Source organism: Oerskovia turbata (genome assembly GCF_000718325.1).
GTDB classification, from domain to species: Bacteria; Actinomycetota; Actinomycetes; order Actinomycetales; family Cellulomonadaceae; genus Oerskovia; species Oerskovia turbata.
Window position 1 is genome coordinate 1 of the sequence record NZ_JOFV01000002.1, and the last position, 57,671, is coordinate 57,671.

A 57,671-nucleotide genomic window follows, 5' to 3' on the forward strand; every position below is an offset into this window, starting at 1 on the left:
CAAACGATGCGCGCCACACGCCCACGCAGGACAATTGGCATTAACTATCAAGCACACTGTTGAGTTCTCAAGCAACCGACACGCACCGACTCCAACCCGCTTCCAGGCCTTCACTCGGGGCAACTTCTCTAACCTACCAGACTCATTCCCGCGTCTCAACTTCGCCGTTGCTGGTGAAGGGGAGCCGCCTGAGCCGACCGCCCCGACGACTCCCGCGACACACAGAGGCGTCCTGAGAAGATCTGAGGGGTGGCCACCCGAGGGATCCAGCCACTTCGCGGCGGCTCCGGGGAGCTTCGCAGTGGTGTCTGTTCCTCCCTGCCGGGCTGACTTCGAGAAGACTACGGGGCGCCCCTCGCCTCCGTCAACTCGCCTCCCGGAACCGCAGCCGGTCCCCCGGCCGAAGCTGCGCGGCGACGTCGAGCGCGCCGGCACGGACGACGCCGATCACGGGATAGCCGCCCGTGACGGGATGGTCACGGAGGAAGAGGACAGGGTGCCCGTCGGGTGGGACCTGGATCGCGCCGGGCACGAGCCCCTCGCTCGGCATCTCGCCGCTCCGACGTCCGATCGGCGGACCCGAGAGCCTGAGGCCCACCCGGTTGCTCGCGTCCGACACCTCGAACGTCGAGCCCAGGAGGTCGCACCAGGCGTCGTCGTCGAACCACTCGTCCCGCACCCCGCGGCGCACCGCGAGCTCGACCGCCCCCGCCGCCGCGGCACGGGGCGCCACCATCTCGACCACGGGCAGGAGTGCCGGTCGCGGCCCTATCGCCAACCGGTCCCCCGCACGCAACGGCGTCGGCCCCAGACCGGCGAGGACGTCGGACGAACGCGAACCCAGCACGGGCGTCACGTCGAAGCCGCCGCGCACGCCAAGATAGGTCCGCGTCCCGCGCGCGGCGTACCCAAGGTGCAGCTCGGCTCCCGGGCGCACATCGAGCAGGGCCTGCATGCCGACCGACGTGCCGTCGAGCACTGCCGGCGCCGCCGCGCCCGCGAGCGCGATCGTCGCCCGCTCGTGGAACCTCAGGGCCAGCCCGCCGAGGGTCACCTCGAGCGCTGCGGCGGAGCCGTCGTTGGCCAGCAGGCGGTTGAGCAGGCGCAGCGCTCCCTGGTCTGCGGCGCCCGACCTCCCGACCCCCGACGACGCCCAGCCGGGCCGCCCCTCGTCCTCGACGAGCGTCAGCGGCCCGGTCGCAAGAACCTCGACGCCACCTGCACGGTCACCCTCGGCGAGCCGTCCGTCACTGTCGACGGGTAGCGCGTCATCCCCGGCGCGCTCCCGGTCACCCCCGGCGGCAGCTGCGTCACCCCCGGCGTCGCCCGGCAGCCGGTCGACCTCTCGGAAGCGCACCCTCGTCCCCGCGGTCAGCAGCGCGGGCGGGTCACGGTCGAGGTCGAACAGCTCGACGTCGGTCCGGCCGAGCAGGCGCCACCCCCCGGGCGTCGCACGGGGGTAGACCGCCGTGAGGTCGCCCGCGAGCGCGACCGAGCCGGCGGGGACCCGGGTCCGCGGGGTCGCGAGGCGTGGCGCGGCGATCGTCGGGTCGACCTCGGTCAGGTAGGCGAAGCCCGGCATGAAGCCGCCGAACGCGACGACGTACTCCCGTGCGCTGTGGCGCGCCACCACCTCGGCGACGGACAGCCCTGCCCACGCGGCGACGTCGGGCAGGTCCGGCCCGTCGTAGACGACCGGGACCTCCACGAGGCCCCCCTCCCCCTGCTGCGCGACCGCGCCCCGTGACTCCCACGCGGCCCGGACCGCGTCCTCGACCCGCGCCAGGTCCGCGGTGGTCGCCACGTCGTCGAGCAGCACGAGCACCGTGCGCGCCGCGGGCACGACGTCGACGACGCCCGGCACGTCCACGCCGCACAGCGCGGCGGCCAGCGCGTGCACGTCGTCGAGCCCCGCGAGGTCGACCATGAGGGCGTGGTCGCCGAACACCCGGACGCGTGGGCCCACATCGGGCCGGGTGGGCGTGGTCACCGCCCGATCGCCTGCACGACGACGCCGCTCGCCTCGAGCGCCCGGCGCACCTCGGTCAGGAGCGCGACCGCGCCGGGGGTGTCGGAGTGGACGCAGACCGAGTCGGCCTCGACCGCGATCTCGCTGCCGTCGGAGGCGACGACGACCCCCTCGGTCACGAGGCGCAGCGCGCGGTCGGCGACCTCGACCGGGTCGTGCAGCACCGCGCCCGGCGTCCCCCGGGGCACGAGCGACCCGTCGGGCGCGTAGCCGCGGTCGGCGAAGACCTCGTGCACCACGGGCAGCCCTGCCTCCCGGGCGAGCCGCAGCACGGCCGAGCCGGACATCCCGACGATCGGCAAGGTCGCGTCGTAGGCCACGACCCCGTCGACGACAGCGCGAGCCTGCTCCACGTGCCGGACGATCGCGTTGTACAGCGCACCGTGCGGCTTGACGTACCGGACGCGGTCGCCTGCGAGGCGCGCGAAAGCGTCGAGGGCGCCGATCTGGTAGACGACGTCGGCCGTCAGCTCGGCGGGCGTGACCGCCAGGAACCGGCGCCCGAAGCCCGCGAGGTCGCGGTAGGCGACGTGCGCGCCGATGCTCACGCCCCGCTCGACGGCCACGCTCGTGGTGGCGCGCATGATCATCGGGTCCCCCGCGTGGAATCCGCACGCGACGTTCGCGCTGGTCACCAGACGCAGGAGGGCGTCGTCGTCCGCGAGCGCCCACGGCCCGAACCCCTCGCCCAGGTCCGCGTTGAGGTCGATGCGGCGCGCGTCGGGCGCCGGGAGGTGCGTCATGTCCCCATCATCGCCGAGAGCACGCGCGTCGGTCGTGACCCACGGGCCACGACCGGCTGGGCTGTGCTGGTCAGGTGCTCTCTGGTGCTCGTCTCGTGCTGTCGGAGCGCGTCGGAGCGCGTCAGGCCATCGACGGCTCGGCGTCGACCAGGTCGGCACGGATGTCCTCCCGCAGCTGTGCCGTGGGTTCGTGACCGTGCTTGCTGATCATGTGGTCGTACGCGGCGTCGAGGACCTCCTCCTCCTCGCCGGCGATCGTCAGCGTGCAGTTGATGACGCTGGGTGTGGTCCGACAGTCGACCATCTTCCTCATGTGTTCTCACCTCCCCTCACGCGGTCCCCGTCGTCGGGGCTCCGGCGGGGGCGGCGTCCGTGGGCTGGGCGGGCGACGTCTCCGGTCCTTCCACCGTCCTCCCGGCGGGGCGAGGTGTCAACGGCCCGACGGCGGGACGCCCCTCCCGCTCGTCGGTGCGGCCGGGTAGATTCCCGCGGATGACGACCTCCCTGCGCACCGCGACCCCCGCCGACGCCGATAGCCTCGCGGCGCTGGCCGCGATCACGTTCCCGCTCGCGTGCCCACCCGGTGCGGACCCGGCGGCGGTCGCCGAGCACGTCCGCACGCAGCTCTCCCCGGAGAGGTTCGTCGCGTGGACCGCGAGCGCCGACCACACGCTGCTCGTGGCCGAGGCGCTCGGGTCCCCGGGGTCGCCCGACGGGGGTGCCGGCGCGTCCGACGACGCCGGAGGCCTGGTCGGCTATGCGCTGCTCGTGCGCGGCGTGCCCGTCGACGCGGACATCGTGGCCGTCGTGGGCGACGAGCCGAGCGTCGAGCTGTCGAAGATCTACGTGCACCCCGCGTCCCAAGGCACGGGGGTCGCGAGCTCGCTCCTGCAGGCCGCGCTCGACGCGGCACCGGCCCTGGTCCCGGACCGGGCCGTGTGGCTCGGCACCAACGGGCAGAACGCACGGGCCCAGGCGTTCTACCGCAAGCACGGGTTCGAGCTCGCGGGCACCCGCACGTACGTGGTGGGCGGCGAGGCGCACGACGACGTCGTCATGGTGCGCCCGCTGGGCTGAGCGGCGGGGCGTGGCGTCACCCTCGGCAGGGTCGGGCGTCACCCTCGGCGGGGTCAGTGGTCACCCTCGGCGGGGTGGGCGGCGCCGTCGCCCGCGTCGTCGGGGTGGAGCGGGAGGAACACGTGGACGTGTCCCTGGTCGGCGCCGACGCTCAGCTCGTCGAGCTGGGTCGCGGCCATGGCCCACGTGTCGGCGGCCCGCAGCCGCAGGTCGGCCGCGAGCGCCAGGATCTCGGTGCGGGTCGGCTCGGCCGCGCCCTCGGCCAGGACGAGCGCGTCGACCGTGTCGCCCAGCAGCACGATCGAGACCCCCAGCCCGTTGCGCGTGACGTTGTACCCCGACGCCCCGGTGGGCAGCGCCTCGGCCTCGGTCGTCAGGGCCGCGAGGCCCTCCTGCCACGTCGCGACCTGCTCGGGCGTCGCGGGGATCCCGGGTGACCCGTCGAGCGGCAGCACCACAGACAGGTCGTTCATGGTCGGGACGAGGCGCTCCTGCGCCGAGAGCGCGAAGTCGGTCACGACGCCCAGGTTCTCGGCGTCGCGCGCGGCCTCGGCGGCCTCGAGCTCGGCCACGCGCGCAGGGTCGACGGCGTACGCGCCGGACGCTCCGCCGTCGGGCCCTCGCGTGAGCGCCCAGGAAGCCACCGCGACGCCGACACCGACGACGACCGCGGCGACCACGAGCCACACGCGACGAGCACGCGAGAGGTTCCGCGGCCACTGGGCGTGTTCGCGCTCCGGCGGCCGCGGGCGGGGACGACCGGCACCGTCCCCGGACCGGGGGCCCGCTCCCCGAGCGGTCGCCGACCGGGCCGCGAGGTCCGCCTTGCTGCGTCGTGCTGCGGTCTTCTGCGCCACGGGTCGGTTCCTGTCTGTCGGGGGCGGGAGCGTGCCGACGCGAGCGTCTGGCACGAGATGAGGGCTCGACGAGGACGAGCCGACGAGAAGGCCTGCCGGGAGGGTCGGCAGGGACGCGCTGTCGGGTGCGGCGCGTCGTCCGGCCACGACCGGCCGGACGACGCGCCCGGCAGGCGCCGCCCCGAGAGGGCGACGCCTACCGTTCGTGCATCAGCCGCAGGACGCGGCCGCGTAGTCGACCGTGTAGGTCGACGTCCGGTCCCCGATCGTCGCGACGACCGTGGCGGAACCCGCCTCGACCGACGTGGCGCGCGAGGCGAACGACTGCGACGCGGACTTGCCCGGGGCGACACCCGTGAAGGTCTTCGTCCCGAACGGCGTGCTCACCTTGATCGTCGCAGGCGCGTCGTCGGTGTTGACGACCCGCACGTTCACGAGCACCTTGCCCGCCGTGCACTGCGTGCGCGGCGTGACCTCGACCGTGACCCCGCCCTCGACCGGCGGCACCGAGAGGGTGAGCGGCTCGCTCACGTTCCCGGCGACGTCGACCGCGCGGTACGAGACCTCGACGGCCCCGTCCCCGACGACGACGGGCTCGGTGTACTCGAGCCACTCGTCCGCAGGGGTGTCGGTGAGGCGGTACTCGACCCGGGCGAGGCCCGAACCGGTGTCCGCGCCCGCCAGGGTGACCGTGCGCTCGGACAGCTCGGCCGTCGCGGTCGGTGCCGTGGCGTCGATCTTCACCACGTGCACGACCTCCTGCGACACGTTGCCGGCCTCGTCGCTCGCGCGGAAGGTGAGCGAGTGCTCGCCACCCTCCGTGAGCGCGATGCCGCCCGTGTACGGGGCCCAGTCGGCGCCCGCGGCCTTGACCTCGATCGACGGCGTCTGCGAGACGTCGTCGGTCGCGGTCGCGGTGACCGTCACGGCCCCGGTGTTCCAGCCGGACGCGCCGGCTGCCGGGTCCTGGGCGACCGCCACGACGGGCGCCTGCGTGTCCTCGTCACCCGTGGTGACGTGGAACCAGTCGAACGCGACCGTCACAGGGACCTCCTGCTCGGGGCCGATGGCCACGAGACCGAAGGACGTCAGCGCCGCGTCGTTGGTGACCGGGGCCCCGAGGGACGTCCAGTTCACCCCGCCGTCGCTGACCCAGCCCTGGTAGGTGTTGCCCACCTTCTCCATGCGCAGGTACCAGTAGCCCGACTCGGTCGTGTCGGCGATCTCGAGCTGACGGTTGCCGCCGCTCGAGGCCGCGTTCTTCTCCGACGCGAGCTCGGCACCCAGGTTGAGCGGGGTGCCCGGCTGGTTCTTGGCGACCACGTCGAGCTTGACGTAGTTGTCGTCGTCGCCGTAGGCCATCAGACCGGCGTACTGCCAGCGGTGCAGCAGCGGCGCCTTGAAGCGCGTCTCAGCGACCCAGTCACCCTCGGGGGCTGCCTGGAGCACGAAGTTGCGCGGGCTGATCGGGTTCTGGTTGTTGATGTCACCCGGCTGCGTGGTGATGCGCAGCTCGCCACCGGCGACCTCGACCTTCGAGTCGTCGTAGCGGACCACGTTGTTCCAGCGGCAGCCGTCGAGCGCGGTGCCGTCGAACTCGTCGGACGGCTCACGGGAGCCGTCGTCGTCCGAGTCCGGCGTGACCGTGAACCAGTCGACCAGGGCGACCGAGTCGGCCGTCCCCGTGTCACCCGCGGCGATGACGCCGAACGTGGCGTCCGCCTTGACCGGCGCAGAGCCGGCGATCGCGGTCCACGTCTGGCCGTCGGCGGAGTACGCGGCCGTGATGGCCGTCCCCGTCGAGATCAGCCTGAGGTAGACCGACGACGGGAAGTCCGCCGCGACGTTCGTCTGGCCGTGCCACGTGCGCGCACCGCCGGTCTCGGTCTGGAACTCCAGGAAGCGGTTGCCGTTCTGGTTCTTCGTGAACGCGAACTTGGTGTACTCGTCGTCGTTCACGTGCACGAGGAGACCCGCGTGCTGCCAGTGCCGTGCGAGCGGGACCTCGACCTTGGTCTGGATCTCCCACGCCCCGGCGGGTGCCGGCTGGCCCAGGTAGCTGATCGGGCCCGGGACCGCCTCGTTGATGTCGCCCTGGACGACGGGCAGGACCGCCTTGCCGTCCGCGACCGTGATCGACGTCCCGGGTGCGGTACGCACCACGGTCCAGCGACCGGTGTTGATGTCCGCGGCGTCGAAGTCGTCCGACTTCTGCGCCGCGCACTGCGGCGGGGTGTCCGTCCCGGGCTCGGTCGGGTCGACCGGGTCGTCGTCGAACGAGAAGTCCTGGAACTCGACCGCGCTCTGGTTCGAGCTGTGCGCCGTCACGAAGAGACCGACGTCCTGGACCGACGCCGCTCCCGGCAGGGACACCGGGTCGCCGATCTGGGTGAAGTTCTCGCCGTCCTTGCTCCACGACGCGGTGTACAGGTCACCGTCGCGCTCGATCCGCACCCACGCGGGGTAGCTCGTCGAGCTCGCCGCCGTCGACGACACGAGCTGCCCCGCAGCGTTGCCGCGCAGCCACTCGAAACCACCGCTCGGGCGGATGCCCAGGGCCGCGTAGCCCGGCGACTTGCCCGGCTGCGTCACGTCGTTGCGGACGATGAGACCCGCCTTGGCGGACCCGTTGGAGTTGCCCTGGCTGTTGACCTTGACCGTCGCGGACCACTTCTCGTCCGCACCGGCCTCCTTGTAGATGGCCGAGTACTCGTCGGTGCCCTGCCACATGTTGGCGCCTGCGGAGGACACGAGGTACTTGCCCTCGGACAGCTGCTCGAACGTGCCGTTCGCGTTGGTGAAGGTCTTCATGCCGGCGAACAGGTCACCGACCTGGGCCATGACGATGCGGGACTTCGTGGTGAGCCCCTTGTCGTTCGTCGCGACCGCGGTCAGCTTGTAGTAGTTGTCCGCGGTGACGTTCCACGTCGTCGAGTACGGCGCGGACGTGTCCGTGCCGATCGACTGGCCGTCGACGAAGAACTCCACCTGGGTGACCGTGTTCTCGGCGTCCGTCGCGTCCGCCGAGACCGTGATCTCGCCCTGCTCGAGCTGGACGCCCGGCTCGGGAGCGGTCACGACGACCTCGGGACGGGTCGTGGCCGAGATGCCCTTGCCGTGCGCCTCGATGAAGTTCAGGCGACGCTCACCCGCACCGGGGAACACGACGTACAGCGTGAAGCTCTCGCCCGGGTCCGCCACGTCGACGCGCACGTCGGTGAAGGTGCCCAGCCCGGTCTCCGGGACGGAGGCCGTGGCGAGCAGCTCGCCGTCGGGAGCGTCACGGCGCAGCTCGACGGTGCCCGCCTCGGCTGCCGAGACGCGCAGCGACAGGGCGCTGATCTGGTGGAGGTTGAACGGGTCGTACGAGGACCAGGCCCCGTCCTCGCCCGTGATGACGGACCCACCGCCCTCGACGTCCCGGCTCGCGAGCTGGGTCGTGCCCTCGGACGCGGTGTGGAACTCGGCCTCGCGCTTCTTGCCGAACACCAGGGTCGTGTCGGAGCCGGTCAGCGCGGGCACGTCGCCCTCGCCGCCACCGTCCGTGTACCGGGCGTCGAGCACGTAGAACACGTTCATGTCCTCGCCGTGCCCACCGCCCAGGCCGGTCTCGACCGAGCCCGTCGTGCCGTGGAGCGGCTCGGACGGGTGCGCGTGGGCGTCGTGCCCGAGCGCCGGCTGGATGATGACGTTCTCGTCGACGATCGAGGAGTCCTCGGCGTCGCTGACCTCGACGTCCCAGTCGATCCGGTCGCCGAAGTCGAAGAACGACCCGGTCGGCGGCAGGTTGAAGTCGACCTCGGGGCGCGTGTTGCCGACCGTGATCGGGACCGTGGCGGTGCCCACCTTGCCCGACGGGTCGCTCACCGTCAGGCGGGCGTCGTAGACACCGTTCGCGGTGTAGGTGTGGCTCGGGGCCACCTCGGTCGAGTCGGTCGTGCCGTCACCGTCGAAGTCCCACGCGTACGTGAGCGCCTCGTTCTCGGGGTCGGTGCTCGCGGCGCCGTCGAACGTGACCGTGAGCGGGGCCGTGCCCGAGTCCGGCGTGGCCGCCGGCGTGGCGATCGGGGAGCGCGAACCGGAGACGTAGTCGATGCGGTGCAGACCCGAGTTCGGGTTGTCGCGCCCGAACCCGCCGCCCCAGTCGAGCACGTAGAGCGCACCCTCGGGGCCGAACGTCGAGTCGATCGGCGCGAGGAACTGCTCGTTCGACAGGAACGGGTTGACCTTCTCGACAGCAGCCCCCTGGGGCGTGGTGTCCTTCAGGTCGATCGAGTACATCTTGTTGCGCGCCCACTCGTAGAAGAACGGCTTGCCGTCGTAGTACTCGGGGAACTTGGTGTCCGACACGAGGTCCGCGTCGTAGCTGTAGAACGGACCGCCCATGGGTGCGAGCCCGCCGCCGGCGTTGATGATGCCGGGGGCCGACGTGCGCTGGTAGCCGTAGTACATGTCCGCCGGCTGGGCGGCGGGCAGCTGCGTCAGACCCGTGTTCAGGATCGAGTCGTTGACGGGGTTCGCGCAGTCGAAGTTCGCGCCGACCGTGACCGGGTTGGTGCGGTAGTCGACGTCACGGAACGGCTCGTTCTTGCCCATGCACAGGGGCCAGCCGAAGAAGCCCGGCTCCTGGATGAGGTTCCACTCGGCGATGCCCGCGGGACCGCGGTTCGCCAGGTTGTCGGAGCCGTTGTCCGGGGAGTAGTCGGCCACGCCGAGGTTGCCCGTGGCGGGGTCGATCGTGAACCGGAACGGGTTGCGGAAACCCATCGCGTAGATCTCGGGCAGCGTCTTCTCGGTGCCCGGGGCGAACAGGTTGCCCTCGGGGATCGAGTACGTGCCGTCGGCCTCGGGGTGGATGCGGAGCACCTTGCCCCGCAGGTCGTTGGTGTTGGCCGAGGTCGCGCGTGCGTCGTGCAGGCGCCCGTCACGCTCCGAGAGCGGGGCGTAGCCGCCCGAAGGCTCCGAGTGCGGGTTCACGTCGTCGCCCACGCCGATGTACAGGTCGCCGGTGCGGTCGTCGAAGATCAGGCTGCCGCCCGTGTGGCCCGGCTCGTCGGGCAGGCGCCCGGCCGGGACCTCGATGAGGATCTTCTCCGAGGCCGGGTCGATCACGGTGCCGCCGGGACCGCCGTCGGTCACGGTGAAGCGCGAGATCCGGTTGAAGAAGTTCTCCGGGTTCGTGTCGTCGGCCGAGGCCGGCGAGTAGTACTGGTACAGGTACCCGTTGGTCGCGAAGTCCTTGTCGAGCGCGATACCCAGCAGGCCGTCCTCACCGCCCGAGTACACGGGGATGGTGAGGGCGGTCGTCGTGTTCTGGGTGCGCGGGTCGTAGACGCGGATCTGTCCGCGCACGAGCTCGGTGAAGAACACGCGGCCGTCGGGTGCGACGTCCATGCCGAACGGTGCGCTCGTGTTGGTGTCGAGCGCGACCTTCTCGAACTGGCCCCAGTCGGTGCCGCCGCAGTCGCCGGCCACCTGGCCGGACGCCCACTGGACGCCGCCCACGATGTGCTGGACCAGGTCCGGCTCACCCGTGAAGTGCGCACCGAAGTGGCCCATGCCGGTCATCCAGGCGCGGCCGCCGTCGTAGGGCTTGCACCACGAGATCGGGTGGTCGGCGCCCATCTTGTTGCCGCCCGCGTCGTACGTCGACTCGTCCATCGTGGCGAGCACGTGCGCGCTCCCGCGGACGTTGGCCGAGTAGTTGTACCACTCGTCGGCGCGGTCCCAGCGCTGGTCGAGGTGGCTCGTCGAGGGGTGCACGCGGTCCTCGACGCGCACCGTGCCGGGCAGGCCGGGGCTGTTGCCGGTCGCGGCGTGACCGGGCATGAGCGCCCCGATCATGTCGTCCCACCAGCCGTAGTTGCCGCGCATGTCGGTCGCGTTGTGGATCGCGACGATGCCGCCGCCGGCCTGCTGGTAACGCTCGAGCGCTGCCTTCTGGTCGGCGTTCCACGGGTCGCCCGACGTCTGGAACATCACCAGCGCGTCGTACTCCGCGAGGCCTTCGTCGGTGAAGACCGAGGAGTCCTCGGTGTGGTCGGAGGAGATCCCGACGTCGGCGAACGCCGCCTCGAGCACGGGCGTGCCCTGCGTGATCGCCTCGGTGTGCCGGAACTGGGTCGTCTTGGTGAAGATGAGGACCTTGCGGTCGTCACCGGGTTCGTGTGGTCCGTCGTGGGCAGCAGCCATCGTCACGGGCGCGAGAGTGAACGCCAGAGCTCCGATGGTCAGCGCCGCGACGGCTCTTCCCCGCAGGGGAAGTCGCGCAGCCTTCATGTGTCTTGCCTCCAGGGCAGTCGGCACGTGGCGAGAGTGTCCGCGCCCCGCTCGTCGGTGAACGGGGCCGCACGTGCTTGAAGAGTTACGTCGTCCCACGGCGTGCCGGCGCCGTCGGTCCTGCACCTACCGATCGGTCAGCCGCGCATCAGTCCTTTCAGGAAGTCCAGGCCATCGACGGCGATGGCGTCCTGGGTGGGGGCGAGCGGTCGCCAGATCGAGGCGGCCGTCGCGATGGTCGCGTTGTCGGCGGTGAACGACTCGATGCACAGGGAGCCGTCGTAGCCCACCCGGTCGAGCGCGCCGAGGAACGCGTGCCAGTCGAGGTGATCGTCGCCAGGGGCTCCGCGGTCGTTGCCGCAGACCTGCACGTGCGCGATCCGGTCCCCGGCGCGCGTCACCGCGGCCGCCAGGTCCGTCTCCTCGATGTTCATGTGGTAGATGTCGAGCATGAGCCCGATGCCCTCCGACGGGAGGGGCGCGACGACGGCGAGGGCCTGGTCGACCGTGTTGACCATGCTCGTCTCGTACCGGTTGAGCGGTTCGAGGCCGATCCGCACGCCTGCGGCCATCGCGTGCTCGACGACGGGGCCCAGGTGGTCGACGAGCTCGGCGTTCGCGGCCTCGCGCTGCCCGGCGGTCATCCGCCAGGTGCGCCCCACGGACGCGTACGCCGGGCCGCCGATCACGCGCGCCCCGACGGCCTGCGCCATGTCGACGACCTGGCGCAGGTAGTCCTGGGTCCGGCGGATCGTCCCGCCGTCGGCCGAGACGAGCTCGCGTCCCGGGCCCATGACGAGCGAGACCGAGGCCTCGAGGCCGTTGTCGGCGAGGACGCCCGCGGCGAGCTGCGGGTTCCAGTCGGTCACGTCCTCGACGGGGAGCTCGAGGACGTCGAAGCCCCACCCGGCGACGCGCGGGGCGATCTCGCGCAGGGAGGCGTCGGTCAGGGGCGAGGTCCACACCCAGGTGTTGACCCCCAGGGGGCGCGTGCGAGCCACGGTGCTCTCTTTCGTCGGTGGGTGCGCTGCCCGGCCGCCCGACGCCGGAGCCCACCTCCACGGGGAAGGTGCGCTCCGTCGTCGGGCGTCCGGGAGTGTGCGGTACGTACCGGCTCCCGGCCGGTCCCCCGAGGAGAGCGAGGGGCCGGCCGGGAGGGGCTCAGCGGTTCGTCCAGGCCTCGGGGTAGCCGGGCAGGTCCTCGCCGCCGAACTTGGCGTAGTGCAGCGAAGGCATGTCCTTGTTGGCCTCGAGGTAGGCGTCCAGGTCCTCACCCGTGATGGGCGACTGGGGCAGGACCCACTCGGCCGGGACCTGCTCGCCGTTCCAGATCATCTGGGCCGCGAGGATCGGGGTGCGCCACTGGAAGTTGGAGTACACGGCACCGAGGGCCGTCATGTCCGTCTCCTTCCACTTGCGCATGAAGCTCAGCTCGTCCTCGCCCATGAAGACCGGGTAGGGCTTGCCGGCGTCCTCGAACGCCTCGACCGCCGCGACCGCGCCGTCACCGGCGTCCATCCAGATGCCGTCCACGTCACCGCGCTGCAGGTACTGCGTCACGATGTCCTTGATCTTCGCGCCGTCACCACCGGTGAACTCCTGGCCCACGACCTCGATGTCGCTCTCGGAGAAGATCTTGTCGGCCGCGGCCCACCGGTTCTCCAGGACGTCGACGCCGGGCAGGATGCGCAGAGCCAGGACCTTCGAGCCGGGCTCGAGGTTCTCGACCAGGAACTCGGCGCCGTCGGCGCCGTAGGCGTAGCCGCCGATCGGGTGGATGTAGGTCACCATGCAGTCGGAGTTCACGCCACGGTCGAACACGATGACGGGCTTGCCGGACTCGCACGCCGCCTCGACCGCCGGGGTCAGGGTCGCGGTCGTCGACGGCGAGATGATGATCGCGTCGCAGTCACCGGCCTCGACGAACGCCTGGATGTCGGAGATCTGCTTGTTGTCGTCGTCCGCGGCGTCCGAGACGCGGAACTCCGAGATATCACCCGAGGCCTTGAGGACCTCGACCTGCTGCTGCATCGTGATGAAGCCCGTCACGCGCCACGGGTTGGAGACCGAGGCGTTGGAGAAGCAGAGCTTCTTGCCGCCCTCCTTCGCGTACTGCGCGGTGTCCACGTACTCGGGGTCGATCGCCTGCAGCCACGGCTGGTCCGCGGGCCCCTCGGGCACCGCGGTGCGCTGGGCGAGCTGGCGGTCGTAGTCGGCCTGCACGAACCACTGGCTGTTCGCGCCCGACTCGTTCGACTCCTCCCCCGCCTCGGTCGCGGTCTCGCCGCCCGCGGGGGCGTCGGGCACGTCGGTGCTGCACGCAGCGGTGAACAGCAGTGCCGCGGTCGCGGCCCCTGCCATGAGAACTCGAGAGCGTCGCATGTTCCTTCTCCTGGTGTTCGGAAGACTTCGTTGTCCTGCCGGCGCAACGGGTGCGACGGCCTGTCGGGGACGGATCTGTGTGGCGTTCCGGGTGATGACCGGAGGACTAGGGCGCTGCTGGCTGGGGCTCCTTGGGGACGGTGGGTTCGGGGACCCCTGCCGGGGTGGTCGGTGCGCCAGGGGTCGTGGAACGGGACCGGCGCGGCATCGCGGCGTACGCCACCGCGGCGATGATGATCACGCCCTGGACCGCAGGACGGATCGTGGACGGCAGGCTGAGCTGGTTGAACAGCGTGAACAGGGCTTCGAGGGTCAGGGCGCCGGCCATGGCCGCGACCACCGAGCCCCGGCCGCCGCCCAGGACGACGCCCCCCAGGACGACCGCGGTGATCGCCATGAACTCGAGCCCCTCGCCCACCTGGGCCGTCACGCCGGCGTAGCCGCCGATGAGGATGCCCGCGACCGTGGCCATGAAGCCCGAGAACAGGAAGGCCCGCGTGCGCACCCACCAGACCGAGGCGCCCGAGAACGCCGCGGCCACGTCGTTGTCGCCGGTCGCGACCAGCGTGCGACCGTACGGGCGTCGCATGACGATCACGGCGACGACGCCGAGGACGAGCGTGATGAGCACCGCGTACGGCACCTGGAACTGCCCCGGGGTGTCCGGCAGGCCACCGCGGCCCCACTGACGGAAGCCTTCCGTGAGCGAGCCCGTGGGCGCCCCGCCGGTCCACAGCCGGATCGCACCGTAGAGCACGAGCATCATGCCGAGCGTCGTGATGAACGACGGGACCTTCAGGAGTGTGACGATCAGGCCGTTGACGAGCCCGACCGCCAGGCCGAACAGGACCATGAGGCCGATCACGGGCCACGTCATCGACTCCTCGCCGTCGATGAGCTTGGCCGCGATCACGACCTGGGCCCCCACGAGCGAGCCGACCGACAGGTCGAACTCCCCCGACACGATGACGAAGTACTGCCCGATGGCCAGGACGATCAGCGGCGCCGCCTTCTTGAGGAAGGCCATGAGCGACATGGGCTCGCCGAACGACGGGTTCATCACGAGGATCGCGACGAACACCACGATCAGCAGGGCGTAGACGGTCCAGGTGCTGCCCGACGTGACGCGCTGGACCCGGCGGGAGAAGCCGCTCCGGGTGGCGGCCTGCGTACCGCCCGGGGCGCTCGGGCTGGTCGCGGGAGTGCTCGCGCTCATCGGGTGGCCTCCTTGCCGGTCGTGGTGGACGGGTTCTCGGGCTCCGCGCCGCCCGGTCCACCGCGGGAGCCGGGCCGGACGGACTGCGCCAGGGCCTTGAACCTCGCCCGGCTGCTCGCTGGGTCGATCTGGCGGCGGGCGTACATGGCGACCGCGGCGATGATGATCGCGCCGCGCAGGACGTCCTTGAAGAAGGGGCTGACGTCGAGCACGTTGAACACCGTGTCGAGCGAGGCGAGGATCAGGACACCGGCGATCGTGCCCATGATCGAGCCACGGCCGCCCATGAGCAGGGTCCCGCCCAGCACCACGGCCGCGATCGAGTTCAGGTCGTAGCCGTACGTGTAGACCAGGGCGTTGCCCGTGCCGAAGCGTGCCGCGATGAGGAGGCCGGCGACGCCCGCGCACAGCGAGCACAGGACGTGGGCCAGGATGATCGACCGGTCCGTGCGGATCCCCGAGAGACGGGCGACGTCGATGTTCCCGCCGACCGCGAACATGTGATAACCCCCACGGGTGCGGGTCAGGAGCACGACACCGAGCACCATGACCACCGCGAGCACGATGACCGAGACCGGCACGGGACCGATGCGCGTGTACCCGAAGCTCTGGAAGGCCTGGGGGACCTCGCCCGACGGGCCCTTGAACTGCGTGTCCAGGTAGCCCTTGATGATGAGGCCGACGCCGAGCGTCGCGATGAACGAGTTCACGCGGAGCTTGGAGATGACGAGCCCGTTGACCAGCCCGACACCTGCGGCGACCGCGAGCGCCGCGACCACGCCGAGCCAGATGCGCGACGGGTCACCGGCCATGGTCGTGGCGGCCACCAGCGAGGACCAGGCCACGACGTACCCGACCGACAGGTCGAGCGACTTGCACAGGATGACGAACGTCTGGCCGATCGCGACGAAGCCCAGCAGGCTCGTCTGGGACAGCAGGTAGAACAGGTTCCCCTGGCTGAAGAAGCTGCCGCCCTGGGCCGCGACGAGCCCGGCCGAGATCACGAGGATGCCGACGAGCGCGAGGTAGACGATCCCCGTCGAGCCGAGCCGGCGCCGTCGGGGGCCGGAGCTCGCGCTCCCCGCGCGGGGCGAAGCGGTGCTCACCGCGGTGCTCATTTCTCCTCCTGGAGGGTGTCGCTGTGCGCGGGACGCTCTGTCCGGACGCTGGACCCGACGGGCACGTCGAGCGCGGAGAGGTCGACCTCGACGTGCTCCGACGTGTCTCCGGCCCCGGTCGCGAGCGCCATGATGGTCTCCTCGTCGCTGCCCGCGGGGAGCTCGCCGGCGACCCGGCCGTCGCGCATCACGACGATGCGGTCGGCCATCGCGACGACCTCGGGGAGCTCGGACGAGATGAGCAGGATCGCGACGCCGCGCGCCGTGAGGGTGCGCATGAGGTCGTAGACCGCGCGCTTGGCGCCGACGTCGATGCCGCGCGTGGGTTCGTCGAGGACGATGACCGACGGGTCGGTCACGAGCCACTTGGCCAGGACGACCTTCTGCTGGTTCCCGCCCGAGAGGTACTGGACCTCGGCGTCCTGGGAGCGCGAGACGAGGTCGAGCGAGGACAGGATGCCGGGGATCGCCTTGGCGCGGCGGTCGGAGGACCGGGGGGTCACGGCGTCGAGCACGAGCCGGGCGTTCGCGGAGATCGACTGCTCGAGCGCCAGGCCCTCGGCCTTGCGGTCCTCGGTGACGAGCGCGAGCCCGAGCCGGACGGCCTCGCGGGCCGAGCCGACCGTGACGGGCTCGCCGTCGAGCAGGACCGTGCCCCGGGTGAACGGGGCGACGCCGAACACGCCGTGCGCGATCTCGGTGCGTCCGCTGCCCTGGAGTCCGGCGAGGGCCACGATCTCCCCCGCGCGGACCTCGAGGTCGATCCCGTCGACGTGGGTGTTGCCGGCGCCCGCGAGGGCGAGCTTGACGGCGCCGGGCACCGTGCCCGGGTCCTTGTCCGGGTAGTAGCCCGCGAACTCGCGGCCGACCATGGTCCGCACGAGCTGGTCCGGGGTGATGTCGGCGGTCGCGGTCGTCAGGACGAAGTCGCCGTCCTTGAGGACCGTGATGGTGTCGCAGAGGTCGAAGATCTCCTTGAGGCGGTGCGAGACGTAGAGGATCGCGACGCCGCGGGAGCGCAGCTGCTGGACGAGCGCGTAGAGCAGCTCGACCTCCTGGTCTGCGAGCGCCGCGGTCGGCTCGTCCATCGAGATGATGCGGGCGTCGTAGGAGACGGCCTTGACGATCTCGACGATCTGCTGCTCGGCCACGGACAGCGACCCGACCCGCATCCACGACGCGAGGCCGTGCAGGCCGAGGTCGGCGAGCAGCTCGTCGGTGTCGCGGGCCATGCGCCGGGCGTCGACGATCCCGAACCGGCGGGGTTCGCGGCCGAGGTACACGTTCTCCGCGACCGTGCGCTCGGGCAGGAGGTTGAACTCCTGGAAGACGGTCGAGACCCCGGCCGCCTGCGCGGCGAGGGGGGACGCGAACGTGGCGGGTGCGCCGTCGAGCTCCATGGTGCCCGTGTCGGGCTGGTGGACCCCGGCGATGATCTTCATGAGCGTGGACTTGCCGGCGCCGTTCTCCCCGACGAGCGCGTGGACCTCGCCGGGCCGCACGTCGAGGTCGATGCCGCGCAGGACCGAGTTGCCGAAGAAGACCTTGCCGATGCCCCGCAGCTGCAGGAGGGGCGTGGTCACGCCCTCTCCTGCCGTCGGTGCTGTCATGCCTCTACCTCCACCCAGGTGCCGGTGCGTGCGGAACGGGCCACGGCCTCGGCGAGGCGGGCGGCCCGGAGGCCGTCGGCGAACGTGGGCAGCCCGTCGGGCGTGTGCCCGTTGATGGCCGCCGCGGTGTCGCCGACGAGCGCGTTGAAGCAGTCCTGGTATCCCTGCGGGTGCCCTGCGGGGAGCCGGGAGTAGCGGGCGGCCTCGGGGGTGAGCGCCTCGGGGTTGCGGATGAGCAGGCGGCTCGTGTCGCGGCGGCCCTCCCAGAGGGTCTCGGGGCCCTCCTGGTCGAACGCGAGGGTCGACTCGGAGCCCGAGATCTCGAGGAAGAGCCGGTTCTTGCGGCCTGCCGAGACCTGGCTGATGACGGCCGAGCCGAGCGCTCCGCCGTCGGTCTCGTACTGCAGCGTCACGGCGTCCTCGGTGCGGACCGGCGCGGGGCGCCCGTCGGCGCCCGTGCGCTCGGCGTTGATCGTCGCGGTCTGCGCGACGAGACGCACGATGCGCTGGCCCGTCGTGAACTCGAGGAGGTCGCAGAAGTGCGAGCCGATGTCGCCGAACGCGCGGCTCGCGCCGCCGAGGGCGGGGTCGACGCGCCAGTTGTCGTCGCTGGCCCGCAGGAGCCAGTCCTGGAGGTAGGAGCCGTGCACGAGGCTGATGGTGCCGACCGCGCCGCTGCGGACCCGGGCGCGCGCCTCGCGCACCATGGGGTGGAAGCGGTAGGCGAACGGCACGACGGCGACGCGTCCGTCCGCGGTGGCGGCCTCCTCGGCGAGACCGGCGAGCGTGATCGCGCCCTCGAGGTCCATCGCGAGGGGCTTCTCGCACACCACGTGCTTGCCCGCGGCGAGGGCCGCCGTGGCGAGCGGGACGTGCAGGAAGTTGGGCGTGCAGACGTGCACCACGTCGATGCCCGGGTCGTCGATGAGCTCCTGCGCCGTGGCCGCGTAGCCCAGGGCCCCGAGGTCGGCTGCGGCCTCGCGTGCCCCCGGCGCGTCGATGCCGGCGACCGAGACGAGGTCTCCCCCGGCCGTGCGGATCGCCCGGGCGTGGACCTCTCCGATGAAGCCGGTGCCGATGATGCCGGCACGGTAGCCCGCGGCGGGCAGCCGGCTGGGCAGCAGGTCGGTCGCTGGGCGGTCGGGGACGGGGGTGGTCGCGGCCCCCACGACGGGGCGGCCGTCCAGGGCGGGCAGCTCCGTCCTGGTGGCGGGGGCATCGATGGCCCCGAGGTCTCGCGCGACTTCTTCGGCTCGCATGTTCCATACCGTAGGACGACTTATGACGAGCGTCAAGCAAAAGCCGGATGTTCGATGTCACCGTTCGGTAACTCCATCGGTTAAACAATTGCCGAGGCCTACCGTCCGCGGCAGATCCACGCCGCGCCGCACACGCCGAAGGGCGCCCTCCCGGGTGAGAGGACGCCCTTGCGGTGCGCTCGGTGACTGCTCCCGGCTACTCCTTGGTCGAGAACGCCGCGTCGAACGCGGCCTCGGGCGCCTCGAACGCGTACTGCTTGACGAAGGCGAGCGCCTCGGGCGCACCCACGAGACGATCCATGCCCGCGTCCTCCCACTCGACCGAGATCGGCCCGTCGTAGCCGATGCTGTTGAGCATCCGGAACGCGTCCTCCCAGGGCACGTCGCCGTGCCCCGTCGAGATGAAGTCCCAGCCGCGACGGGGGTCGGCCCACGCCAGGTGCGACCCCAGCCGCCCGTTGCGGCCGTTGTGCATGCGCTTCTTCGTGTCCTTGCAGTCCACGTGGTAGATCCGGTCCTGGAAGTCCCACAGGAAGCCCACCGGGTCCAGGTCCTGCCACACCATGTGGCTCGGGTCCCAGTTGAGGCCGAACGCCTTGCGGTGACCGATCGCCTCGAGCGTGCGGACCGTGGTCCAGTAGTCGTACGCGATCTCGCTCGGGTGCACCTCGTGCGCGAACTTCACGCCGACCTCGTCGAACACGTCGAGGATCGGGTTCCAGCGGTCCGCGAAGTCCTGGTAGCCCGCGTCGATCATGTCCTGCGACGCCGGCGGGAACATCGCGACGTACTTCCAGATCGACGAGCCCGTGAAGCCGACGACCGTCGTGACGCCCAGCTTCGCCGCGAGACGAGCCGTGTTCTTCATCTCCTCGGCCGCGCGCTGCCGCACGCCCTCGGGGTCGCCGTCGCCCCACACGCGGTCCGACAGGATGTCACGGTGCCGCTGGTCGATCGGGTCGTCGCACACCGCCTGCCCCTTGAGGTGGTTCGAGATCGCGTAGACCTTCAGGCCGTGCGCCTCGAGCAGCGCGAGCTTGCCCGCGACGTACTCCTCGTCGTCCCAGCGCCACGGGTCCAGATGATCGCCCCAGCAGGCGATCTCCAGGCCGTCGTAGCCCCAGCCCGACGCGAGGCGCACGACCTCCTCGAAGGGCAGGTCGGCCCACTGGCCGGTGAACAGGGTGATGGGTCGTGCCATGTCGATGTCTCCTTCGTTCCGACGCCCGTGGTCCGGGAAGTCTCGGTGGTCGTCCTGTGGTCGTCCTGCGGTCGGGTGGTCCCGATGAGAGTCCCTACGGGCTCTTCGTAGCGCCCGCGCGACGACGCAGCACGAGCACGGCCCCCGCCGCGAGGAGCAGGACCGCGCCCCCCACGACGAGCGCCGTCGTCGGGACGCCCGAGCCCTCGTCGCTCGCCGCCGCTGCCGAGGCGCCCTCGCCCTCGGCACCGGCCTCCGCGTCGCCCTCCGCAGAGGCCGGAGCAGGCGCGGCGGGCGGCGGGACCACGTCGATCTGCGAGGTCGCGGTCGTCGCGACCGGGGTGGTCGTCGTCGCCGTCACGGTCCAGTGACCGTCGGTCAGGACGTCCGGGGCGGACGTGTACCAGCCGACGCCCTCCGAGGCCGACGAGAGCTGGAGCGGGCCGATCTCCGTCCCCGCGTCGGACACCGCCGTGACCATGACGTCGACGATCTCCTCGACCGGGTGCCCGTCGTTCTTGTAGGTCACGTTGACCGAGATGCCGCCCGCACCGTCACCGCCGATCGACAGGATGACGTCGCCGCCGTGCGCGCTCGCAGGGCCCGCGCCGAGCACGGTCGCGAGCAGCGTCCCGAGCAGCAGGGCCACGCCTGCGGCCACGGTCGCGCGCACGCGCCCGAGGGCGCCGGTCAGGGGGCCGGAACGGGCGCGAGGGCGCGGGGTGCGCGCCCGGTCGGGACCGGTGTGCCGGTTCACCTGCTGAGTCATGTCGCTCATCACCTCGTCGTGAAGGAAGGGGTCGTGCATCGGGCTGTGCGGCCCGGTGGACCGAACGGTACTGCTGGACGTGCGGTGCACGACCGCGCCTCGCGCGGCGGTGCGACCAGTGGTGCTCGCCTGCGGGACGTCCCGCAGGCGTCCCCTCCGGTCTCGGAGGGGGTGGCTCCCGGCACCGGCCGGAGCACCGGGGTTCCGGTGCCGGGGGCCGGTGCTCCCGGGGCGCCGACTCGCGTCGTCGTCCCGGGAGCACCCGGATGTGCGCGGCCTTCGACCGTGCTGGCGAGGTCCCGGCCGAAGGGCCCTCGTCAGCACACGGCGGTCGACGCTCCACGGCACACCGGTCGTTGCCGGTGAGGTCGCGGCGTCACCGCCACGACCTCACCGGGGCCGGTCAGCCGCAGCTCGCCGCGGCGTGGTCGACCGTGTAGGTGGTGGTCCTCCCCTCGGCGTCCGTCGCGGTGACCGTGACCTGCCCGGCGTCGATCGACGCCGCACGGGTCGCGAACGACTGGTGGGCGGACTTGCCCGCCGCGACGCCCGTGAAGGTCTTGGTGCCGTAGGCCGAACGGACCACGATCGTGACCGGGGCGTCGCCCGAGTTCACGGCCGTGACCGAGAGCGTCACGCGGTTCGCGACACACTTGGGGGCTGCCGAGACCGTCACGGGGACGGTCTCGCCCGCGGGCACGTCGACCGACTGCGTCGTGACGTTCCCGGCCACGTCGGCCGCCCGGTACGCGAACGTCACGGCCTCGTCACCGACGGCGACCGGGGCGTCGTACGCGGCCCAGGTCGTCCCGTCGAGCGAGTACTCGACCGCCGCGACGCCCGACACGGCGTCCGTGGCGACGACCTCGACCGTGCGGTCCTCGCGCAGCGTCGCCGCCACGCTCGGTCCGTCGGCGTCGATCTTGACCGCCACGTCGTCACCCGTCACGTTCTCGGTACCGGCCGAGGCCCGCACCTTGAGCGTGTGCTCGCCCGGTGCCGACACGACCACGGGGGCCGTGTACTCGGCCCACGCGCCGCCGTCGAGCTGGTACTCGCGGTAGACCTGCTGGCCCGCCGCACCGCCCGTGGTGGCGACGGTGACGGTCACCGGACCGGTCCACCAGCCGTTCGCGCCCGACGGCGAGGCCGGGTCGAGCGACCCGCTCACCGTGAGCGGCTCGGCAGCCGGGCCCACGACCTTGAAGTGCTCGAAGGTCGCGGTCGCGGAGGCCTGCTGGCCCGCTCCCAGGGCGTACAGACCGATCTTCGCGTCTGCCAGCCCCGGGTTGGTCACCTGCTGGGTGATCTCGGTCCAGGTCACGCCGTCGGCGCTGTACGAGCCCGTGAAGGTCGTGCCCACCTTGGCCAGACGCAGCCACCAGACGCCCTGCGACAGGTTGTTGACGTTGGGCTGCGGGTTGAGGACGGCCGCGCCGGCCTCGCTGCGCATCTCGAGCCCACGGTCGACCGCCGCGCCCGGCTGGTTCTTCGTGATGAAGTCCAGCTTGACGTAGTTGTCGTCGTCGCCGTAGAGGATCAGACCACCCTGCTGGTACTGCTGGTCGAACGTCGAGCCGTCCACCTTGGTCTCGACGGTCCAGTCACCGGCCGGCTGGTCCTGCAGGACGATGTTCGGCACGTCGGTGTTGCCCGTGCCGTAGATGTCCGTGGGCGTGGTGTCGATCTCGAGCTTGCCACCGGCCACCCGGAGGCCCGACGCGTCAGGACGGACCACGGAGCTCCAGCGGCAGCCGTCGAGCGACGTCCCCTCGAACTCGTCGTCCGGCCCGGCCGCGGTGGCCGTATCGTCCGGCGTGACGTGGAACCAGTCGAACTTCGCGTCGACCACGTCCGGGACGGATCCGTCGTTCGCGAACGCGACGAGCCCGATCTTCGGGTTCACGAGCCCGTGCAGCGACTTGGTCTCGGACATGGCCGTGAACTCCAGGCCGTCGGCCGAGTAGTACGCCCGCAGGTTCGACCCGTCGCTCGTGTAGCGCACGTAGAACGTGTCGGGGAAGGAGGCCCCCAGGTTCGCCGTGTTGGACGCGGCCACCTCGTTCGGTGCGCCGTCCTCCTCACGGATGAACTGGAAGATGCGCTCGTCCGCGTTGGGCGTGGTCGAGCGGCCCTGGATGACCATCTTGGCGTAGTTGTCCCCGTCGCCCCACAGGAGCAGACCGGCCTGCTGGTACTGCGCCCGCGCCGGGAAGGTGACCTTGGTGGTCGCCGTCCACGGACCCGAGGGCAGGTCCTGCAGGACGATGTTGGACACGGGTCCCTCGCCCTGACCGTAGAAGTCGGCCTTGCTCGCGGGGATCACCAGGTGACCGTCCGCGACCGCGAGGTTCTGGTCCCGACGGATGATCGTGGACCAGCGGTCCTCGTCCACCGCGGTGCCCGTGAAGTCGTCCGAGCGACCCGAGAAGCACATGACCGGAGCGGCCTCGTTGACCTTGATGTTCACGTACTTGACCGTGTAGGCGCCACCGGCGTCGGTCACGCGGACCTGGAGCCGGTAGGTGCCGGCAGCCGTGTACGTGTGCGAGAACTCGGGACCGCCGTCGACGAACCCGCCGCCCAGTCCGTCGTCCCAGGCGTACACCAGGTCGGACGCCTCGCCGTCGGGATCGGTGCCCGTCGCGGTCGCGGTGACCGTCAGCGGGGCCGGACCGACGAGCGTGGGCACGTCGAGCTCGACGTCGGGACGGACGTTGTCCGTCACGCCACGGCCCTCGATGTCCATCCAGTTGACGTTGATGCCGCCCGAGAGCAGGACGAAGTAGAGCGTCCCGCTGCCTTCCGGCACGTTCGTCAGCTGCGTCGACACGTCGCGGTAGACCTGCCAGTCCCCCGTGTTCGGCACGGTGATCCGGCCGATCTCCGGGCCGTCCGCCGCGTCCCAGCGCAGCGAGACCACGCCGTTCGCGTTGGGCGAGGCCACGCGCAGGCTGATCGCCTCGACGTTGGCCAGGCTCACGGGCTCGTGCGCCCACCAGTCACCGGGCTCGATGTAGCCCAGGTTCTGACCGCCGCCCGCGGAGTCCGAGGTGGTCTCCTTCTGGACGCCGGCGGTGCCGCCGGTGCCGATCGAGGTCTCACGACCCGTCGAGGTGTAGAACTCCGACTGGACGCGCTTGGGCTGGAGCACCTGGAGCGCGTTGCCCGTGAGGGGCACGCCGGCGTCGCCGCCGTCGTCGGTGTACGAGCCCTCGATGACCCAGAAGATGTTCGACTCGATGCCGTGACCCTCGTCGCGAGCGGTCTGGAGCACGCCCTCGCAGCCGTACAGCTCCTCCATGGGGTGAGCGTGCGAGTCGTGGCCGAGCGAGGTGCGCAGCGCCACCGTGGAGCAGTCCACCTCGCCGTCGGGGTCGTCGACCGTGATCCGGTAGCGGACCTGGTCGCCCCACTCGAAGAACCCGCCGTTGTCCGGGAACTCGATCGTCACCACGGGCGCCTGGTTGCCGACGACGACCGTGACGTTCGCGACCGCGAGCTTGCCGTCGGGGTCGCTCACCGTGAGCTGCGCCGTGTAGGAGCCGTTCTCGGTGTAGGTGTGCACCGGGTTCGCCTCGGTCGAGGGCGCGGAGCCGTCGCCGAACGTCCACTGGAGCGAGATGGGCTCGCCCGCCGGGTGTCGGGTGCCCTCCGAGGAGAACTGGACCGTCAGGGGCGCGGCCCCGCTCGTCACGTCCGCCTGGGCGTTCGCGATGGGCGACGGGTCGCCCTGGACGTAGTTGACCTTGTAGACCGCGCTCGAGTCGTTGTTGCCGCCGAAGCCCGAGCCCCAGTCGATCACGTACAGCGCACCGTCGGGACCGAAGTCGAAGTCCATCGGACGGTCGAACCCGTTGGACGGGTCGAGCACGCCCGGCAGCACCCGGTTGATGTCGACGATCTGGTCACGCTTGTCGCCGTCGAGCTGGAGCGAGAACATCGTGCCGTGGTTCCACTCGCCGAACAGCGCCTTGCCGTCCCAGTACGCGGGCCACTTCACGTCGGAGTCGAGCTCAGGGTCGAACTCGTACACGGGGCCGCCCATGGGCGCACCACCGCCACCGATCTCGGGGAACTGCGGGTTCGCCGCACCGGTGTACCAGATCTCGGCGGCCGTGGCGGCCGGGAGGTCCTGGATCCCCGTGTTGTTGGGCGAGTCGTTGGTCGTGCCCGCTGCGCAGTCGAACGACGCACCGGACTGTCCGGTCGCGAAGTTGTAGTCGACGTACGACGTGTTGGCGCCCGTGCAGTACGGCCAGCCGTAGAAGCCCGGCTCGCTCACGACGTTCCACTCGACCGCACCACGAGGGCCGCGGGCCGGGTCGGCCGAGCCCGAGTCCGGGCCGTAGTCGGCGACCAGGACGTTCCCGGACGCGTTGTCGATCCCGATCCGGAACGGGTTGCGGAAGCCCATGGCGTAGATCTCGGGCCGCGTCCTGTCCGTGCCCGGGGCGAACATGTTGCCCTCGGGGACCGTGTACGTGCCGTCGTCCTGCGGCGTGATGCGCAGCACCTTGCCGCGCAGGTCGTTCGAGTTCGCCGACGAGCCCTGCGCGTCGAAGTTCTTGCGGCCGGGACGCTCGTCGGTCGGCGTGAAGCCGCCCGACTCGAACGGGTTGGTGTTGTCCCCCGTCGCGAGGATCAGGTTCCCGTCCTCGTCGAAGATCATGTCACCGCCCGCGTGGCAGCAGGTGTCGCGCTGCGTCGTCACGGTCAGGAGCTTCTTCTCGCTCGCGGGGTCGAACGTCCTCGACGCCGTGTCGTACGTGAAGCGCGAGATCCGGTTGTGCGGGCCGTCCGACCCGACGTCCGCAGGCGACCAGTAGGCGTAGAGCCAGCCGTTCGCCGCGAAGTCCGGGTCGAGCACCAAGCCCAGCAGCCCGTCCTCGTTGGCCTGCGTCACGCTCAGCGTGAGCGCCGTCGACGTGACGTTGGCGTCGTGGTCGATGCGGCGGACGCGACCGTCACGCTCGGCGTAGAACACCGTGCCGTCGGGCGCGACGTCGAGCATCATCGGGTTGCTCGTGTCCTCGTCGAGCGCGACGCGCTCGAAGCTCGCGCTCTGCGTCGCGTTGCAGTCCGAGTCGACGACGCCCGCGGCGGTCTGGATGCCGCCCAGCAGGTGCTCGACGAAACCCGGCTCGGTGTAGCTCGCCTGCGTGTGGCCGCCGCCGGTGTACCAGGAACGCCCGCCCTCGTAGCTCTGGCACCAGGCGATCGGGTGGTCGGAGCCCATCTTGGCGCCACCCGCGTCGTAGGACGTCTCGTCGAGGCTCGCGAGCACGTGCACCTTGTCGCGCGGGCTCGTGCGGAAGTTGTACCACTCGTCGTACCGGTCCCACCGGGACGGCAGGTGCGCGGTCGAGGGGTGGACCCCGTCCTCGACCTTGATCGTGGCGTCCTGGTTCTGCGGGTGGCCGGAGAAGTAGGCCCCCACGAGGCCGCCGTACCAGGGCCAGTCGTACTCGGTGTCGGACGCCGCGTGCACGCCGGCGTAGCCGCCGCCGTTCGCGATGTACCGCTCGAACGAGGCCTGCTGCTCGTCGTTGAGCACGTCGCCCGTCGTCGAGAGCCAGATCACGACCTCGTACTGCGCGAGGTTCGCGTCGTTGAAGTCGGCCGCGTCCTCCGTGACGTCGACCGTGAAGCCGTTCTCGGTGCCGAGCTTCTCGATCGCCGTGATCCCGGCCGGGATCGCGTCGTGCCGGAACCCTGCGGTCTTGGAGAAGATCAGGGCGTCGAAGGGCGCCGCGGCGGCTTCCGGGTCTGCCGCGACGGACGCGGCGGGAGCGGCGGAGCTGAGGGCTGCGGCCGGTACCGCGGCGAAAGCCGCCGCCCCGGTCGCCATGGACAGTGGGAGGGCCACCGCGGTAGCGGCGACGGCCGCGACCGTGCGCATCGTTGCGCGCGGTGCTCTCCAGAGCACGTTTCTCACCAAGGACTCCTTGTGATGATGGGACAAGGGTGCTGCGCTCCGGGGCGACGACGGCATCGGCCATGACCCGTCGTCGCCGGTGACGGACCTGCTCCGCCGGCATCTCGCACCACGTTCCACGTGGCTCTCCCGCCGGTCGGGCGGGACGTCGGACCTCCTCTCAGATCTGCTGCCAGTCGCTGTCGGACGCAGCGCTGCGCTCGACGGCTTGGAGGATTCGCTGGACGGCCAGGCCGTCGGCGAAGGACGGGGTGGGCTGGGTGCCGGCCGCGACGTCGCGCACGAGGTCGACGACCTGGTGCGTGAACGCGTGCTCGTACCCGAGCCCGTGACCGGCGGGCCACCAGCTCGCGATGTACGCGTGCTGCGGCTCGGTCACGACGATGCGCCGGAACCCTGCGACCTGCGGGTCGTCGGACGCGTCGAAGAAGTGCAGGACGTTCATGTCCTCGAAGTCGAACGCGACGGAGCCGCGCGACCCGTTGATCTCGAGGCGGATCGCGTTCTTGCGACCGTAGGCGAAGCGCGTGGCCTCGAAGACCCCCAGCCCGCCGCCCGACAGCCGCGCGAGGAAGACCGCGGCGTCGTCGACCGTGACGGGTCCCTTCTCCGTGCCGGCGGTGCCGGACAGGCCCGAGAAGCCGGTCGCGACCGGACGCTCGTCGACGAACGTCTCGAGGATCCCCGAGACCCCGGTGATCGACTCGCCCGTGACGAACTGTGCGAGGTCGATGATGTGGGCCCCGATGTCGCCCAACGCACCCGAGCCGGCCTTGCTCTTGTCGAGGCGCCACGAGAGCGGCACGTCCTCGTCGGCGATCCAGTCCTGGAGGTACTGGGCCCGCACGTGGCGGATCGTGCCGATCCGGCCGTCGACGACGAGCCGGCGTGCGAGCTGGACCGCGGGGACCCGGCGGTACGTGAAGCCCACCGTGGAGAGCACGCCGCGCTCGGCCGCGGCCTCGGCCGCGGCGACCATGAGCTCGGCCTCGGCGACCGTGTTGGCCAGCGGCTTCTCGCACAGCACGTGCTTGCCCGCCTCGAGCGCGGCGATCGCGATCTCGGCGTGCGTGTCGCCCGGGGTGCAGATGTCGACCAGGTCGACGTCGTCGCGCGCCACGAGCCTGCGCCAGTCCGTCTCGACGTCGTCCCAGCCGAGCTTGTGCGCAGCCGTGGTGACGGCTGCGGCGTTGCGGCCGGCCAGCACGCGCATCTGCGGCGCGAGCGGCAGGTCGAAGAACCGCGGTGCGGTGCGCCAGCCCTGCGAGTGGGCAGCCCCCATGAACGAGTACCCGACCATGCCGATCCCGAAGGTCGGGTGACCGTCTTGCGCCATCTCAGGCACTTCCTTTCGTGGTGGACGTCGCGGCGGGGCACCCGCCGGGGCGCTGCGCCCCGCCGGCGACGTCGGAGGTGGGACGCGCTCAGGACTGGAAGGCCGACGGCAGGTACTCGTCGACGTTGTCCTTGGTCACGACCGGTGCGTAGAGCTGGACCTGGCGCGGGACCCCCATCGAGGCGAGGTCGCTCATCGACTTGCCCTGGACCGCGAGGCGGGCGAGCTTGATGCCGTCGGCGGCCTGCGTGGACGGGTAGACGACCGTGGCCTGCAGGACCGTGTCGCCCGCCTTGATGTCCTCCATGACGTCCTTCGAGCCGGCGCCGCCGACCATGAAGAACTCGTCACGGCCGGCCGCGTCGATCGCCGAGAGCACGCCGATGCCCTGGTCGTCGTCGTGGTTCCAGATCGCGTCGATCTTGGGCGCGGCCTGCAGGAGGTTGGACGCTGCCTGCTCGCCGCCCTGAACGGTGAAGTCGGCCGCGACGCGGTTGCTCACGTCGAGCCCGCAGCCCTCGAGGGCGTCGGCGAAGCCCTGGCTGCGGTCCTGCGTGAGGGGCAGCGAGTCGATGCCCGCGATCTCGGCGACGACGGCGTCCGGGGTGTCGGCGAGCTGCTCGCAGATGTACGTGCCTGCGCTCACGCCCATGCCGTAGTTGTCGCCGAGGACGGTGGCGCGCGCGGCGAACGGGCTCGAGAACTCGCGGTCGACGTTGATGACCGTGATCCCGGCCTCCATGGCGTCGGTCGCGACCTCGGTCAGCGCGGCCCCGTCGAACGGCAGGAGGACGATCGCGTCGACGCCGTCGTTGATGAAGGTCTCGATCTGGCTGATCTGGAGGTTGACGTCGTTGGTGCCCTCGGCGACCCGGAGCGTGACGTCGTCGTACTTCGCGGCCTCGGCCTGGGCGGCCTTGGTGATGGCACCCATCCAGCCGTGGTCGGCGGCGGGGGCCGAGAACCCGATGACGACCTCGTCGCCCGACGCGTCGTTGTCGGACGACGCGACGGGGGCGGCGGCGGCGCCGGTCTCCTCTGCCTCGGGGGTGTTGGACGTGCAGGCCGAGGCGAACAGCGCGACCGAGGTGAGGGCCACGGTCGCGAGGGTCAGACGGCGACGCGACGTGGTGCGGGTACGAGCGGACATGAGGATCTCCCTTGATTCTGGTCCTGCTGGTGCTGGTGGGGACGTGCTGGACGTGCTGGGTTCCGGCCCCGGGGGGCCGTGGTGCGGTGTGGTGTGGTGCGGTGCGGGTGCGCGGTGCGGCGCCGACGGCGGGGTCAGGTCGACCTGGCGCGCGAGGCGAAGCGCTGCTGGAGGAGCACGGCGACCACGATGATCACGCCCTTCGCGACGGCCTGCGCCGAGGTCGACATGTTGTTCTGCGTGAAGACGTTGGTCAGCGTGGTGAAGATGAGGACACCGAGCACGGTGCCGACGATCGTGCCGCGACCGCCCGCGAGGAGCGTCCCGCCGACGACGACCGCCGCGATGACGTCGAGCTCGTAGAACAGGCCGTTCGTCGAGGATCCGGCCGTGGTGCGGGCGAGCATCATGACGGCCGCGATACCGGTCGTGAGACCGACCAGTCCGTAGAGGTACATCGTGTGGCGCTTGACCTTGATCCCGGCGAGCCGGGCCGCCTCGGGGTTGCCGCCGACGGCGACCGTGCGGCGGCCGAAGGTCGTGCGGTTGAGGAGGAACCAGCCCGCGACGGCCACGACGGCGAACATCCACACGAGCACGGGGACACCGAGCAGGTCGGCACGGAAGAACTCGAGGAACGCGTCGACCTCGGTGACGCGCTGCGTCTGCCGGTTGGAGATCATCTCGGCGAGGCCGCGGGCGCCCACCATCATGGCGAGGGTCGCCATGAAGGCGACGACCTTCCCGTACGCGACGAGGACGCCGTTGATCAGGCCGCACACGGTCCCGACGGCGAGCGCCACGCCGACCATGACGATCCAGTGGGTGTCGGCAGCCATGGTCTGGGTCGCGAGCGTGCTCGCCCAGACCGTGGCCAGCCCCATGACGGAACCGACGGACAGGTCGATCCCGCCACCCGTGATGACGAAGGTCATCCCGACGCTCAGGACTCCCAGGACGGCGGCCAGGCGCAGGATCGTCAGCACGTTGTTGACGTTCGCGAAGTTCTCCCCCGCGGTCACGTACCCGACGACGCACAGCGCGACGAGCGCCACGACGAGACCGATGTTCCGCCCTACCGATCCACTGAACAAATTGCGACGCGACCGTCTGCCGTCGGGCACCTCGGAGCTCGGGGCGTGCCCCGGTCCGTCCACGACGGCGGCGCGAGCCACCTCCTGCTCGCTCATGCGGCACTTCCTTCCATGACGAGGTCGAGCACACCGTGCTCGTCGATCGAATCTGCTGGGCCTTCGTGCACGACACGTCCCTCCGAGATCACGAGGACACGGTCGGAGAGACCGAGCACCTCGTCGATCTCGCTCGAGACGACGAGCACGGCCGCACCGGACGCCGCGAGGTCGCGGATCAGTGCGTAGATCTCTGCGCGCGCCCCGACGTCGACGCCCCGGGTGGGCTCGTCGAGCAGGAGGACCCGGCACCCGTGCACGAGCCAGCGCGCCAGGAGCGCCTTCTGCTGGTTGCCGCCGGACAGCGTCCGGGCGTTCCGGTCGACCCCGGCGGGGCGCAGGTCGAGCGAGACCGCCTGCTCCTGCGCCACGGCTCGCTCCGCCCGCTCGTCGAGGAAGCCCGCCGTCGCGAAGCGACCGAACGTCGAGAGCGTGATGTTGCGGTAGACCGGTTCGTCGAGCAGCAGGCCCTGACTCTTGCGCTCCTCGGGGCACAGGCCGATGCCCGCGTCGACCGCGGCGGCGACCGAGCCCCCACGGAGCTTCTTGCCCGCGACCGCGACGGTCCCCTGGGTCGCGCGACGCGCACCGTAGACGGTCTCGAGGATCTCGGACCGGCCGGAGCCGACGAGCCCGGCGAAGCCGAGGACCTCACCGGCGCGCACCTCGAAGGAGACGTCCGCGAACTTCCCCTCGAGCCCGAGCGAGTCGACCGCGAGCAGGACGTCCGCCTCCTCGGCGACCGGCGCGCGCTCGGGGAAGACGTTGTCGACCGCGCGACCCGTCATGAGCTTGATCAGCTCGGCGGTCGGCGTCTGGGAGACCGCGAGGTTCTGCGCGACCGTGCGCCCGTCCTTGAGGACCGTGATCCGGTCGCCGATCGCGCGGATCTCCTCGAGGCGGTGCGAGATGTAGACGATCGCGACCCCGCTGCCGGTGAGCTGGCGCACGACGCGGAAGAGGTTCTCGACCTCTTCGCTGTCGAGCACCGCGGACGGCTCGTCCATGACGATGACGCGTGCGTCGTGCGAGAGGGCGCGGGCCATGGACACGATCTGCTTGCCCGCGGCGGACAGCTCGCCCACCTCACGGTGGGGCGAGATCTCGGGGTGCCCGAGGCGCTTCATGAGCTCGCGCGTGTTCTTGGCCGCGGTCCGCCGGTTGGAGAAGCCCGCGGTCGACAGCTCGTGCCCGAGGTAGATGTTCTCGGCGACGGTCAGGCCGTCGACGACGTCGAGCTCCTGGTACATCGTGGCGACCCCGAGCTTGAGCGCGGCCACGGGGTGCGGGATGGTGACGACCTCGCCGTCGATGAGGATCTGTCCCTCGTCGGGCTGGTGCGCGCCGGCGAGCACCTTGATGAGGGTGGACTTGCCGGCACCGTTCTGACCGAGGAGGCAGTGGACCTCTCCGGGGAGGATGTCGAGATCGACGCCGTCGAGTGCTCGGGCGCCGGGAAACTGCTTGACGATGCTCCGCATCTGCAGGAGCGGCCGGGTGGGCTGAGGGTCTGCGTTGACCATGTGGGAGAAACTAACGGACCTTTTGACGGCGGTCAAGCAGAAGGTCTGGATCTTTCGCTTCGTTACCGCACCGTGATCGACAAAAGTGGGCATGACCGCCCGAACCGCCGACGACGTCCCGCGAGTGACCCACGTCACTCCTCGGCGCGGCGACACTGCGCGACAGGCGGTGCATAGAGGAGAAAACGGTCGAACGAGAGGGATGCAGGGTCTCGACCGGCGGGGCGCGAGCTCCCGCAGGGCTCCGGCGACCTTGCCGCAGCAAACCACACGCTAGGTCGGCTTTTGTCGATCGTCAAGCAAAAGCCGAAGATCGCAGTACGCTAGACGGATTGTCACCACTGCGTAGCAACGAGAGGCTCCGTGATACATCGTGCCCACCGAGGAACTGCTGAAGTTCGCCCCACGCCCGACCGGCGCCGGGGACATGTTCCAGCTGCTCCGCGACGGCCAACCCCGTACGCGGGCTGACCTCGCCGCGATCACCGGGCAGGCGCGGTCCACGATCGCCGCCCGCATCGACCTGCTCATGGCCTCCGGACTCATCGCGCCCGCGGGCGAGGCGAGCTCGACCGGCGGCAGGCCGCCCGTGACGTTCGCCTTCAGCCCCGGTGCACGCATCGTGCTCGCCGTGGACCTGGGCGCGACGCATGCGCGCCTCGCGGTCACGGACCTCGCGTCGAACGTCCTCGCGGAGGTCGACGCGCCGCTCGCCATCTCCGACGGTCCGGAGAACGTCCTCGCCTGGGTCGCCGAGACCGGTGAGAAGCTCATCGCGACGACGGGGCGCGCCCTCAAGGACCTGGTCAGCGTCGGCGTCGGGCTCCCCGGCCCCGTCGAGCACTCGACCGGACGCCCCATCAACCCACCCATCATGCCCGCGTGGGACGACGTCGACGTGCCCGCGATCCTCAGGCGTACGTTCGACGCCTCGGTCCTCGTGGACAACGACGTCAACATCATGGCCCTCGGCGAGCACCGCACCGCGTGGCCCGGCGTGAGCGACCTGCTCTTCGTCAAGGTCGCCACGGGCATCGGCGCGGGAGTGATCTCGGACGGCGAGCTGCGCCGCGGCGCCCAGGGCGCGGCCGGCGACATCGGCCACATCGCCGTGCCCAACGCGACGGACACCCCGTGCCGCTGCGGCAACATCGGCTGCCTCGAGGCCGTCGCGAGCGGCCAGGCCATCGCCGGTGCCCTCACGAAGGAAGGACTCGAGGCCGCCAACAGCGGCGACGTCGTGTCCCTCGTGCGCGGCGGCGACCTCATGGCGAGCCACGCCGTGCGCCAGGCCGGGCGCGACATCGGCGCAGTCCTCGCCGCGTGCGTGAGCCTGCTCAACCCCTCCATGATCGTGGTCGGCGGTGTCATCGCCGACGCGGGCGAGCACCTGATCGCGGGCATCCGCGAGATCGTCTACCAGCGCTCGCTGCCGCTGGCCACGCAGCACCTGCGCATCGTCACGTCCCAGGCCCGGGGCCAGGCGGGCGTGCTCGGTGCGAGCGCCATGGCGATCGATCACGTACTCTCTCCCGCAGCGATCGATGCCCTGATCGCGTGAGCGCCAACGGAGGACTCATGAGCGTGCCGGACCGTCGGGCCCTGATCGTCCGGGGAGGTTGGCCGGGCCACTCCCCCGAGGAGAGCACCGACCTCTTCGTCCCCTTCCTCAAGGAGTCGGGCTTCGACGTCGTCGTCGAGTCCTCGCTCGAGGTGTACGCCGACGCCGAGTACATGGCCGGCGTCGACCTGATCGTCCAGTCCTGGACCATGGGCGAGATCCTGCCCGACGAGATGCGCGGCCTGCGCCAGGCCGTGACCGACGGGACGGGTCTCGCGGGCTGGCACGGCGGGATCATCGACTCGTACCGCATGGCGACCGACTACCTGCAGATGCTCGGCGGCCAGTTCGCCGCGCACCCGGGCGACCTGGTCGACCACACGGTCGAGATCGCGCCCGAGCACGCGGAGCACCCCATCGTCGCCGGGCTCGGCCCCATCACGCTGCGCTCCGAGCAGTACTGGGTGCTCGCGGACTCCCTCAACGAGGTCCTCGCGACCACGACCATCGAGCCCACAGCAGACTCCCCGTGGCGCTCGCCCGTGGTCTCGCCCTCGATCTGGACCCGCCAGTGGGGTCAGGGGCGCATCTTCGTGTGCGCGCCCGGTCACCAGCTCGCGGACCTCGAGACGCCCGGGCTGCGCACCGTGATCGAGCGCGGCCTCCTGTGGGCCGCTCGGTGACGCTCCCCCGCGCCTGACGGGCGCGGGACGACGAACGGTCGACGACCCGTCGGGGTCGTCGACCGTTCGTGCTCCCGACGGCGCCACGCACCGGGGCGCGCCCGGTCACCGAGGTGCGCTGCGCCGTCGGGCATGCGCCGAGGGCTCCTACCAGGCGCGCGCGACCGCCGTGTGGACGTCGAGCAGCGGGCCCGTGCGCTCGCTCGGGCCACGGCCGAACCCGCACTCGGTGCCCACGCCGACCTCCCGGCCGAGGACCTGGGTCGCGGGCGCGAGGCGACGCCGCGCGCCCTCGACGCCGTCCTCGTGGTGCACCACGCCCAGGTAGAGCTCGGTCGCGTCGTCGATCGTGAGGTCCGCGAGCGGGGCGACGTACTCGACGTCGTCGCGCTCGATCGGCACAGGAAGGTGGAACCACGCGATCTCGCGCGTGACGGTCGCGGCCAGGCCGTTCGCGACCTCGACCAGGCGTCGCGCGTCGGACGGCTCGACGAAGTGCTTCTCGGCGACGTCGCCGTAGCAGAGGTGGAAGCCGAGCTCGACGCCCGCGGGCACCGCGGAGGCCACGCGAGCGGCGCGCGCGACGCAGCCCGCGAGCACCTCGTCGGAGTCGACCGCGAACCACGCCTGCGCCGGGCCGGCACCGAGGTTCGCGCCCTCGATCAGCGCGAACTCGCTCGCGAGGTCGAGCTGGATCGCGAGGTCGTGCGCGGGGACCGCGGCGACGATCGCCTCGATCTCGCGCAGCATCGCGGCCTCGTAGGCGGGGTGGACGGCCTCCCGCGCGTCGGGGACGACGAACGCCACGACAGGGGCGAGCGGCGTGGGCAGGCACACCTGGAAGCGCGTGGTCGCGGGGATCACGCCCTGCGCGCGCAGCCGCACGAAGTCCGCGTACGACGCCGTCGCGGCGGCCGCGTAGCCCAGGTCGCCGAAGACCAGGTCGTCCGCCGCGACCGAGCCGTCGAGCACGTGAGGACGCACGTCGAACCCGGCGACGACCACGGGCTCGATCGGCAGCCGTGCCAGGCCGGGCACCGCCTCGAAGCGCGAGCCCTGGAACAGGATCCAGTGGAAGCGCTCGCCCACCTCGCCGTCGGGGATGCGCTTGAGGTGGGTGCCCGCGTGGGCCGCGACCGTGCGGAACGTGTCCTCGGCCGTGGGGAGGTTCACCGAGCCGACGAGGTGCGCACCGCGCACCCGGGCGGCTGCCGGCGTGTCGGTGCCGGGCGGGGAGGGCTGGGTCGCGGGGGTCGCCTGAGTCATGCCCGCATCGTAGACGCGGGTACCACTTCACCGGCCGGGCTGCCCACCCCTCGGCGGACGGCCTGTGGCACCATCTCGGGGATGACGACACCGACGCCCTTCACCGGGCTGCTCGCCTACCCGATCACGCCGCTCGGCCCCGACGGGCTCCCCGACCTGGGCGTGCTGGCGCGTCTCGTCCAGGGCGCGGTCCGCGCCGGGGTCGACGGCGTCACGGTCCTCGCGTCGTCGGGCGCGGGCACGTCGTTCTCGCCCGAGGAGCGCGCCACCGTGGTGGGCGCCGCGGTCAGCGCGGCACACGACGCCGGCCCCGGCGCCTCGGGGCGGCAGGTCCCGGTGCACGTCGCGGTCGCGGCCCCCTCGACCACCGAGGTCCTGCGGAACGCGGCCGCGGCTCAGGCGGGCGGCGCCGACGGGCTCGTCCTGGCCCCCTTCGCGTACGTCCCGCTCGTCGACGCCGAGGTCGTCGCCCTGTTCGAGGCCGTCGCCGCAGAGACCGACCTGCCCGTGTGCTTCTACAACCGGCCCGCCCAGAGCGGGTACGACGTGACGCCCGAGGTGCTGGCCCACCTCGCCCGCACCGCCAGGCTCCGGGGTCTCAAGGACCCCGCAGGGAGGACGGGCGCCGGTGTGCGCCTGGACGCGGTCCGGGCCGCGGTCGGGGGCGAACCGTTCGCCGTGGGACACAGCGGCGACCTCGCGATGACCGAGGGCGCCTTCACGACCCTGCCGTCGAGCGACGCCTGGCACACCGGTGTCGCGGCCCTCGTCCCCGACGAGTACGTCGTGGTGCGCCGCGCACACCTCGACCGGCGGCCGCTCGACGCGGTCGTCGAGCGGTCCTGGCTCCTGGCCCTGGCCCGCGAGCTCGGCCGGTTGCGGCCCGTCGCGGGACTCCACGCGCTCGCCGGGCTGCTCGACGTGCCGACCGGTCCGCCACGGGGGCCGGTCCTGGCGACGCCGCCCGAGCAGACCGCGGGCCTGCGGGCCGTGCTGGCCCGACGGCCGGCCGTGACCCCGGGTCCCGGGGACACCGGCACCGGCACCGGCACCGCGAAGTAGAGAGTTTGCGTCGAGGTAGAGGTCTGTAGCCCTCTACCTCGACGGGAGACCTCTATCTCGACGGCGGGCACCTCGGTGGGGTCCCTGAGGGCCCTGCCGGAGCCGTGCGAGCCGTCAGTCGGCCGTCGGCACCACCGGGTCCCCGGTGATCTCGGCGTCCGAGTCCTCCGGCTCCGGGTCCTCGGGCTCGGGCGCGTCCCCGACCGCCGCCGGTCCGCCCGCGAGGAGCGCCACGAACCCGGCCTCGTCGAGGATGCGCAGGCCCAGGTCCCTGGCCTTGGTCTCCTTCGAGCCCGCGTTCTCCCCCACCACCACGTAGTCCGTCTTCTTGGACACCGACCCCGAGGCCTTGCCGCCCGCGGTGAGGATCGCCTCCTTGGCGCCGTCGCGCGAGAACCCTTCGAGGCCTCCCGTGACCACGACGGTCAGACCCGCGAGCGGGCCCGTCGGCTGCTGGCGTGCACCGGGGCCGGGGTGACCCGGGGTGTCGAACCGGACGCCGTCCTGCTTCCACGTCTCGACGATCTCGCGGTGCCAGTCCACCTCGAACCAGGCGAGCACCTCGTCGGCGATGACCGGCCCGACGCCCTCGACCGCCGCGAGCTCGTCGCGGCTCGCGGCCCGGATCGCGTCGAGCGACCCGAACCACTCCGCGAGGGCCCGGGCGGCGACCGGCCCGACGTGCCGGATGTTGAGGCTCACGAGGATGCGCCACAGGTCCTTGGTCCGCGCGATCCGCAGCTCGTCCACGAGCGTCTGCGCGGTCGTCGACGGGCCGTACACCGGGAAGTCCTTGCGCACGCCCGCAGCCCGGCGCTCGGCGGGAGTCGCGTCCTCGAACCCCGGCGGGTAGGTGCGGGCGGCGACCTTCTGGAACGGCCTGACGACCTTGGCCAGCAGCACCGAGCCGTCGGACATCTCCACCTCGCCAGACTCCCCCACGCCTTCGTACGGCCTGGGCAGCCCGGTCTCCGGGTCACGGACGACGACGCGGATCGGGGCGAGCTGGTCGACCGTGAGCCCGAACAGGTTCTTCTCGGTGCGCAACGGCGGCTCGGCGGGCTCGTAGGGCTGCGTGAGCGCAGCCGCGGTGACCTCGCCCAGCGCCTCGATGTCGAGGCCCCCGCGCGAGCCGATGTGCTCGACCCGCCCGCGGACCTGCGCCGGACAGCTCTCGGCGTTGGGGCAGCGCAGGTCGACGTCGCCCTCCTTCATGGGGCGCAGCGGCGTCCCGCACTCGGGGCACTCGGCCGGCATGACGAACTCCGTACGCTGCACGCCGTCCTCGCGCAGCGCGACGACCGGCCCGAGGATCTCCGGGATGACGTCCCCGGCCTTGCGCAGCACCACGACGTCGCCGATCAGCACGCCCTTGGCGCGCACGACGTCCTGGTTGTGCAGCGTCGCCTGCCGCACGGTGCTGCCCGCGACGAGCACGGGCTCCATGACGGCGTACGGGGTTGCCCGGCCGGTCCGTCCGACGCCGACCTGGATCGCGAGCAGGCGCGTGTTGACCTCCTCGGGCGGGTACTTGTAGGCGATGGCCCAGCGCGGTGCGCGGCTCGTCGCGCCGAGACGGCGCTGGAGCGCGAGCTCGTCGACCTTGACGACGATCCCGTCGAGCTCGTGCTCGATGTCGTGCCGGTGCTCGCCGAAGTACGCGATCATCTCCTGCACGCCCGCGAGGCCGTCGACGACCCGGTTGTGCGGCGAGACCGGGATGCCCCACTGCTCGAACAGCGCGTACGCGTCGGACTGGCGACCGAGCTCGGCGTGCTCGCCTTCCTCCCACTGCAGCGCCCCGACGCCGTGCGCGTACATGCGCAGGTTGCGGCTCGCGGTCACGGCCGGGTCCTTCTGGCGCAGCGAGCCGGCCGCGGTGTTCCGCGGGTTGGCGTAGGGCGCCTGCCCGGCCGCGACGAGCGCCTCGTTGAGGGCCGCGAAGTCGTCGACCCCCAGGAAGACCTCGCCTCGGACCTCGATCACCGCGGGGTGCGTGGCCGGGTCGCCCGCGAGCTGCTGCGGGATGCTCGTGATGGTGCGGACGTTGGCCGTGACGTCCTCGCCCGTGCGCCCGTCTCCGCGCGTCGCCGCCCGGACGAGGCGCCCCCGCTCGTACAGCAGCGCGATCGCGAGGCCGTCGATCTTGACCTCGCACAGGTACTCCACGGGAGCCTCGGACGAGACGCCGAGGTCCCGGTGCACGCGCACGGCCCATGCGGCGAGGTCCTCCGCGGAGAACGCGTTGTCGAGCGAGAGCATGCGCTCGAGGTGCTCGACGGTCGCGAAGCCCGTCGCGGCGCGCCCACCGACGCGCTGCGTGGGCGACTCGGGGGTCTGGAGGGCCGGATGTGCTGCCTCGAGCGCCTCGAGCTCGCGCATGCGGGCGTCGTACTCGGCGTCCGACGACACCGGGGCGTCTGCCTCGTAGTAGGCCCGCTGGTCGGCCTCGACCTGGGCGACGAACTCGGCCCAGCGTCGCTGGGCGGCGGCCTCGTCCAGCACCGGGGCGGCAGTCGGGGTGGCGTCGGGGACGACAGCGGTGTCGGAGGTGGCAGCCGCGAGGGCCGCGACCGTGCTGTCGGGGCTGGCTGCGGGGTGCGGCGGGGTGGCGTCGTTCACGTGCCTATTCTCGCCCGCGCCACCGACAGCGGCGCGTCCCGCGGGCGGAGCGTCCCGCAGGCGGCGCAGCCTGCCCGACGGCGCCGCTCGCCCGCCCCCACCGGCCCACCTCGGGGGCCCGCGCCGAAGCGCACGAGCCGAGCTGCGCCGTCGGGCACGGGAGACGTCCACCCACCTGGCCGGACGCAGTGCAGCGCCCCCGCGCTGGAGGACGCGGGGGCGCTGCGTGCGGGACCGAGGCCAAGGGGGATGCCTCGGGCCCGTGGTGAGTGGCGCCACCCGGCAGGACGCGCCACCCGACCGTGACCCGTACCGCTCGGGTCGTCGTGCGGGTCACCGGCGTCCGGGCTGCTCCCCGGACACCGGTGCCCAGATCACTTCGAGGGTTCGTCCGCGGCGGGGGCCGCGGCCTTCTTCTCTGCGGTCGTGCGGGCCGCCTCCTCGGTGGCCTTGCGCTCGGCACGGACCTCCTCGCGGCTCGTGCCGTAGTACGCCGCGACCATGATGTCCTTCATGTCCTCGAGCATCGGCAGACGCGGGTTCGCGGGAGCGCACTGGTCCTCGTAGGCCCGCATCGACAGGGCGTCGAGGCCTCCGATGAACTCACGCTCCGAGACGCCCTGCTCCTTGAACGAGCGCTCGATCCCGACCTTGGCGCGCAGCTCCTCGACGGCCCGGGCGTACGACTCGACGGCCTGCTCGGGCGTCGAGGCCGGGAGGCCCAGGTGCTTGGCGATCTGCTGGTAGCGCTCGTGCGCGATGTACTTCTCCGCCTTGGGCCACCCCGTGACCTTGGTCGGGATCTGCCCGTTGTAGCGGATCGCGTGCGGCAGGAAGATCGCGTTCGTGCGGCCGTGGACCAGACCGAAGGTCGAGCCGACCGTGTGGGCCATCGCGTGGACGATCCCGAGGAACGCGCTGCCGAACGCCATGCCGGCGATCGTGGCCGCGTTGTGCATCTTCTCGCGGGCCTCGGGGGCGGCCGCCCCCTGCGTGACGGAGGCCTCGATGTGCTCGAAGACCAGCTTGATCGCGTGCAGCGCCAGGCCGTCCGTGAAGTCGTTGGCGTAGACCGACACGTAGGCCTCGGTCGCGTGCGTCAGGGCGTCGAAGCCCGAGTCCGCCGCGAGCTTCGCGGGCATCGTCGCGGTCAGGACCGGGTCGATGATCGCGACCGACGGGGTCAGCGCGTAGTCGGCGAGGGGGTACTTGTACCCGGTCGCGTGGTCCGTGATGACCGCGAACGGCGTGACCTCCGAGCCCGTGCCCGACGACGTCGGGATGCAGACCAGCTTGGCCAGGTCGCCCAGGGTCGGGAACTTGAACGCGCGCTTGCGGACGTCGAAGAACTTCTCGCGCAGGTCCGAGAACGCCATCTCCGGGTGCTCGTACTTGAGCCACATGACCTTCGCGGCGTCCATGGGCGACCCGCCGCCGATCGCGACGATCGTGTCGGGCTTGAAGTCGCGCATCATCTCCGCGCCCTTCTCGACCGTCTCGACGCTCGGCTCGGGCTCGACCTGGTCCATGATCTGGATCGAGACCTTGTTCGGGCGACGACCCAGGACGTCGAGGACCTTGTCGACGATCCCGATCTGGCTCATGACCTTGTCCGTGACGATGGTGACGCGCTCGACGTCGGGCATCTGGGCCAGGTACTGGATCGAGTTCGGCTCGAAGTACGTCTTCGGCGGGATCTTGAACCACTGCATGTTGTTGTTACGACGTCCGATCCGCTTGACGTTGACGAGGTTGACGGCCGACACGTTGTTCGACACCGAGTTGTGGCCGTAGGAGCCGCAACCGAGGGTCAGCGACGGGATCAGCGCGTTGTAGATGTCACCGATGCCGCCCAGGGCCGACGGCTGGTTCCACAGGATGCGGACGGCCTTGACGCGCTGGCCGAACTCCTCCGCGATGGCCTTGTCCTCGGTGTGGATCGCACCCGAGTGACCCAGGCCGTCGAACTCGACCATCTGCTCGGCGAGCGAGATCCCGTGGTCGGTCGACTCGGCGCGCAGCACCGCGAGGACGGGGCTGAGCTTCTCGCGCGTCAGGGGCTCGGCGGGGCCGACCTGGCTGCACTCCGCGAGGATGATCGAGGTGCCGTCGGGGACCGAGAAGCCTGCCTGCTCCGCGATCCACTGGGGGCTCTTGCCGACGATCGAGGCGTTGAGCTTGGCACCGGCGCAGTTCGCGCCGCCGGCCTCGACGCCGAAGATGAAGCGCTCGAGCATCGCCTTCTCCTCGGGGTTCGCGAGGTAGGCGTGCATGTGGGCGAACTCGGCGAGGGCCGCGTCGTAGATCTCGGTGTCGAGGATGACGGCCTGCTCCGAGGCGCACACCATGCCGTTGTCGAAGCCCTTGGACAGGACCACGTCGTTGACGGCGCGGCCGAGCTTGGCGGTCTTCTCGATGTAGGCGGGGACGTTGCCCGCACCGACGCCGAGGGCCGGCTTGCCGGCCGAGTAGGCGGCGCGGACCATGGCGTTGCCGCCCGTGGCGAGGATGAGCGAGACGCCGTCGTTGTTCATGAGTGCCGACGTGGCCTCGAGCGAGGGCTGCTCGACCCACTGGATGCAGTCCTCGGGTGCGCCCTCGGCCACGGCGGCGTCCCGCACGATGCGGGCTGCGGCGACCGAGCACTGCTGGGCGCTGGGGTGGAACGCGAAGATGATGGGGTTGCGCGTCTTGAGCGCGATGAGCGACTTGAAGATCGCGGTCGAGGTCGGGTTGGTGACCGGGGTGATGCCCGCGACCACGCCGACCGGCTCGGCGATCTCGACGATGCCCGTGAGCTCGTCGCGCCCGATGACGCCGACCGTCTTGAGGTTGGCCATCGAGTTGGGCACGTGCTCGCACGCGAAGATGTTCTTGGTGGCCTTGTCCTCGAAGACGCCGCGCCCGGTCTCGGTGACCGCGAGCTGCGCGAGGCGGCCGTGCTCGTGGAGCGCCGCGACGGACGCCTTCTTCACGATGCGGTCGATGTCCTCCTGGGTGAAGGCGTCGTACTGCTTGAGCGCCTTGAGGCCTCGGTCGACGAGGGCGTCGATCTCGGTGACTCCGGCGGGGGCCTTGACGGGGGCCTTGCTCGTGCTGCTCACGTTGCTCCTCCAGTGACCCGAGCGGCCGGGTCTGCGTGGTGTCTTTCCCTTGCTTGTGAATACTTTCACAAGGTTCGGATAGATGCAAGCGCTGTCCGTCGACGACCGGGAACACACCCCTCACGAGCCGCTCCCCCTGACGAACTATGCATGTCCGGTCCCACGGATCGGTCGCCTAGTGTGTTCGCATGAGTGCTGAGAACGTCGTGACCGACGCGCCCACCGGACAGCCGACCACGCCGCACGACCCGTACCTGTGGCTCGAGGAGGTCGAGGGCCGCGAGGCGCTCACCTGGGTCCAGGGCCGCAACGCCGAGACCGCCGCGACGATCGAGGCGACGAGCGAGTTCGCCCGGACCGAGCAGGCGATCCGCGAGGTCCTCGACTCCGACGACAAGATCCCCGACGTCTCGAAGATCGGCGAGCACTACTACAACTTCTGGCGCGACGCGCGCCACGAGCGCGGCGTCTGGCGCCGCACGACGCTCGACTCGTACCGCACCGCACACCCCGAGTGGGAGCTCGTGCTCGACCTCGACGCGCTCGGCGAGACCGAGGGGCAGAGCTGGGTCTGGCACGGCGCGAGCGTCCTGCGCCCCGCCCCGGGCGGCGAGTGGCGCCACGCCCTGGTCGACCTGTCGCCCGGCGGCTCCGACGCCGACGTGACCCGCGAGTTCGACCTCGTCACGAAGCAGTTCGTCGCCCCCGAGGACGGCGGGTTCTACCGCGAGGAGTCCAAGGGCGGGCTCGGGTGGATCGACACCGACACGGTGTACGTCTTCACGGACTTCGGCCCCGGCTCGATGACCCCCTCGGGGTACCCCAGGATCGTCAAGCGCTGGCGCCGCGGCACCCCGGTCACCGAGGCGACGGTCGTGTACGAGGGCGAGCCCGAGGACATGTACATCTTCGGCTGGCGTACCCACTCCCCCGGGTTCGAGCGCGACTTCGTCGGCCGCTCGATCGCGTTCTACGACTCCGAGACCTACCTCGTCCAGGACGCGGGCACGGCCGACGAGACGCTCGTCAAGATCGACGTGCCGCGCTCGGCCGAGGTCGGCGTCAAGCGCGAGTGGATGCTCGTCGAGCTGCGCGACGACTGGACGGTCGGCGGTACCACGCACCTCGCGGGGTCGTTGCTCGCGATCCGCTTCGAGGACTTCCTCGCCGGGGCGCGCGGCTTCACCGTCCTGTTCGAGCCCACGCCCACGACGTCGCTCACAGGCGCCACGTGGACCGCGCACCACCTCGTCGTCAACGTCCTGGAGGACGTCAAGAACCGCCTCCACGTGCTGACACCGCCCTCCGCCGCAGCCGGCGAGCCCTCCGACGCACAGGGCCGTGGGTGGGCCCGCACCGAGCTGCCCGGTCTGCCGACCATCGGCACGGTCGTCGTGGGCGCCGTGGACTCCGAGGAGAGCGACGACGTCTGGCTCGTGGTGACCGACTACCTCACGCCCTCGACCCTCTCGCTCCTGACGGTGGGCGCGGGCACCGCGCCCGAGGTGCTCAAGTCGAGCCCCGCCTTCTTCGACGCCGAGGGCCTGGTCATCGACCAGCACTTCGCGGTGTCCGACGACGGCACGCGCGTCCCGTACTTCGTCGTCGGGCGTGAGGAGCTCGTCCGCCCCGCGGCCGGTGCCGCCGCCGGGACCGGCTCCGACGCCGCCCCCGTGGGCGCCGCCCCCACGCTGCTCTACGGCTACGGCGGCTTCGAGGTCTCGCTGACCCCGGGCTACTCCGGAGGACTGGGACGAGCATGGCTCGCCGACGGCGGCGTGTACGTCGTCGCGAACATCCGCGGCGGCGGCGAGTACGGCCCGGCCTGGCACCAGGCCGCGCTCAAGGCCAAGCGGCACAAGGCCTACGAGGACTTCGCGGCCGTCGCGCGCGACCTCGTCGCCCGCGGCATCACGACCCCCGAGCACCTCGGCATGGAGGGCCGCTCCAACGGCGGCCTCCTCGCGGGCAACATGCTCACGCAGTACCCAGAGCTCTTCGGAGCGGTCATCGTGGGCGTGCCCCTGCTCGACATGCTGCGCTACACGCACCTGCTCGCGGGCGCGTCCTGGGCCGCCGAGTACGGCGACCCGGACGACCCCGAGCAGTGGGAGTTCATCAGGACGTTCTCGCCCTACCACCTGTTCGACGCCGAGCGCGAGTACCCGCCCGTGCTCTTCACGACGTCGACCAAGGACGACCGGGTCCACCCCGGGCACGCCCGCAAGCTCGCCGCGAAGATGCTCGCGGCCGGCAAGGACGTGACGTACTACGAGAACGTCGAGGGCGGGCACGGCGGCGCCGCGAACAACGCCCAGGCCGCGCACATGGCCGCGATCCACTACCGCTTCCTGCGCGAGCAGCTCGGCTGAGGCTCGTCACACCGCGCACGGGCTCCCTCGTCGGCTGGTCGACCACGACCTGCCGACGAGGGAGCCCCCTCACCGATCGAGCTGCAGGCGCGACCAGGTGGCGCAGGCGAGCCCGACGAGGGCGAGCGCGACCGCGACCGTCACGGTGAGCTGCGTCGCGGTCACGGCCGTGCCGTCGGACATCGCCCACAGGGCAGGCGCGACCAGGGGCATCCAGCCCCCGGCCCCGACGATCGCACCGACCTGACCGACGACCACCAGGGCGATGACCCCACCCACCGCGGCGAGCAGCGAGCGGGTGACGGTGGCGATCCACGCGACCGGGACGGCGAGCGCTCCCGAGAGCATCGCCAGCGCAGTCTGGCGCACGAGCCCGGCCCACGCGTCCGGGCCCGGCACGCCGTAGCCGAGCACCGCCCCCAGGCCGAGCAGCCCGAGCGTGAGACTCACGCTGACCAGCGTCACCCAGATCGCGTAGACGGCGAACTTGGCCAGGGCGATCCTGCCGAGCGTGACCGGCAGGGCGAACAGCCCGGTGATCGTCCCGTCCGCGAACTCGCGAGCGAACATCCACGCGAGCACGACACCGAATCCGAGGAGCGAGGCCGCCGAGGTGATCTGCGCGGCGAGAGCGAGCAGCCCGGACCAGTCCAGCGTCACCGCGATCCCGGAGAAGTCGGCCTTGGCCGCCAGCGCAGGGTTGCCCCCGGCCAACCCCACGGTGAGCCCGCCCAGCAGGACGAGCGTACCGACGAGCAGCGCGAGCGTGCCGATCGCCCCCACGGGCGAGTGGACGAGCTTCGACGCCTCGACCCGCAGCGCGGCGTTCATCGGGCACCAGCGCCTTCGACGGTCGCGCGGTGCTCGTCGTCGGCCTGGATGCGCTCGAAGAACGCGCGCTCGAGATCGCGTCCGGTGGTGTCGAGCCGGCCGATCAGCCGGCCGGCGTTCATCAGCAGGACGCGATCCGCGATCCTGGCCACCTCGTCGAGGTGGTGGCTGCTGACGAGGACCGCTGCTCCCTGCCTGGCACGTCGGGTCAGCTGCTCCCGCAGCAGGATGACGGAGGCGGGATCGAGCGTGCTGCTCGGCTCGTCCAGCACGATGAGCTGCGGATCGTGCTGGAGAGCTGCCGCCAGACCGGTGCGCTGCCGGTTGCCCTGCGAGAGCCGCCGAAACCGCCGCTCGGCGACCGGACCGAGCCGCCAGGCCTCGAGCGACGCGTCGACGCACCGCGGGTCGCCGCCTCGCAGCAGGCACGCGATGTGCAGGTTCTTGCGCACCGTCAGCTCGGGATAGGCCGGGGGCGTCTCGATCAACGCTCCGACGCGCGCCCAGCCCGCTGTCGGCAGGTCGCCGAGCGCGCGGCCGAACACCCGTACCTCACCGGACTGCGGGCGCAGCATGCCCAACGCGAGCCGCATGAGCGTGGTCTTGCCCGCTCCGTTCAGCCCGATCAGTGCGACGACCTCCCCCCGCTCGACGTGGAAGCTCAGGTCGCTCACTCCCGCTCCACCGCGGAACTGCCGGCCGACGTTCTCGAAGCGGAGCACCTCACTCACCTCCCAGCACGTCCAGCGCGGCCTGCAAGACCTCGTCCACCGGCGTCCGCTCGGTCAGCGCCCACTCCAGGAGCGCCGCGCTCAGGCCTGCGATCACCGAGGCCGCGGCGACGCGCGCCCGGACGTCCGGCACCGCGCGGTCCGTGAGTGCCCCCGCGAGAGCGTCGACCGTGGCCTGACTGCTGCGTTCGATCGCCCCGCGGAGCGACGGGTTCGCCGCGAGTATCCGCAGCCGGTCACGCTGTTCTCCCTCGACCTCGACGTCGACCTGCCCCCAGGCCTGCCGGATGCCCTCGGCCAGCGCCCGCATCGGCGGCTCGTGCGCGGGGCGCGCCCGCACCGCCTCGGCCATCAGCGGGTCGAACGGGTCGTCGAGCAGCAGCGACTCCTTGGCGGCGAAGTGTCGGAACAGCGTCACCTCGCTCACCCCGACCTGGCGAGCGATCTGGGCGGTGCCCGTCGCGTCGTACCCCTGCTTCATGAACAGGTCCAACGCTGCGTGCCGCAGCGCCTCGTGCGTCTGATCCCAACGTCCCATGGCCCTGATGTTAGTGACTAACATATCGTGGAGGCAAGGGGCTCGCCTCGACGTCACCCCGGACAGCACGAGAGGGCGGGCCCCCGGGGAGACCCGCCCTCCTGCACCTCGCGGCGCCACAGCGCCCGTCGTCCCGGCGCCGCGTCGGCCGCCGCCGCGACCCGGTGCCCTCTGCCCTACGAGTGCGGCACCGTCGCCGTGATGAGCGTCCCGTCCTCGCGCCGGTTGCCCGTCAGGTCGCGCAGGCTCGGCGTCCCCTCCCGCACGGGCCCCTGGCCGTCGAGGGCCACCGTCACCGGCTCCCCGGCACCGACGCGCACGGCCTCTCCGCGCACCAGCACCTCGGCGCTCTCGCCCGTCTCGCACACGAACGTGATCGCGTCGGCCGTGACCGTGACCTTCAGCCGGGCCCCGCGCAGGGACACGCGGAACGTCAGGGACTCCCACGCCTGCGGCAGGCGCGGGTCGAAGCTGATGCGACCGCAGTCGTCGCGCATGCCGCCGAACCCGAACGCCAGCGCCGACCAGGTGCCGCCGGCCGAGGCGACGTGCACGCCGTCGGACGCGTTCGCGTGGCGGTTCTCCAGGTCTACCAGCAGCGACGACGTGAAGTACTCGAGCGCGAGCTCGTGGTACCCGACCTCCGCCGCGATGATCGACTGGACCACACCCGAGAGCGTCGAGTCACCCGTGGTCAACGGGTCGTAGTACTCGAAGTCGGCCAGCTTCTCCTCGGGCGTGAACTCTCCCCCCTGGAGGAACAGTGCGAGGACGACGTCGGCCTGCTTGAGCACCTGGTAGCGGTAGATGACGAGCGGGTGGTAGTGCAGCAGGAGGGGCCGCTTGTTCGCGGGAGTCGCCGCGAGATTCCAGATCTCGCGCTCCAGGAAGTGCGAGTCCTGCGGGTGGATGCCCAGGTGCTCGGCGTACGGGATCGACATGCGCTCGGCCGCTCGCGACCACTCGGCCGTCTCCTGCGGCGAGACGCCGAGCCGGACCCGGAGCCGCTCGTAGTCGTGCGGTGCGTCCAGGCGCATGGCGTCGAGCGTCTCGGCCGCGACGCGCAGGTTGAAGCGGGCCATGACGTTCGTGAAGAGGTTGTCGTTGACGACCGTCGTGTACTCGTCGGGACCCGTGACGCCGTGGATGTGGAAGTGGTCGTCACCGTTCGCCCGCCAGAAGCCGAGGTCGGCCCACATGCGCGCGGTCTCGACGAGGATGTCGACGCCCTCGCGCTCCAGGAAGTCCTGGTCCCCCGTCGCCCGCACGTACTGCATGAGGGCGTACGTCACGTCGGCGTCGATGTGGTACTGCGCGGTGCCCGCGGCGTAGTACGCCGAGGCCTCCTCGCCGTTGATCGTGCGCCACGGGAACAGGGCGCCCTCCTGCGAGAGCTGCCCGGCGCGACGGCGGGCGGCGTCGAGCATCTGGTAGCGGAAGCGCAGCGCGTTGCGCGCGTACCGTGGGCTCGTGTACGTCAGGAACGGGAGCACGTAGATCTCGGTGTCCCAGAAGTAGTGGCCGCCGTAGCCCGTGCCCGTGAGGCCCTTGGCAGGGACGCCGTTCCCCTCGGCGCGGGCCGTGGCCTGCGCGAGCTGGTAGATGTTCCACCGCACGGCCTGCTGGATCTCGGGCTGGCCCGGGATCTCGACGTCGGAGCGCGCCCAGAACTCGTCGAGGAACTCGCGCTGCTCGGCGTGCTGGAACGCGACACCCTCCTCGCGCACCCGGTCGAGCGTGCGACGGCAACGGTCGATGAGCTCGCGCGCGGGCACCCCGCGGGACGTGTGGTAGGCCACGGTCTTGGTGAGCCGGACCGGCTTGCCCGGCTCGGCCTGGATCCGATAGACGTGCTTGGCCAGGTCCTCGTCCACCTGGGTGCGCACCTCGTGCGTGTTCTCGGTGACCAGCTCGTCGTCCGCGGCGACCGCGAGCGTCATGCCCGAGTTGGTGCACCGGTAGGACAGGACCAGGCGCTCGTCGTCGCCCCACTGCGCCTGCGGCTGCAGGACGCGCTCGGTGAACTGGTTGGCCTTGCGGGGGTCGAACCCCTGCCCCATGGCGGCCGACGGGACGTGGTACTCGTCCTGCCCGTCCTGCCGGTTGAGGATCTGGGACGAGATCGCGATGGGCGCCGGGTCGTCGAGCATCGTCACCTCGAACGTGATGACGGCCAGGTGCCGCTCGACGAACGAGACCATGCGCTCGGACTTCACCAGCACGCGCTTGCCCGACGGCGTGCGCCACAACAGCTCGCGTCGCAGCACGCCGTCGGCCATGTCGAGCGACCGCTCGTAGGAGACGAGGTCCGCGACGGGCAGCAGGAGCGGCTCGTCGTCGACGTAGAGCCGGATGATCTTGACGTCCGGGACGTTGACGATCGTCTGCCCGACCTCCGCGAACCCGTACGCCTCCTCGGCGTGGTGGATGCGCCACGTCTCGTGGAAGCCGTTGATGAACGTGCCCTGCGTGTGGGACTCGCGCCCCTCCTCGACGTTGCCCCGCATGCCGAGGTACCCGTTGCCGACCGAGAAGAGGGTCTCGGTGACCCCGAGGTCGTGCGCGGAGTAGCGGTTCTCGGTGAGCCGCCACGGGTCCGCGGGGAAGCGGCTGCGGTCGACGGTGCCGTCGAAGCCGTGCTCGAACCCGGCCATCAGCGGGTCCCCTCGTGCGCCGGGCGGTCCAGGACCGTCGCGTCGAGCTCGCCCAGGTCGGCCACGACCAGGTCCGCGCCGTGCTCGGTCAGGGCGTCGGCCCCGACCCCGCGGTCCACCCCCACGACGAGCCCGAAGTCACCGGCAGCCCCCGCCTGGACCCCCGAGATCGCGTCCTCGATCACGATCGCGGCCGTCGTCGGGACGCCCAGGAGCCGGGCCGCGTACTCGTAGGTCGCGGGCGAGGGCTTGCCCTCGAGCCCCTCCACGGCCGCGACGGCACCGTCCACGACGACCTCGAACCGGTCCGCGATCCCCGCGGCCGCCAGGACCGACGGGGCGTTGCGCGACGACGAGACGACCGCGACGAGCGCCCCGGCCGCGGTCACGGCGTCGAGGAAGGCGATCGAGCCCGGGTACGGGTCGATGCCCTCACGGGCGAACATCGCGTTGACGATCTCGTTCTTCTTGTTCCCCAGCGCGCAGACCGTGCCGTCGCCGGGGGCGTCGTCGATCGTGCCCCACGGGAGCTCGATCCCGCGCGAGGCGAGCATCGTGGCGACCCCGTCGAAGCGGGGCTTGCCGTCGATGTGCGCGAAGTAGTCCGCCGACGTGTACGGCGCGACCGCGCGCTCGGCGCACAGGGGCGCGAACAGGCGTTCCCAGGCGCGCATGTGGAACTCGGCGGTCGGTGTCAGGACACCGTCGAGGTCGAAGAGGACGGCGTGCAGAGCGGGCATCGCGCTCCTTCGGGAGAGTGGACGGACGAGGGAGCGCCGCGAGTTCGGCACCTCCCTCCGAGCCTACGCACCAGGGAGCGTCACGGCGAAAACGGGGACGTCACCGCCCGCACGTCCCCGAGCCACGGCTCAGTCCTGCGCCCGCTCCGCGAGCATCTCCGCGACCCGCCCCAGGTTCCCGAGCATCGCGCGGTTCTCGTCGGTGCTCCCGAGCCGGGTCCCCGACCCCAGTCCCACGCCGCCCGCGCGGGGCGCTGCGAGGAGCGTGACGTCGTCGAGCCCCGAGGACGGCAGACCGATCCGGTGCCACGGGACCGTCACGAGCGACGCGAGGTCGCCGAGGTTCGGCCCCGAGCACTGCGAGACCTTCGCGGGCGGCAGCCCGGCCCAGACCGCGACGCCGCGCTCGACCGCGCGCGCGACCAGCTCCCACCCCTTCTCGTCCCAGCCGTCGGCGCGGGCCGCGAGGTCCAGGCCCACGGCGTCGGCTCCGGCGAGGACGACGGGGGCGATCCCGACCCACGCGGGCCCCACGTGCACGACGCTGCGCGCGCCGCCGTCCCGCACCGCGTCCAGCACGGTTTCGAGCCCCGCGACGACGTCCGGCCCCTCGACCGGACGCAGCCGCGAGTACCCGGAGAACGTGGGCAGCACGCCTGCGTTGATCTGACCGAGCAGCGGCTCGGAGACCTGCACCACGAGCTCGGCCCCCGGGACCTGCCGACGCACCTCGTCGAGGTGCGCCCGCACCCCGACGGCGAGCGACGCGGCCAGGTCGGCCCGGGCGCCCCGGTCGGCGAGGACCCGGTCGCCGCGCGCGAGGTAGAGCTCGGCCGCGAGCGTCCACGGCCCCACGACCGACACCGCGAGCGGCCCCACGTACCCGTGCCCGGCGATCGCGAGCGCCCCCAGGTCGTCCCGGAGGAAAGCCCGAGCCCGGCGCTCGTCCATGCCGGGCCGGTCCGCGAGCTTCCACCCGTGCGGCCCGATCTCGACGGGCAGGTCCGCGAGCAGGGTCGCGGTGCGGCCCACGCCGTCGGCGCCGGGGCCCCGCTGGGGCAGGCGTGCGAGGAACGGGACGGGCGTCACGCCCGTGGGGACCTCGGCGAGGTCGCCGAAGATCGTCTGCTGCGCCTCGAGGACGTCGGTGCCCTCGCCGCCGGGCCACGGCCCGTGGCCGCTGACTGACGTCATGTCCAGATCTCCTTGCTGTTCGACGTGCTCCACGGCCGGCCCGACGACCGGGCCGGCCCACCTGCTCCCCAGACGTCCCCGCAGCTCACCGCAGAACTCACCCGAGCATCACCCGCGCGACCTCTTGCGGTGTCCCTGCCTCCGAGTGAAGGCTGATGAGTATGCACCACAGACCGTGACGACGCGGTGGCCGCTGGACCGACCCCGCCGGACGAGCGAGGCGGACATGAGCAGCAGCAGGCACGAGGCGACCGGGACCATCCTTCCCGGCGACCAGCACCACGAGGCGGCCACGACCGCCACGACCACGACCACCACCACGGCGACCACCGCGACGAACAAGGCGGCCGCGATCACGGTGCACACCCAGGCCATCCCCGGGAACCACGCCGAGGCGCTCGCGGCGCTCGTCGCCGCCGACTTCCACAACCACGACCCGGCGCCCGGGTGCTCGGGAGGCATCGAGGGCCTGGTCGCGGCCATGCACTGGTTCTCGGACGCGTTCTCCGACCAGCACGTCGAGGTGCTGCACGCGGTCGCGGAGGGCGACCTGGTGGCGCTGCACGTCGCGTTCAGCGCGCGGCACACGGGCTACTTCCGGGGCCTGGCGCCCACGGGCCGTCACTTCACGGTCCGCGAGATGCACATGCTGCGCTTCGTGGACGGGCGCGAGGCCGAGCACTGGGCGGTGCGCGACGACGCGTGGCTCGTGCGCGAGCTCAGCGAGCACCCCGTGGTTCCGACGAGCGCGGTGCTCGCCGCGACGCAGCCGGGCGCCGCGGTGGGCAGCGTCCCGGTCGCGGTGTGACGAGGCGCGCACGGCCGGTCGCTCAGCGGGCGGCGCTCGCCGCGCGCCGCGCCCGGTAGGCGCGCTGCACTGTCGACTGCCCGATCACGCGCGTCCCCTGGTACACGACGAGCGACTGGCCCGCGGCGACGCCGCGCAGCGTCTCGCCCGTGAGCTCGACCTCCGTCCGCGCGCCGTCGGCGGCACCGGGCGCCTCGCCGTCGTCCGCCTGCCCGACGACGGCGCGCACCCGCGCGGGGACCGGCGCACCGTGGGCGCGCACCTGGACCGACGCGTCGAACCAGCCGGACACCTGGCCCGACGCCGCGCCGTCGGGCCCCGCCGGAGCGGGCTCCCACCCGGCGGCCGCGAGGACGTCGTCCGCGAGCCAGACCGAGCGGTCCCCCTCGATGCGGTCGACCGTGAGCAGCTCTGCCGGCCCCACGACGACCCGGTTGGAGACCGGCTCGACCTCGAGCACGTAGCGCGGCTTGCCGTCCGCGGCGGGGCGCCCCAGGGACAGGCCCTTGCGCTGGCCGACCGTGAACGCGTACGCGCCCTCGTGCTCGCCCAGGACCTCGCCCTCGGTGTCGACGATCTCGCCCGTGCGCGCACCCAGGCGCGCCTTGAGGAAGCCCTGCGTGTCTCCGTCGGACACGAAGCAGATGTCGTAGGAGTCGGGCTTGTTCGAGACGGACAGGCCACGCCGCTCGGCCTCGGCGCGGACCTCGTCCTTGGACGCGAAACCACCCAGCGGGAAGATCGACCGCGCCAGGCGCTCCTGGCCCATGACCGCGAGCACGTACGACTGGTCCTTGGCGTCGTTGGGCGAGCGGTGCAGCTCGCGGACCGTGCGCGTCACGGGGTCGCCGTCGGGCCCCGGGACCGTGACCTCGCGCGTGAGGACCTGCGCGTAGTGGCCCGTCGCGACCGCGTCGAAACCGAGCGCCGTGGCCTTGTCGAGCAGCGCCTCGAACTTGATGTGCTCGTTGCAGCGCACGCACGGGTTGGGCGTGCGCCCGGCCTCGTACTCGGACAGGAAGTCCGCGACGACCGTGTCCTCGAAGCGCTCCGACAGGTCCCACACGTAGTACGGGATGCCCAGCACGTCGGCGGCGCGACGCGCGTCGCCCGCGTCCTCGATCGAGCAGCAGCCGCGCGATCCCGCCCGGAACTGCTCGCGGTTGCGCGACAGGGCCATGTGCACGCCGACCACCTCGTGGCCGGCCTCGACGGCCAGGGCCGCCGCGACGGCCGAGTCGACGCCGCCGGACATCGCTGCCAGTACTCTCATGCGGTCCTCCCTGTCGTGGCGGCCGGTCGAGTCCGCGAGGTCGCCCCGGGCCGGGCCGACGACGCGAGCCCCGCGGCCTGGGCCCGCGCCACGACCTGCGGCAGCGCGTCGAGGAGGCGCGCGACGTCGTCGGGCGTCGAGGTCGCCCCGAGCGAGAACCGCAGCGCACCGCGCGCGTCCTCCTCGCAGACCCCCATCGCGAGCAGGACGTGCGAGGGCTGCGGCACCCCGGCCTGGCACGCCGAACCGGTGGACGTCTGCACACCCGCCGAGTCGAGCAGGTACAGCAACGAGTCGCCCTCGGAGCCGGGGAACGTGAAGTGCGCGTTGCCGGGCAGGCGCAGGGACGGGTCGACCAGCGGGTCGGGGCCGCGCAGCACCGCGTCGGGCACGGCCGCCCGCACGCCCCGGACCAGGTCGTCGCGCAGCGACGCGAGGTGCTCGGCCCGCTCGGCGCGGCCCGCGACGGCCTCGGTCACGGCGACCGCGAACGCCCGGATGGCGGGAGTGTCGAGCGTGCCCGAGCGCACGCCGCGCTCCTGCCCGCCGCCGTGCAGCACCGGGGTCAGCGGCAGGCCGCGCTTCGCGACCAGGGCGCCGACGCCCATGGGGCCACCGAGCTTGTGACCCGTGAGGGTCAGGGCGTCGAGGCCGCTCGCGGCGAAGTCCACAGGCACCTGCCCGACGGCCTGCACCGCGTCCGAGTGCACGGGGATGCCGTACGGACGCGCGATCTGCACGACCTCCTGGACCGGCTGGATCGTCCCGACCTCGTTGTTCGCCCACATGACCGAGATGAGCGCGACCTCGTCGCCCTTGGACGCGAGCTCGGCGCGCAGCGCGTCGAGGTCGAGCCGGCCGGCGTCGTCGACGGGCAGCAGGACGATCTCCGCACCCGTGTGCTCGGCCATCCAGAAGGCGGGGTCGAGCACCGCGTGGTGCTCGACGGCCGAGACCAGGATGCGTCGACGGCGCGGCTCGGTGGTGCGCCGCCCCCAGAACAGGCCCTTGATCGCGAGGTTGTCCGACTCGGTGCCGCCCGCCGTGAAGATCACCTCGCTCGGGCGCGCGCCGAGCGCGGCCGCGACGGCCTCGCGCGACTCCTCGACGACGCGGCGCGCGGCCCGGCCCGCCGCGTGCAGCGACGAGGGGTTGCCGGTCTGGGTGAGCTCCGCGACGAAGGCCTCGAGCGCGGCCGGCGACATGGGGGTCGTGGCGGCGTGGTCGAGGTAGGCGCCGTGCGAGGGCTCGGCGGGCGTGGCGGTCATGAGGCGATCACAGTCGTCCAGTCTACGAAGGTATTCGCGGGCCGCCGCCGCCACGGGGCGGACGAGGACCGTGGGGCCCGTGGAACCTTGCTGGACAGCACAGGAAAAACCGATATCTTGACAGATGCTCGTCCGCCCCTCGATCCCCCGTCACCAGCCCGGCGCCCCGCGTGGCGCGGTCGGGGACGACTCGCGGACGGCGACGCCTCGACCGCACCGATCCCCGTCCCGCCGCACCCCGTGAGAGCGTTCTGCCCCATGCCCGACGACGTCGCGACCACCTGCGTGGTCCTCTCACCGCAGGACCCGCGCGCCCACGCGAGCGACCGCCTGCGGTGGACCTCGCTCCCTCGTGAGCTCCGCGACGAGATCGAGGCCACGATGGAGGCGCGCGTGGTCGAGGAGATCAGCGTCGTGAGCGGCTTCCGGCCCGGGATGGGGTCGTTGCTGCGACTGTCGACGGGCGAGCAGGTCTTCCTCAAGGCGGCCCGCACACGCGACGCGCGGGAGTGCGCCGACCTGCACCGCACCGAGGCACGCATCGCGATCCGCCTGCCCGAAGCGGTCCCCACCCCGCGCTTCCTGTGGGGTCATGGCGACGGTGACTGGATCGTGCTCGCGTACGAGGCCATCGACGGCCACCCACCGCGGACCCCCTGGGAACCTGCGGTGCTCGCACGCGTCCTCGACACCCTCGACGACCTGGCGCGCATCCCCGGGGCACGGCAGATCCCGCTGCCGCCCGCCGGTCCCCAGCTCGCGTCCACCGCGATCGGGTGGGGTCGCATCCTGCGTGACCCTCCGGAGCACCTGTCCTCGGTCGCACCGTGGGCCGCTCGCCGGCTCGCGACGCTCGCCGAGCTCGAGCTGGGCGTCCTCGTCGCGTGCGAGGGCGAGTCGATCGTCCACGGCGACATGCGCGCCCGGAACCTCACCGTCACGGACGACGCCGTCTACGTCCTCGACTGGCCCCACGCGATGCGCGGCGCCGGCTGGCTGGACCTCGCGCACCTGCTCGTCACGGTCGGTGCGCAGGGCGTCGAAGGGGTCTTCGACCCCCCGGACGTGTCCGTGCCGCCCGACGGCGGCGCACCCGTCACGACGTGGGACGACGCCGAGCGGGCGGGGGCCTGGCTCACGGCGGTCTTCGACGACCACCCGCTCGGCGCCGAGGTGCACCCGGGCGACCTGCGGTCCGTCGTCGGAGGGTTCGCAGGATTCAGCCTGGACGCCGCACGCAAGCCGGCTCCGCGGTCGGACCCGTCCCGCCCCACCACTGCCCTGGGGCAGGGGCTCGCGGCTCTCGCCTGGCTCGAGCACCTGGGTCTCTGACGCGCTGGTCCGCCGTCCGGCCGGTGCAGGCTGCGCCGGGGTCGCCGGGGCCGCCGGGTGCACGCCACCGGACGTGCGAACGCCCCGGCGGGCCGTGCCCGCCAGGGCGTTCGTCGGGGCGTTCGTCAGGGCGTTCGTCGGGGTGAGAGGCGTCAGCCCTTGTGCTCCCGGATGACCTTCGCCGCCTGCGGCAGGACCTCGGCGAGGTCGCCGACGACCGCGAAGTCGGCGATCTCGAACAGCGGGCAGTCCGAGTCGTTGTTGACCGCGACGATGACCTGCGCCGCCTGCATGCCGCCACGGTGGTGCGGGGCCCCCGAGATGCCCGCGCCGATGTACAGGCGCGGCGCGATCGTCACGCCCGTCTGACCGATGAACGTGTCGAACCAGCCCTCGTAGACCGCGTCACGCGTCGCGCCCACGGCCGCGCCGAGCGCGTCCGCCAGCTCCTCGACGGGCCCGAAGTCGCCGTCGGTGCCACGTCCGCCCGCGACGACCGTCGCGGCCTCGGCGAGCGCCGGGCGTCCGCCCTCGACGACCGGCTTCTCCTCGCGGGACACGACAGTGACGGCCGTCGCCGACGCGGGGAGCTCGACGGGGAACCCGATGACCTCGGTCTGGACCGAGGACTCCGCGGGCTCCGGGACGACGGAGTTGGCGCGGACCGTGAACACGGCCTGCTCGGTGACGACCTCGCACGAGGTGTCCCACGAACCCGCGAAGACCCGCTTGTAGCCCACTGCCTTGCCGCCCTCGGCGCGGACCTCGGCCGCGTCGATCACGAGGCCGGCACCCAGCGCGTGGGCGAGGCGGGCCGCCGCCTCCTTGTGGGGGAACGTCGCCGAGAGCAGCACGACGTCGGCGTTCGCGCGGCGCACCGCGGTCTCGAGGGTCGCCGCGACGACCGCCGTGAGGTGTGTGCCGTCCGCGCTCACGGACGTGGGCAGCTCGGCCTGGAGGACCGTGTCGACGCCGTAGGCGCCGAGCTGGGCGAGCGTCGTGACGCTCGGGCTGCCGAGCGTCACCGCCTTGGGCCGGCCGAGGCTGCGGGCGATGGTCAGGAGCTCGAGGGCCGCGGAGCGCAGCTGCGACTGCGGCGAGTCGAGCAGGACGAGGACGTTGGTGGTCACGATGTTCCCTCTCAGACCAGGTCGTTACGGATGAGGAACTCGGCCAGCGCGCGGCCGCCCTCGCCCTTGTCGACGACGACCTCGACCTCGGGGCGCGGCGGGCGCGGCGTGGCGGCGAGGACGCGGGTGCGGGCTCCGGCGTCGCCCACGGTCGTGGGGTCGAGCCCGAGTGCCGCGAGGTCCCAGACCTCGATCGGCTGCGTCCGCGCGGACATGATGAGCTTGAAGTTGGGGAAGCGCGGCCAGTTGGCGTGGTCGGTCACGCTGACCACGGCAGGCAGCGGGGCCGAGAGCACCTCGAGCGCGTCGTCGAGCTCGCGCGTGACCTGGGCCGTGCGGGCCTCGACGTCCACCTCGAGCTTGCCCGCGAGCGTGAGCTGCGGCAGGCCGAGCTCGGCCGCGAGGAGCACCGGGACGACGGACCCCAGCCCGTCGAGGGCCGCCATGCCCGTGAGGACGAGGTCGACCGGGCCCTCCTCCTCGATCTTGCGGACCGCGGCGGCGAGCGTGGCGACCGTCCCGAAGTAGTCGGAGCCCGCGAGCGCCTCGTCGCTGACGCGCACGCCGCGGCCGACGCCCATCTGGTAGGCCTTGCGGATCGCGGTGTCGGCGTCGGGGCCCGCCATGGTCAGGACCACGACCTCGGAGGTCTCCTGCTCGGCCTCCGGCAGCGACTCGACGATGCGCAGCGCGGCCTCGATCGCGTTCTCGTCGAGCTCGTTGAGGGTCCCCTCCTCGGACGATCGCACCACTCGTCCGGCGTCGAACCGCCGGTCGGCGTGGATATCGGGAACGTACTTGACGGCGACGACGATCCTCATCGTG

38 protein-coding genes are annotated in these 57,671 nt (G+C 71.9%); 7 read left to right on the forward strand and 31 right to left on the reverse strand.

Annotated features, from left to right (window positions below; all coding sequences use genetic code 11):
* Window positions 1-364: 364 nt before the first annotated feature.
* The 3 genes from pxpB to IE95_RS0101635 all read right to left on the reverse strand — a co-directional run bounded on the left by pxpB (window position 365) and on the right by IE95_RS0101635 (window position 3,085).
* Entirely contained in the window at window positions 365-1,990 is a 1,626-nt protein-coding gene (gene pxpB, locus IE95_RS0101625; protein WP_206053313.1) for a 5-oxoprolinase subunit PxpB, read from the reverse strand.
* A complete protein-coding gene (locus tag IE95_RS0101630) occupies window positions 1,987-2,772 on the reverse strand; it encodes a LamB/YcsF family protein (protein WP_030149880.1) in 786 nt (261 codons plus the stop codon). Before IE95_RS0101630 ends, pxpB begins: the two co-directional genes overlap by 4 nt.
* Window positions 2,773-2,893: 121 nt before the next feature.
* Window positions 2,894-3,085, reverse strand: a complete 192-nt coding sequence (locus tag IE95_RS0101635) for a DUF1059 domain-containing protein (RefSeq protein WP_030149881.1) — start codon at window positions 3,083-3,085, stop codon at window positions 2,894-2,896.
* Between the two features lie 179 nt (window positions 3,086-3,264).
* Between IE95_RS0101635 and IE95_RS0101640 the strand changes: the two genes are divergently transcribed.
* Window positions 3,265-3,849, forward strand: coding sequence for a GNAT family N-acetyltransferase (locus tag IE95_RS0101640; RefSeq protein WP_030149882.1), 585 nt, complete (start codon window positions 3,265-3,267; stop codon window positions 3,847-3,849).
* A 53-nt stretch (window positions 3,850-3,902) separates the two neighbouring features.
* Here IE95_RS0101640 and IE95_RS0101645 read toward each other — a convergent pair whose 3' ends face one another.
* From IE95_RS0101645 to IE95_RS0101715, 15 genes are all read right to left on the reverse strand, one after another.
* Complete coding sequence (locus IE95_RS0101645; RefSeq protein WP_129429419.1) at window positions 3,903-4,706, reverse strand: hypothetical protein; 804 nt, start codon at window positions 4,704-4,706, stop codon at window positions 3,903-3,905.
* Between the two features lie 210 nt (window positions 4,707-4,916).
* Complete coding sequence (locus tag IE95_RS19360; protein ID WP_240666302.1) at window positions 4,917-10,898, reverse strand: ThuA domain-containing protein; 5,982 nt, start codon at window positions 10,896-10,898, stop codon at window positions 4,917-4,919.
* 224 nt (window positions 10,899-11,122) lie between these two features.
* Window positions 11,123-11,986, reverse strand: coding sequence for a sugar phosphate isomerase/epimerase family protein (locus tag IE95_RS0101655; protein WP_030149885.1), 864 nt, complete (start codon window positions 11,984-11,986; stop codon window positions 11,123-11,125).
* A gap of 160 nt (window positions 11,987-12,146) precedes the next feature.
* The gene (locus IE95_RS0101660) at window positions 12,147-13,367 is read right to left on the reverse strand and encodes a substrate-binding domain-containing protein (RefSeq protein WP_030149886.1); all 1,221 of its coding nucleotides are present in this window, start codon (window positions 13,365-13,367) and stop codon (window positions 12,147-12,149) included.
* A gap of 106 nt (window positions 13,368-13,473) precedes the next feature.
* Complete coding sequence (locus IE95_RS0101665) at window positions 13,474-14,583, reverse strand: ABC transporter permease (protein ID WP_030149887.1); 1,110 nt, start codon at window positions 14,581-14,583, stop codon at window positions 13,474-13,476.
* Window positions 14,580-15,701 carry an ABC transporter permease gene (locus IE95_RS0101670; RefSeq protein WP_030149888.1) on the reverse strand — a complete coding sequence of 374 codons (1,122 nt, stop codon included), beginning with the start codon at window positions 15,699-15,701 and terminating at the stop codon, window positions 14,580-14,582. The genes IE95_RS0101665 and IE95_RS0101670 overlap by 4 nt, the downstream gene beginning before the upstream one ends.
* The gene (locus IE95_RS0101675; protein WP_051702587.1) at window positions 15,698-17,311 is read right to left on the reverse strand and encodes a sugar ABC transporter ATP-binding protein; all 1,614 of its coding nucleotides are present in this window, start codon (window positions 17,309-17,311) and stop codon (window positions 15,698-15,700) included. The genes IE95_RS0101670 and IE95_RS0101675 overlap by 4 nt, the downstream gene beginning before the upstream one ends.
* Window positions 17,308-18,570, reverse strand: a complete 1,263-nt coding sequence (locus IE95_RS0101680) for a Gfo/Idh/MocA family protein (protein ID WP_084689699.1) — start codon at window positions 18,568-18,570, stop codon at window positions 17,308-17,310. The genes IE95_RS0101675 and IE95_RS0101680 overlap by 4 nt, the downstream gene beginning before the upstream one ends.
* A 196-nt stretch (window positions 18,571-18,766) precedes the next feature.
* Window positions 18,767-19,771: a sugar phosphate isomerase/epimerase family protein gene (locus IE95_RS0101685; protein WP_030149891.1), complete on the reverse strand. Its 1,005-nt coding sequence runs from the start codon at window positions 19,769-19,771 to the stop codon at window positions 18,767-18,769.
* Window positions 19,772-19,865: 94 nt separating this feature from the next.
* Window positions 19,866-20,549, reverse strand: coding sequence for a hypothetical protein (locus tag IE95_RS0101690; RefSeq protein ID WP_129429420.1), 684 nt, complete (start codon window positions 20,547-20,549; stop codon window positions 19,866-19,868).
* A 394-nt stretch (window positions 20,550-20,943) separates the two neighbouring features.
* A complete protein-coding gene (locus IE95_RS0101695; protein WP_240666291.1) occupies window positions 20,944-26,478 on the reverse strand; it encodes a ThuA domain-containing protein in 5,535 nt (1,844 codons plus the stop codon).
* Window positions 26,479-26,638: 160 nt separating this feature from the next.
* A complete protein-coding gene (locus IE95_RS0101700) occupies window positions 26,639-27,814 on the reverse strand; it encodes a Gfo/Idh/MocA family protein (RefSeq protein WP_030149894.1) in 1,176 nt (391 codons plus the stop codon).
* Window positions 27,815-27,902: 88 nt separating this feature from the next.
* Window positions 27,903-28,964, reverse strand: a complete 1,062-nt coding sequence (locus tag IE95_RS0101705; RefSeq protein ID WP_030149895.1) for a substrate-binding domain-containing protein — start codon at window positions 28,962-28,964, stop codon at window positions 27,903-27,905.
* 134 nt (window positions 28,965-29,098) lie between these two features.
* Complete coding sequence (locus IE95_RS0101710) at window positions 29,099-30,154, reverse strand: ABC transporter permease (RefSeq protein WP_030149896.1); 1,056 nt, start codon at window positions 30,152-30,154, stop codon at window positions 29,099-29,101.
* The gene (locus IE95_RS0101715; RefSeq protein ID WP_051702588.1) at window positions 30,151-31,677 is read right to left on the reverse strand and encodes a sugar ABC transporter ATP-binding protein; all 1,527 of its coding nucleotides are present in this window, start codon (window positions 31,675-31,677) and stop codon (window positions 30,151-30,153) included. Before IE95_RS0101715 ends, IE95_RS0101710 begins: the two co-directional genes overlap by 4 nt.
* 427 nt (window positions 31,678-32,104) lie before the next feature.
* Here IE95_RS0101715 and IE95_RS0101720 point away from each other — a divergent pair, with 427 nt between their 5' ends.
* Both IE95_RS0101720 and IE95_RS0101725 read left to right on the forward strand, forming a co-directional pair.
* Window positions 32,105-33,238 (forward strand): ROK family protein, encoded by a 1,134-nt coding sequence (locus tag IE95_RS0101720; protein WP_051702637.1) that lies wholly within the window; start codon window positions 32,105-32,107, stop codon window positions 33,236-33,238.
* Between the two features lie 17 nt (window positions 33,239-33,255).
* Window positions 33,256-33,921, forward strand: a complete 666-nt coding sequence (locus IE95_RS0101725; RefSeq protein ID WP_030149899.1) for a ThuA domain-containing protein — start codon at window positions 33,256-33,258, stop codon at window positions 33,919-33,921.
* 147 nt (window positions 33,922-34,068) lie between these two features.
* Here the strand turns inward: IE95_RS0101725 and IE95_RS0101730 are convergent, their stop codons facing one another.
* A complete protein-coding gene (locus IE95_RS0101730; protein WP_240666292.1) occupies window positions 34,069-35,187 on the reverse strand; it encodes a uroporphyrinogen decarboxylase/cobalamine-independent methonine synthase family protein in 1,119 nt (372 codons plus the stop codon).
* Window positions 35,188-35,268: 81 nt separating this feature from the next.
* Here IE95_RS0101730 and IE95_RS0101735 point away from each other — a divergent pair, with 81 nt between their 5' ends.
* Window positions 35,269-36,249, forward strand: coding sequence for a dihydrodipicolinate synthase family protein (locus tag IE95_RS0101735; protein WP_051702589.1), 981 nt, complete (start codon window positions 35,269-35,271; stop codon window positions 36,247-36,249).
* Window positions 36,250-36,363: 114 nt separating this feature from the next.
* Here IE95_RS0101735 and ligA read toward each other — a convergent pair whose 3' ends face one another.
* Together ligA and adhE are read right to left on the reverse strand one after the other, a co-directional pair.
* Complete coding sequence (ligA, locus tag IE95_RS0101740) at window positions 36,364-38,754, reverse strand: NAD-dependent DNA ligase LigA (protein ID WP_206053316.1); 2,391 nt, start codon at window positions 38,752-38,754, stop codon at window positions 36,364-36,366.
* Window positions 38,755-39,245: 491 nt separating this feature from the next.
* Window positions 39,246-41,975: a bifunctional acetaldehyde-CoA/alcohol dehydrogenase gene (gene adhE, locus IE95_RS0101745; protein WP_030149903.1), complete on the reverse strand. Its 2,730-nt coding sequence runs from the start codon at window positions 41,973-41,975 to the stop codon at window positions 39,246-39,248.
* A 188-nt stretch (window positions 41,976-42,163) separates the two neighbouring features.
* Between adhE and IE95_RS0101750 the strand changes: the two genes are divergently transcribed.
* Complete coding sequence (locus IE95_RS0101750; RefSeq protein ID WP_030149904.1) at window positions 42,164-44,347, forward strand: prolyl oligopeptidase family serine peptidase; 2,184 nt, start codon at window positions 42,164-42,166, stop codon at window positions 44,345-44,347.
* A gap of 69 nt (window positions 44,348-44,416) precedes the next feature.
* Here IE95_RS0101750 and IE95_RS0101755 read toward each other — a convergent pair whose 3' ends face one another.
* From IE95_RS0101755 to IE95_RS0101780, 6 genes are all read right to left on the reverse strand, one after another.
* Window positions 44,417-45,178 carry an ABC transporter permease gene (locus IE95_RS0101755; protein ID WP_030149905.1) on the reverse strand — a complete coding sequence of 254 codons (762 nt, stop codon included), beginning with the start codon at window positions 45,176-45,178 and terminating at the stop codon, window positions 44,417-44,419.
* Window positions 45,175-45,852 (reverse strand): ABC transporter ATP-binding protein, encoded by a 678-nt coding sequence (locus tag IE95_RS0101760; protein WP_240666293.1) that lies wholly within the window; start codon window positions 45,850-45,852, stop codon window positions 45,175-45,177. Before IE95_RS0101760 ends, IE95_RS0101755 begins: the two co-directional genes overlap by 4 nt.
* A 49-nt stretch (window positions 45,853-45,901) precedes the next feature.
* Window positions 45,902-46,447 carry a TetR/AcrR family transcriptional regulator gene (locus tag IE95_RS0101765; protein WP_030149907.1) on the reverse strand — a complete coding sequence of 182 codons (546 nt, stop codon included), beginning with the start codon at window positions 46,445-46,447 and terminating at the stop codon, window positions 45,902-45,904.
* Between the two features lie 176 nt (window positions 46,448-46,623).
* Window positions 46,624-49,101 carry a glycoside hydrolase family 65 protein gene (locus tag IE95_RS0101770; protein WP_030149908.1) on the reverse strand — a complete coding sequence of 826 codons (2,478 nt, stop codon included), beginning with the start codon at window positions 49,099-49,101 and terminating at the stop codon, window positions 46,624-46,626.
* Window positions 49,101-49,841 carry an HAD family hydrolase gene (locus tag IE95_RS0101775; protein ID WP_030149909.1) on the reverse strand — a complete coding sequence of 247 codons (741 nt, stop codon included), beginning with the start codon at window positions 49,839-49,841 and terminating at the stop codon, window positions 49,101-49,103. The genes IE95_RS0101770 and IE95_RS0101775 overlap by 1 nt, the downstream gene beginning before the upstream one ends.
* A 129-nt stretch (window positions 49,842-49,970) precedes the next feature.
* Window positions 49,971-51,035: a uroporphyrinogen decarboxylase/cobalamine-independent methonine synthase family protein gene (locus IE95_RS0101780; RefSeq protein ID WP_030149910.1), complete on the reverse strand. Its 1,065-nt coding sequence runs from the start codon at window positions 51,033-51,035 to the stop codon at window positions 49,971-49,973.
* Between the two features lie 226 nt (window positions 51,036-51,261).
* Here IE95_RS0101780 and IE95_RS19365 point away from each other — a divergent pair, with 226 nt between their 5' ends.
* Window positions 51,262-51,843, forward strand: coding sequence for an ester cyclase (locus IE95_RS19365; protein WP_051702590.1), 582 nt, complete (start codon window positions 51,262-51,264; stop codon window positions 51,841-51,843).
* Between the two features lie 22 nt (window positions 51,844-51,865).
* Here the strand turns inward: IE95_RS19365 and mnmA are convergent, their stop codons facing one another.
* On the reverse strand, window positions 51,866-53,116 hold the full coding sequence (mnmA, locus tag IE95_RS0101790) for a tRNA 2-thiouridine(34) synthase MnmA (protein ID WP_030149912.1): 1,251 nt from the start codon (window positions 53,114-53,116) through the stop codon (window positions 51,866-51,868).
* Window positions 53,113-54,384 carry a cysteine desulfurase family protein gene (locus IE95_RS0101795; RefSeq protein WP_051702591.1) on the reverse strand — a complete coding sequence of 424 codons (1,272 nt, stop codon included), beginning with the start codon at window positions 54,382-54,384 and terminating at the stop codon, window positions 53,113-53,115. Before IE95_RS0101795 ends, mnmA begins: the two co-directional genes overlap by 4 nt.
* Before the next feature lie 258 nt (window positions 54,385-54,642).
* Here IE95_RS0101795 and IE95_RS19370 point away from each other — a divergent pair, with 258 nt between their 5' ends.
* The gene (locus tag IE95_RS19370) at window positions 54,643-55,716 is read left to right on the forward strand and encodes a phosphotransferase family protein (RefSeq protein ID WP_051702592.1); all 1,074 of its coding nucleotides are present in this window, start codon (window positions 54,643-54,645) and stop codon (window positions 55,714-55,716) included.
* Window positions 55,717-55,868: 152 nt separating this feature from the next.
* Here the strand turns inward: IE95_RS19370 and IE95_RS0101805 are convergent, their stop codons facing one another.
* Together IE95_RS0101805 and IE95_RS0101810 are read right to left on the reverse strand one after the other, a co-directional pair.
* Entirely contained in the window at window positions 55,869-56,849 is a 981-nt protein-coding gene (locus tag IE95_RS0101805) for an electron transfer flavoprotein subunit alpha/FixB family protein (protein ID WP_129429422.1), read from the reverse strand.
* Window positions 56,850-56,857: 8 nt separating this feature from the next.
* The gene (locus tag IE95_RS0101810; RefSeq protein ID WP_030149916.1) at window positions 56,858-57,667 is read right to left on the reverse strand and encodes an electron transfer flavoprotein subunit beta/FixA family protein; all 810 of its coding nucleotides are present in this window, start codon (window positions 57,665-57,667) and stop codon (window positions 56,858-56,860) included.
* Between the last annotated feature and the right edge of the window lie 4 nt (window positions 57,668-57,671).

Bases quoted from the DNA above. Each gene is read 5' to 3' on its own strand.
- IE95_RS0101660 (WP_030149886.1), bottom strand. From the start codon at position 13,367: ATGCGACGCTCTCGAGTTCTCATGGCAGGGGCCGCGACCGCGGCACTG.
- IE95_RS0101770 (WP_030149908.1), bottom strand. From the start codon at position 49,101: ATGGCCGGGTTCGAGCACGGCTTCGACGGCACCGTCGACCGCAGCCGC.
- IE95_RS0101690 (WP_129429420.1), bottom strand. From the start codon at position 20,549: ATGAGCGACATGACTCAGCAGGTGAACCGGCACACCGGTCCCGACCGG.
- IE95_RS0101680 (WP_084689699.1), bottom strand. From the start codon at position 18,570: ATGCGAGCCGAAGAAGTCGCGCGAGACCTCGGGGCCATCGATGCCCCC.
- IE95_RS0101725 (WP_030149899.1), top strand. From the start codon at position 33,256: ATGAGCGTGCCGGACCGTCGGGCCCTGATCGTCCGGGGAGGTTGGCCG.
- IE95_RS0101810 (WP_030149916.1), bottom strand. From the start codon at position 57,667: ATGAGGATCGTCGTCGCCGTCAAGTACGTTCCCGATATCCACGCCGAC.
- IE95_RS0101700 (WP_030149894.1), bottom strand. From the start codon at position 27,814: ATGGCGCAAGACGGTCACCCGACCTTCGGGATCGGCATGGTCGGGTAC.
- IE95_RS0101720 (WP_051702637.1), top strand. From the start codon at position 32,105: ATGTTCCAGCTGCTCCGCGACGGCCAACCCCGTACGCGGGCTGACCTC.
- IE95_RS0101795 (WP_051702591.1), bottom strand. From the start codon at position 54,384: ATGACCGCCACGCCCGCCGAGCCCTCGCACGGCGCCTACCTCGACCAC.
- IE95_RS0101775 (WP_030149909.1), bottom strand. From the start codon at position 49,841: ATGCCCGCTCTGCACGCCGTCCTCTTCGACCTCGACGGTGTCCTGACA.
- IE95_RS19360 (WP_240666302.1), bottom strand. From the start codon at position 10,898: ATGGCTGCTGCCCACGACGGACCACACGAACCCGGTGACGACCGCAAG.
- IE95_RS0101665 (WP_030149887.1), bottom strand. From the start codon at position 14,583: ATGAGCGCGAGCACTCCCGCGACCAGCCCGAGCGCCCCGGGCGGTACG.
- IE95_RS0101675 (WP_051702587.1), bottom strand. From the start codon at position 17,311: ATGACAGCACCGACGGCAGGAGAGGGCGTGACCACGCCCCTCCTGCAG.
- IE95_RS19370 (WP_051702592.1), top strand. From the start codon at position 54,643: ATGCCCGACGACGTCGCGACCACCTGCGTGGTCCTCTCACCGCAGGAC.
- IE95_RS19365 (WP_051702590.1), top strand. From the start codon at position 51,262: ATGAGCAGCAGCAGGCACGAGGCGACCGGGACCATCCTTCCCGGCGAC.
- mnmA (WP_030149912.1), bottom strand. From the start codon at position 53,116: ATGAGAGTACTGGCAGCGATGTCCGGCGGCGTCGACTCGGCCGTCGCG.
- IE95_RS0101735 (WP_051702589.1), top strand. From the start codon at position 35,269: ATGACGACACCGACGCCCTTCACCGGGCTGCTCGCCTACCCGATCACG.
- IE95_RS0101765 (WP_030149907.1), bottom strand. From the start codon at position 46,447: ATGGGACGTTGGGATCAGACGCACGAGGCGCTGCGGCACGCAGCGTTG.
- IE95_RS0101685 (WP_030149891.1), bottom strand. From the start codon at position 19,771: ATGGCACGACCCATCACCCTGTTCACCGGCCAGTGGGCCGACCTGCCC.
- IE95_RS0101755 (WP_030149905.1), bottom strand. From the start codon at position 45,178: ATGAACGCCGCGCTGCGGGTCGAGGCGTCGAAGCTCGTCCACTCGCCC.
- IE95_RS0101635 (WP_030149881.1), bottom strand. From the start codon at position 3,085: ATGAGGAAGATGGTCGACTGTCGGACCACACCCAGCGTCATCAACTGC.
- IE95_RS0101730 (WP_240666292.1), bottom strand. From the start codon at position 35,187: ATGACTCAGGCGACCCCCGCGACCCAGCCCTCCCCGCCCGGCACCGAC.
- IE95_RS0101640 (WP_030149882.1), top strand. From the start codon at position 3,265: ATGACGACCTCCCTGCGCACCGCGACCCCCGCCGACGCCGATAGCCTC.
- IE95_RS0101630 (WP_030149880.1), bottom strand. From the start codon at position 2,772: ATGACGCACCTCCCGGCGCCCGACGCGCGCCGCATCGACCTCAACGCG.
- IE95_RS0101670 (WP_030149888.1), bottom strand. From the start codon at position 15,701: ATGAGCACCGCGGTGAGCACCGCTTCGCCCCGCGCGGGGAGCGCGAGC.
- IE95_RS0101705 (WP_030149895.1), bottom strand. From the start codon at position 28,964: ATGTCCGCTCGTACCCGCACCACGTCGCGTCGCCGTCTGACCCTCGCG.
- IE95_RS0101750 (WP_030149904.1), top strand. From the start codon at position 42,164: ATGAGTGCTGAGAACGTCGTGACCGACGCGCCCACCGGACAGCCGACC.
- IE95_RS0101710 (WP_030149896.1), bottom strand. From the start codon at position 30,154: ATGAGCGAGCAGGAGGTGGCTCGCGCCGCCGTCGTGGACGGACCGGGG.
- IE95_RS0101780 (WP_030149910.1), bottom strand. From the start codon at position 51,035: ATGACGTCAGTCAGCGGCCACGGGCCGTGGCCCGGCGGCGAGGGCACC.
- IE95_RS0101715 (WP_051702588.1), bottom strand. From the start codon at position 31,677: ATGGTCAACGCAGACCCTCAGCCCACCCGGCCGCTCCTGCAGATGCGG.